The 57,671-nt window shown below is 71.7% G+C and carries 49 protein-coding genes and 2 pseudogenes (1 of these 51 only partly in view); 32 read left to right on the forward strand and 19 right to left on the reverse strand.

Going from position 1 to position 57,671, the window contains the following annotated elements:
• Positions 1 to 114, reverse strand: partial view of an ATP-binding protein gene (locus BGP73_RS16205; RefSeq protein ID WP_244501229.1) — the 5' portion only. 2,058 nt of this gene lie to the left of the window's left edge; only the first 114 of its 2,172 coding nucleotides appear in the window; it begins with the start codon at positions 112 to 114; its stop codon lies off the left edge, out of view.
• A 301-nt stretch (positions 115 to 415) separates the two neighbouring features.
• Complete coding sequence (locus BGP73_RS16210) at positions 416 to 1,294, reverse strand: DMT family transporter (protein WP_069815500.1); 879 nt, start codon at positions 1,292 to 1,294, stop codon at positions 416 to 418.
• Between the two features lie 594 nt (positions 1,295 to 1,888).
• On the opposite strand from BGP73_RS16210, the gene BGP73_RS16215 reads away from it, so the two are divergent.
• From BGP73_RS16215 to BGP73_RS16225, 3 genes are all read left to right on the forward strand, one after another.
• Positions 1,889 to 2,314 (forward strand): SH3 domain-containing protein, encoded by a 426-nt coding sequence (locus BGP73_RS16215; protein ID WP_069815503.1) that lies wholly within the window; start codon positions 1,889 to 1,891, stop codon positions 2,312 to 2,314.
• Between the two features lie 347 nt (positions 2,315 to 2,661).
• The gene (locus tag BGP73_RS16220) at positions 2,662 to 3,480 is read left to right on the forward strand and encodes an ABC transporter ATP-binding protein (RefSeq protein WP_069815505.1); all 819 of its coding nucleotides are present in this window, start codon (positions 2,662 to 2,664) and stop codon (positions 3,478 to 3,480) included.
• A 74-nt stretch (positions 3,481 to 3,554) separates the two neighbouring features.
• On the forward strand, positions 3,555 to 3,815 hold the full coding sequence (locus BGP73_RS16225; RefSeq protein ID WP_069815507.1) for a hypothetical protein: 261 nt from the start codon (positions 3,555 to 3,557) through the stop codon (positions 3,813 to 3,815).
• Positions 3,816 to 3,819: 4 nt separating this feature from the next.
• On the opposite strand, the gene BGP73_RS16230 is transcribed toward BGP73_RS16225, so the two are convergent.
• The 5 genes and pseudogenes from BGP73_RS16230 to BGP73_RS16250 form a co-directional block, all read right to left on the reverse strand.
• Positions 3,820 to 5,043 carry a styrene monooxygenase/indole monooxygenase family protein gene (locus BGP73_RS16230; protein ID WP_244501230.1) on the reverse strand — a complete coding sequence of 408 codons (1,224 nt, stop codon included), beginning with the start codon at positions 5,041 to 5,043 and terminating at the stop codon, positions 3,820 to 3,822.
• Between the two features lie 80 nt (positions 5,044 to 5,123).
• On the reverse strand, positions 5,124 to 5,741 hold the full coding sequence (locus BGP73_RS16235; protein WP_069815509.1) for a GTP-binding protein: 618 nt from the start codon (positions 5,739 to 5,741) through the stop codon (positions 5,124 to 5,126).
• 4 nt (positions 5,742 to 5,745) lie between these two features.
• Positions 5,746 to 6,161, reverse strand: a pseudogene (locus BGP73_RS16240) (DUF742 domain-containing protein).
• Positions 6,158 to 6,664, reverse strand: a complete 507-nt coding sequence (locus BGP73_RS16245) for a roadblock/LC7 domain-containing protein (protein WP_069815511.1) — start codon at positions 6,662 to 6,664, stop codon at positions 6,158 to 6,160. The pseudogene BGP73_RS16240 and the gene BGP73_RS16245 overlap by 4 nt, the downstream one beginning before the upstream one ends.
• Positions 6,661 to 9,519 (reverse strand): nitrate- and nitrite sensing domain-containing protein, encoded by a 2,859-nt coding sequence (locus tag BGP73_RS16250; protein ID WP_244501231.1) that lies wholly within the window; start codon positions 9,517 to 9,519, stop codon positions 6,661 to 6,663. Before BGP73_RS16250 ends, BGP73_RS16245 begins: the two co-directional genes overlap by 4 nt.
• Before the next feature lie 521 nt (positions 9,520 to 10,040).
• Here BGP73_RS16250 and BGP73_RS16255 point away from each other — a divergent pair.
• The 9 genes and pseudogenes from BGP73_RS16255 to BGP73_RS16295 all read left to right on the forward strand — a co-directional run bounded on the left by BGP73_RS16255 (position 10,041) and on the right by BGP73_RS16295 (position 22,122).
• On the forward strand, positions 10,041 to 10,886 hold the full coding sequence (locus BGP73_RS16255; protein ID WP_069815885.1) for a protein phosphatase 2C domain-containing protein: 846 nt from the start codon (positions 10,041 to 10,043) through the stop codon (positions 10,884 to 10,886).
• A 410-nt stretch (positions 10,887 to 11,296) separates the two neighbouring features.
• Positions 11,297 to 12,139, forward strand: coding sequence for a lysozyme (locus BGP73_RS16260; protein WP_069815512.1), 843 nt, complete (start codon positions 11,297 to 11,299; stop codon positions 12,137 to 12,139).
• A gap of 320 nt (positions 12,140 to 12,459) precedes the next feature.
• The gene (locus BGP73_RS16265; protein WP_069815521.1) at positions 12,460 to 13,179 is read left to right on the forward strand and encodes a spermidine synthase; all 720 of its coding nucleotides are present in this window, start codon (positions 12,460 to 12,462) and stop codon (positions 13,177 to 13,179) included.
• A 300-nt stretch (positions 13,180 to 13,479) separates the two neighbouring features.
• Positions 13,480 to 14,298 (forward strand): response regulator transcription factor, encoded by an 819-nt coding sequence (locus tag BGP73_RS16270; protein WP_244501232.1) that lies wholly within the window; start codon positions 13,480 to 13,482, stop codon positions 14,296 to 14,298.
• 77 nt (positions 14,299 to 14,375) lie between these two features.
• On the forward strand, positions 14,376 to 15,476 hold the full coding sequence (locus BGP73_RS16275) for a HAMP domain-containing sensor histidine kinase (RefSeq protein WP_069815523.1): 1,101 nt from the start codon (positions 14,376 to 14,378) through the stop codon (positions 15,474 to 15,476).
• A gap of 301 nt (positions 15,477 to 15,777) precedes the next feature.
• Complete coding sequence (locus tag BGP73_RS16280; RefSeq protein ID WP_069815526.1) at positions 15,778 to 19,545, forward strand: multifunctional oxoglutarate decarboxylase/oxoglutarate dehydrogenase thiamine pyrophosphate-binding subunit/dihydrolipoyllysine-residue succinyltransferase subunit; 3,768 nt, start codon at positions 15,778 to 15,780, stop codon at positions 19,543 to 19,545.
• A gap of 278 nt (positions 19,546 to 19,823) precedes the next feature.
• Positions 19,824 to 20,003 (forward strand): DUF6104 family protein, encoded by a 180-nt coding sequence (locus BGP73_RS16285; RefSeq protein WP_069815528.1) that lies wholly within the window; start codon positions 19,824 to 19,826, stop codon positions 20,001 to 20,003.
• 100 nt (positions 20,004 to 20,103) lie between these two features.
• Positions 20,104 to 21,059 (forward strand): annotated as a pseudogene (locus tag BGP73_RS16290) (DUF4097 family beta strand repeat-containing protein).
• A 1-nt stretch (position 21,060) separates the two neighbouring features.
• Positions 21,061 to 22,122 (forward strand): PadR family transcriptional regulator, encoded by a 1,062-nt coding sequence (locus BGP73_RS16295; RefSeq protein WP_069815530.1) that lies wholly within the window; start codon positions 21,061 to 21,063, stop codon positions 22,120 to 22,122.
• A 192-nt stretch (positions 22,123 to 22,314) separates the two neighbouring features.
• Here BGP73_RS16295 and BGP73_RS16300 read toward each other — a convergent pair whose 3' ends face one another.
• From BGP73_RS16300 to BGP73_RS16330, 7 genes are all read right to left on the reverse strand, one after another.
• Positions 22,315 to 22,845 carry a GNAT family N-acetyltransferase gene (locus tag BGP73_RS16300; protein ID WP_069815532.1) on the reverse strand — a complete coding sequence of 177 codons (531 nt, stop codon included), beginning with the start codon at positions 22,843 to 22,845 and terminating at the stop codon, positions 22,315 to 22,317.
• 147 nt (positions 22,846 to 22,992) lie between these two features.
• Positions 22,993 to 25,581 (reverse strand): hypothetical protein, encoded by a 2,589-nt coding sequence (locus BGP73_RS16305; protein ID WP_069815534.1) that lies wholly within the window; start codon positions 25,579 to 25,581, stop codon positions 22,993 to 22,995.
• Positions 25,582 to 26,117: 536 nt separating this feature from the next.
• Entirely contained in the window at positions 26,118 to 27,080 is a 963-nt protein-coding gene (locus BGP73_RS16310; RefSeq protein ID WP_069815535.1) for a zinc-binding dehydrogenase, read from the reverse strand.
• Positions 27,081 to 27,276: 196 nt separating this feature from the next.
• Positions 27,277 to 27,663 (reverse strand): ankyrin repeat domain-containing protein, encoded by a 387-nt coding sequence (locus BGP73_RS16315; protein WP_069815537.1) that lies wholly within the window; start codon positions 27,661 to 27,663, stop codon positions 27,277 to 27,279.
• Between the two features lie 121 nt (positions 27,664 to 27,784).
• A complete protein-coding gene (locus BGP73_RS16320; protein ID WP_069815538.1) occupies positions 27,785 to 29,248 on the reverse strand; it encodes a catalase in 1,464 nt (487 codons plus the stop codon).
• 33 nt (positions 29,249 to 29,281) lie between these two features.
• Entirely contained in the window at positions 29,282 to 29,707 is a 426-nt protein-coding gene (locus BGP73_RS16325) for a Fur family transcriptional regulator (RefSeq protein ID WP_069815540.1), read from the reverse strand.
• Positions 29,708 to 30,048: 341 nt separating this feature from the next.
• A complete protein-coding gene (locus BGP73_RS16330; protein WP_069815542.1) occupies positions 30,049 to 31,284 on the reverse strand; it encodes an NAD(P)-dependent malic enzyme in 1,236 nt (411 codons plus the stop codon).
• Between the two features lie 537 nt (positions 31,285 to 31,821).
• Here BGP73_RS16330 and BGP73_RS16335 point away from each other — a divergent pair.
• From BGP73_RS16335 to BGP73_RS16365, 7 genes are all read left to right on the forward strand, one after another.
• On the forward strand, positions 31,822 to 32,778 hold the full coding sequence (locus BGP73_RS16335) for an ABC transporter substrate-binding protein (protein WP_069815544.1): 957 nt from the start codon (positions 31,822 to 31,824) through the stop codon (positions 32,776 to 32,778).
• 83 nt (positions 32,779 to 32,861) lie between these two features.
• Positions 32,862 to 33,794, forward strand: a complete 933-nt coding sequence (locus BGP73_RS16340) for an amino acid ABC transporter permease (RefSeq protein ID WP_069815546.1) — start codon at positions 32,862 to 32,864, stop codon at positions 33,792 to 33,794.
• Complete coding sequence (locus BGP73_RS16345; protein WP_069815548.1) at positions 33,791 to 34,552, forward strand: amino acid ABC transporter ATP-binding protein; 762 nt, start codon at positions 33,791 to 33,793, stop codon at positions 34,550 to 34,552. The genes BGP73_RS16340 and BGP73_RS16345 overlap by 4 nt, the downstream gene beginning before the upstream one ends.
• A gap of 216 nt (positions 34,553 to 34,768) precedes the next feature.
• Entirely contained in the window at positions 34,769 to 36,925 is a 2,157-nt protein-coding gene (locus BGP73_RS16350) for an outer membrane protein assembly factor BamB family protein (protein ID WP_069815549.1), read from the forward strand.
• 62 nt (positions 36,926 to 36,987) lie between these two features.
• The gene (locus BGP73_RS16355; RefSeq protein WP_069815551.1) at positions 36,988 to 37,416 is read left to right on the forward strand and encodes a hypothetical protein; all 429 of its coding nucleotides are present in this window, start codon (positions 36,988 to 36,990) and stop codon (positions 37,414 to 37,416) included.
• A gap of 68 nt (positions 37,417 to 37,484) precedes the next feature.
• On the forward strand, positions 37,485 to 41,324 hold the full coding sequence (locus BGP73_RS16360; protein WP_069815554.1) for an nSTAND1 domain-containing NTPase: 3,840 nt from the start codon (positions 37,485 to 37,487) through the stop codon (positions 41,322 to 41,324).
• A 217-nt stretch (positions 41,325 to 41,541) separates the two neighbouring features.
• Entirely contained in the window at positions 41,542 to 42,156 is a 615-nt protein-coding gene (locus tag BGP73_RS16365) for a CGNR zinc finger domain-containing protein (RefSeq protein WP_069815556.1), read from the forward strand.
• Here BGP73_RS16365 and sodX read toward each other — a convergent pair.
• Positions 42,075 to 42,545 (reverse strand): nickel-type superoxide dismutase maturation protease, encoded by a 471-nt coding sequence (gene sodX, locus BGP73_RS22225; RefSeq protein WP_079127586.1) that lies wholly within the window; start codon positions 42,543 to 42,545, stop codon positions 42,075 to 42,077. The genes BGP73_RS16365 and sodX overlap by 82 nt on opposite strands.
• A 139-nt stretch (positions 42,546 to 42,684) precedes the next feature.
• Here sodX and sodN point away from each other — a divergent pair, with 139 nt between their 5' ends.
• Positions 42,685 to 43,080: a superoxide dismutase, Ni gene (sodN, locus tag BGP73_RS16370; RefSeq protein WP_069815557.1), complete on the forward strand. Its 396-nt coding sequence runs from the start codon at positions 42,685 to 42,687 to the stop codon at positions 43,078 to 43,080.
• Positions 43,081 to 43,364: 284 nt separating this feature from the next.
• Here the strand turns inward: sodN and BGP73_RS16375 are convergent, their stop codons facing one another.
• Positions 43,365 to 43,847, reverse strand: a complete 483-nt coding sequence (locus tag BGP73_RS16375; protein ID WP_069815559.1) for a hypothetical protein — start codon at positions 43,845 to 43,847, stop codon at positions 43,365 to 43,367.
• Between the two features lie 305 nt (positions 43,848 to 44,152).
• Between BGP73_RS16375 and BGP73_RS16380 the strand changes: the two genes are divergently transcribed.
• The 3 genes from BGP73_RS16380 to BGP73_RS16390 all read left to right on the forward strand — a co-directional run bounded on the left by BGP73_RS16380 (position 44,153) and on the right by BGP73_RS16390 (position 46,619).
• On the forward strand, positions 44,153 to 44,494 hold the full coding sequence (locus tag BGP73_RS16380) for an ArsR/SmtB family transcription factor (RefSeq protein WP_069815561.1): 342 nt from the start codon (positions 44,153 to 44,155) through the stop codon (positions 44,492 to 44,494).
• Between the two features lie 68 nt (positions 44,495 to 44,562).
• On the forward strand, positions 44,563 to 46,221 hold the full coding sequence (locus BGP73_RS16385) for a SulP family inorganic anion transporter (protein WP_079127616.1): 1,659 nt from the start codon (positions 44,563 to 44,565) through the stop codon (positions 46,219 to 46,221).
• Complete coding sequence (locus BGP73_RS16390) at positions 46,218 to 46,619, forward strand: pyridoxamine 5'-phosphate oxidase family protein (RefSeq protein ID WP_244501234.1); 402 nt, start codon at positions 46,218 to 46,220, stop codon at positions 46,617 to 46,619. Before BGP73_RS16385 ends, BGP73_RS16390 begins: the two co-directional genes overlap by 4 nt.
• 46 nt (positions 46,620 to 46,665) lie before the next feature.
• Here BGP73_RS16390 and BGP73_RS16395 read toward each other — a convergent pair whose 3' ends face one another.
• Positions 46,666 to 47,760, reverse strand: coding sequence for a LysR family transcriptional regulator (locus tag BGP73_RS16395; RefSeq protein ID WP_079127587.1), 1,095 nt, complete (start codon positions 47,758 to 47,760; stop codon positions 46,666 to 46,668).
• A 218-nt stretch (positions 47,761 to 47,978) separates the two neighbouring features.
• Here BGP73_RS16395 and snpA point away from each other — a divergent pair, with 218 nt between their 5' ends.
• The 5 genes from snpA (at position 47,979) to BGP73_RS16420 (ending at position 52,157) form a co-directional block, all read left to right on the forward strand.
• Entirely contained in the window at positions 47,979 to 48,641 is a 663-nt protein-coding gene (gene snpA, locus BGP73_RS16400; protein ID WP_170837853.1) for a snapalysin, read from the forward strand.
• Positions 48,642 to 48,865: 224 nt separating this feature from the next.
• Positions 48,866 to 49,399 (forward strand): STAS domain-containing protein, encoded by a 534-nt coding sequence (locus BGP73_RS22725; protein ID WP_107474060.1) that lies wholly within the window; start codon positions 48,866 to 48,868, stop codon positions 49,397 to 49,399.
• Between the two features lie 144 nt (positions 49,400 to 49,543).
• Positions 49,544 to 50,482: a beta-ketoacyl-ACP synthase III gene (locus BGP73_RS16410; RefSeq protein WP_069815569.1), complete on the forward strand. Its 939-nt coding sequence runs from the start codon at positions 49,544 to 49,546 to the stop codon at positions 50,480 to 50,482.
• A 362-nt stretch (positions 50,483 to 50,844) separates the two neighbouring features.
• Positions 50,845 to 51,078, forward strand: coding sequence for a hypothetical protein (locus BGP73_RS16415; protein WP_069815570.1), 234 nt, complete (start codon positions 50,845 to 50,847; stop codon positions 51,076 to 51,078).
• Between the two features lie 101 nt (positions 51,079 to 51,179).
• Complete coding sequence (locus tag BGP73_RS16420; RefSeq protein WP_069815892.1) at positions 51,180 to 52,157, forward strand: 1-aminocyclopropane-1-carboxylate deaminase/D-cysteine desulfhydrase; 978 nt, start codon at positions 51,180 to 51,182, stop codon at positions 52,155 to 52,157.
• Here BGP73_RS16420 and BGP73_RS16425 read toward each other — a convergent pair.
• The gene (locus BGP73_RS16425) at positions 52,124 to 53,719 is read right to left on the reverse strand and encodes a Na+/H+ antiporter (RefSeq protein ID WP_069815571.1); all 1,596 of its coding nucleotides are present in this window, start codon (positions 53,717 to 53,719) and stop codon (positions 52,124 to 52,126) included. The genes BGP73_RS16420 and BGP73_RS16425 overlap by 34 nt on opposite strands.
• Positions 53,720 to 53,790: 71 nt before the next feature.
• Here BGP73_RS16425 and BGP73_RS16430 point away from each other — a divergent pair, with 71 nt between their 5' ends.
• The 3 genes from BGP73_RS16430 (at position 53,791) to BGP73_RS16440 (ending at position 55,674) form a co-directional block, all read left to right on the forward strand.
• The gene (locus tag BGP73_RS16430) at positions 53,791 to 54,051 is read left to right on the forward strand and encodes a UBP-type zinc finger domain-containing protein (protein WP_069815572.1); all 261 of its coding nucleotides are present in this window, start codon (positions 53,791 to 53,793) and stop codon (positions 54,049 to 54,051) included.
• Positions 54,052 to 54,328: 277 nt separating this feature from the next.
• Complete coding sequence (locus BGP73_RS16435; protein WP_069815573.1) at positions 54,329 to 54,742, forward strand: anti-sigma regulatory factor; 414 nt, start codon at positions 54,329 to 54,331, stop codon at positions 54,740 to 54,742.
• A gap of 20 nt (positions 54,743 to 54,762) precedes the next feature.
• The gene (locus BGP73_RS16440) at positions 54,763 to 55,674 is read left to right on the forward strand and encodes an RNA polymerase sigma factor SigF (protein ID WP_079127588.1); all 912 of its coding nucleotides are present in this window, start codon (positions 54,763 to 54,765) and stop codon (positions 55,672 to 55,674) included.
• A 211-nt stretch (positions 55,675 to 55,885) separates the two neighbouring features.
• On the opposite strand, the gene BGP73_RS16445 is transcribed toward BGP73_RS16440, so the two are convergent.
• Positions 55,886 to 56,323, reverse strand: coding sequence for a hypothetical protein (locus tag BGP73_RS16445; RefSeq protein WP_069815575.1), 438 nt, complete (start codon positions 56,321 to 56,323; stop codon positions 55,886 to 55,888).
• An 89-nt stretch (positions 56,324 to 56,412) separates the two neighbouring features.
• Here BGP73_RS16445 and BGP73_RS16450 point away from each other — a divergent pair, with 89 nt between their 5' ends.
• Positions 56,413 to 57,381: a diacylglycerol/lipid kinase family protein gene (locus BGP73_RS16450; RefSeq protein WP_069815577.1), complete on the forward strand. Its 969-nt coding sequence runs from the start codon at positions 56,413 to 56,415 to the stop codon at positions 57,379 to 57,381.
• The last annotated feature ends 290 nt before the right edge of the window (positions 57,382 to 57,671 follow it).

The following is a 57,671-nucleotide window of genomic DNA, read 5'->3' on the forward strand; positions in this document are numbered from 1 at the left end:
GACCGGGGCGGTGCGGGTGGTTCCGGGCGTCCGCTCCAGCCAGGAGCGGACGTACCCGCGGATGGCGAGGTCCCGCTCCGTCCTGCCGGCCGACTGCGGCGGCACGGCGCTCACCGGTGTCCCCAGCGGCCCGGCTCCGAGCCGGTCGCCGCTCTGCCCGCCCGGCCGGCTCCGCAGGTCTCGATGACGGTGTCGATCTCAGCCCCCCGACTGTTCGCACCGCGGACGCGTGGCCCGTGGTCCCCCGTGGCCCCTCGGCTGCCGCTGGTCCCGCGGCGGGCCGGTGGGCCGGTCGCGACCACGGTAGGAACTCCGAGCCGCCACCACACGGAGAGTTTCGGCCAACCACGGCCCCACAGGCCGGAAAGCATCCCCTTCGGCTCTCGAAAGGGACCGGATCCGATGATTCCGCGGTTCAGACCGCGGCGACCCCACTGCCCTGACTCGGTTTGCCGGTGGGCATCGCCGGGTGCCGGCCGAGGATGAAGACCCCGACGATCACCGCCACCAGTCCGATGGTCTCGCCCGCGAGGGCGATCGGCGAGACCCGCAGCCGGTCGCCCAGCAGGAGGATGGCGCAGACGATGCCGACCAGCGGCTCGGCCGCGGTCAAGGAGGGCAGGGACATCCGCAGCGGCCCGGCCTCGAAGGCGCTCTGCACCAGCATCAGGCCGGTGACCGCGAGCGCCACGATGGCGTACGGCTGCCAGTGGACGAGCAGGCTGAGGGCGCCGTGGTCGGAGGCGATGGTGCTCGACATCCGGGTGAGGGCGTCCTGGAGTCCGTACAGCGCTCCGGCGGCGGCGGCCAGCAGCGGGGGCTCCTCGAAGAACGGCAGATGGCGGGCGATGACCACCATCACCAGCGCCACGCCGAGGACCGCGCCGAACACCAACCACACCCGCAGGAGGCCGGCGTTGGCGGTACCGCTGCGCGGTTGGGCCGCCAGGATGAAGAGCCCGACGCCGGCGCTGAGCAGCAGCGCCCCGGCCCACCCCGACCAGCCCAGCCGCTGGCCGCTCAGCCGCCGGGCGAGGAAGAGCGCGAAGAGCAGGTTGGTGGTGAGCAGCGGTTCGATCGCGGAGAGGTCCCCCATCCCGAGCGCGAGCACACTGCACAACTGCCCGGCCACCATGAAGGCGATGCCGTAGCGCCAGGTCCGCACCCGGACCAGGTGGAGCAGCAGCCGGAACTTGAGCATGTCGGCGGTCGGGGCGCGTTCGGCGGCGTGCTGCTGGAGGACGAATCCCAGGCCGAGGAGGCACGCCGCCACCAGTCCGTAGACGTACACCACCCTGCTGCGCCCCTGTCTCCGTGAGTCCCCGCGAGACGGCCCAGTGGCCGGTCGACCGGCATCGGCGCGGAGATCGTTCCGTTTGCAGGCTAAGCGCTGGACGGCCGCCGACCGGTCAAGGGCGCGGGGCCGGTCGCCCGTGCTCACCCGGGTGTCACCCCCGGATCGGAGGCCGTTCTCCCCCGCCCGGGCTCCGCACCCTGCTGCCGCGCAGGCGGACTCGCTCCCCCATACGGCTTCAACGGTGTGTGCTGAGTTGCATGCGGAGCGTGGCGGTCCTAGCGTCCTTTTCGTGGGTTAGACCAGATTCTTCCGAATCTGACCGAATCCACGGCCGGTAACGCCGGTTTGCCTTCCCTGAGGAACGGAAGCCAGGCCACAACCGGTGGAGTCGCCCATCAAGCGATGACATCCGACGCGCGCTCGCCGCACGCCCCGACCCCCGCAGCCCAGCTGCCGGGCGAGAGGCGGAGGCGGACGCGGCGACGGATGGCCTGAGCGGGGCGGCTTCGCCGGGAACGGCTGGCGGCACCGTCGCCCGACGCCCGGCACTCTCCCATATCCCCCCAGACTCCCCTGTAGGAGACAAGCAAGATGCTGCAGTCGAAGTTCAGCAAGCTCGCTCTGTGCGCCGCCTCCGGCGCCATCGCGGCCGCCACCATGGCCGGTCCGGCTTTCGCGGCCGAGGCCCCCGACGTCGACGCCGCCCGCGGCTCGCAGTCCATGGACGCCATGGACCACGGCCGTCACCACGGCAAGGACCACAAGGGCCACCACAAGCTGTACAAGGGTCGTGTCATCGCGCGGATCGGCCTGAACGTCCGCAACAAGCCCACCCGCCACCACTCGAGGGTCATCGGCTCGCTGCACAAGGGGCAGATCGTCCTCATCGAGTGCAAGGTGCGCAGCCGTGACGTCGTCGACGGCAACCCGCTCTGGTACAAGCTGGCCGACGGCAAGTGGGCCTGGGCTTCCGCCCGCTACATCGAGAACATCGGCCCGGCCCCGCGCTGGTGCTGAGACCGGAGCCTCCCCGGCACCGGTAGCTCTCCGCGTCCCCCGCACACCTCGGGTGTGCGGGGGACGCCGCTGTCCCCGGGGTCCCGGTGCCGCACCGCCCGGGTCGGGGGCTCGGCGCCGGATACCCGGGGCGCCTGCCACGCCCCTTCAGGACCGCCGCCTCCGACCGGAGGGGCGTCCGGATAGTGGGCGTATCGGGAGGTTCCCGCAACGCGGGGGTACCGTGGCTGCGGTCGTGCGCCGGGAGGCCGCGCCCCCGGCGGCTGCGGTGACGCGCGGGGCGAGCGCCCCGGGCGGGGCCGCGCGGCGCGGAGTTCCAAGGCCACGGGGACGGCAGGGAGCGGGACATGGGGACTGCGAAGGGTGCGGACGGGACGGTCATCACCGAACTGGCCGGCGCCACCGTCCGCCGGCTCACCACCGACCAGACCATCCTGGACGGGATCGACTGGACGGTGCGGTCCGGCGAGCACTGGGCGCTCCTCGGCGCCAACGGCGCGGGCAAGACCACAGTGCTCCGGCTGATCGGGGCGCTGATGCACCCGACCAGCGGCACGGTCGAGGTGCTCGGCCACCGGCTCGGGCGGGTCGACGTGCGCGAGCTGCGCGCCCACATCGGTCTGGTCTCCTCGGCGCAGAAGGTGCCGCTCGACGCCACCGCCCACACCGTCGTGCTGACCGGTGCGACCGGCACCGTGCAGCCGCTGTGGCGCAGGTACGACGGGGAGACCCGGACCCGGGCCCACGACCTGCTCGCCGAACTGGACTCCAAGGAACTGGCCGACCGGCCGTACGGGGTGTGCTCGGGAGGGCAGCGGGCCCGGATCCTGATCGCCCGGGCGCTGATGGCCGAGCCGTCGCTGCTGCTCCTCGACGAGCCGTTCAACGCCCTGGACCTCCCCTCCCGGGAGGACCTGATCGACACCATGCACCGGCTGGCCACGGTCCGGCCCGAGCTGGCGACGGTGACCGTCACCCACCACCTGGAGGAGCTCTCCCCGGCCATCGCCCACGCGTTGCTGCTCAAGGACGGTCGGGTGCAGGCCTCCGGCCCCGTCGACGAGGTGCTGACCGGCGAGCGGTTGACGGCCTGCTTCGGCCGTCCGATCGAGGTCTTCCGCCACGAGGGCCGCTGGCTGGCCCGCTCGGGCTTCCGGCGCGGCTGACACCCGGTGTCCGCGGGGTGCCCGGTGCGGTGGCCGGCGGAGGACGCACGGCGCTCCGGGGGGAGACTGGAGCGGTGAGAAGCGAAGAGACGCCGTTCGTCGGTGGGCCGCTGGACGGCCGGGTGCTGCCCGTGCTGGTCGGCCCCACCGGGCATCCCCCCAGGATCTACGAGGTACCGGTACCGGTGGAGGGCGGGGAGCCGGTGGTTCACCTCTACCGCCGGGTGCCCCGGGGACACACCCGGCGGCTGGGGCTCCCCACCGGCTGGCGGTACGAGTACGACCCGGAAGGCCGGCGGCCGGACCGGCCCCGGTGGCCCTGGTCGAAGCGGTAGCGGGTCAGGCCCCGGCCCTCTGCCGCCCCCAGAAGTGGCCGGCGAGCGCCGAGGGATCGTCGAAGCCGTTGGCGAAACGGTTCGCCAAGTCCGGGGAGCCGGCCGCGTCGCGCAGCAGACGGAGCATCCGCGAGCGCGGCTCGGCCAACATCGCCTCGGTCCATCTGGCGACCTGCCGGGTGCTCCGCCAGTGGCGGTCGAAGGTGCCCTGCATCCAGGCCTCGTCGAAGGGCTCCGCGCCCCGCTCCAGGATGCGGTCGAGGTAGACGGCCGCACACCTGGCCGCGGAGCCCGCCCCCTGGCCGGGAAGGGGGCCGCTGGCCATGACCGTCTCCGCCACCCCCAGCACCGCCCCACCTGAGGGCAGCCGGCCGACCGGTCTGCGGACCGTGGGTACGGAGCCTCCGACCAGGGTCCCCCCGGCGTCGGTCAGCTCCGGCTCGGTCCCTCCGGCGAGCTCCCACGGCGTGTAACGGGACATCAGCTCCAGGGTCGACGCCAGGTGCGCCTCGGGTCCGCAGACTTCCTGGAAGACATCGGCGGGACCGCCCGGAACGCTCTCCCAGGACAGGACGTGGCAACCGCCCGTGATGGTGAAGGAGGGGACTATCGACAGCTCCCCGACCCCGGGCACCAGGTTCCACCGGACCGTCTCCGGGCATCCGCGTCCGGTCCGCGGCCGCAGTCCGTGCACGTAGCTGACGGCGCGGACCCGCCGGGGCGCCTCCTGCGGTGAGCGGGCGGCGTCCCGGTCGAAGAGCGAGACCAGCTCACCGCGTGCCGCGGCCACCAGGACCAGGTCGTAGCGGCCGGCGAAGTAGTCGAGGTCGGAGATGGCGGCCCGGTGGATGACGAGTTGGCCGCCGCGCCGGGCGAAGACCTCCATCCAGCCGGCCCGCTTCACCCGCTGGTCCACGGACTGGGCGTAGTTGGTCAACCGCCCCGTCCACTCCACCGCCCGGGCTGCGGAGCCATGGCTCCCGGCGGTGGGAACCGAGTCTTCCGCCACCATGGACACCGTCAGCCCGGTCAACCGCGGCGTCTGGCTCTCCCAGAAGTTCAGGCCCAGGTCCCGCTCGTGCTGCAGGGCGCTGTGGAACATGCAGGAGACGGAGCGGACCCGGCCGGACCGCACCTCGTCGGGGGTCCGTTCGGACATCAGGGTGACCTGGTAGCCGTGGGTCAGGAGCCCGAGGGCGAGTTGCAGACCGGCCTGGTCCGCTCCCACGACGAGTATCTTCCGCCGGGCGGCGGCACCACGCCCGCGAGCGGGCGCCCCCTCCCCGAGCGGCCGGAGAGCGCGCACCCTCAGCGCGGGGCGACCGCGAGCGCGTGCTGCACCAGCGTGAGCAGCGAGTCCACCACGGTGTTCCGGCGCCGGGCGTCCATGATCTGGATCGGGACCCCCTGGTGCACCGAGAGCGCCTCGCGCACGTCCTCCTCGGTGTAGAGGTCCGTCCCCTCGAAGTGGTTGACCGCCACGACGTACGGCAGTCCGCAGCTCTCGAAGTAGTCCAGGGCGGGGAAGCAGTCCGCCAGCCGCCTGGTGTCGGCCATCACCACCGCGCCGATCGCCCCGCGGATCAGGTCGTCCCACATGAACCAGAAGCGTTGCTGGCCGGGGGTGCCGAAGAGGTAGAGCACCAGGTCGGCGTCGAGGGTGATCCGCCCGAAGTCCATGGCGACCGTGGTCGTGGTCTTGTCCGGCGTGGCCCGGATGTCGTCGACGCCCGCACTGGCCTGGGTCATCACCGCCTCGGTGGTGAGCGGGGTGATCTCCGAGACCGAGCCGACGAAGGTGGTCTTGCCGACGCCGAAGCCGCCGGCCACCACTATCTTGGTCGAGATCGGCGCCCGGCTGCGATCCGCCTGCCAGTTCCCGGCGGCTTCCGCCCCCGTGACGGTCCCTCCGGCCGCTCCGGCCAAGGCTTCAGAGCCTGCGAAGTCCACTGAGCACCCTTTCGAGCAAAGCGCGTTCGGGCCGGCCGTCGCCGTGCCCGGTTCCGTACACGCGGATCAATCCCCGGTCAGCCAGATCACCGAGCAGCACCCGGACCACTCCAAGCGGCATGCCCAGCAGTGCGGCGACCTCCGCGACCGAGCGCACCCGGCGGCACAGCTCGACATCGCCCGGCTCTCGGGCATGGTGTGCTCTGCGCCGGAAGCGAGATCGCCCCACTGCTCATGCCCATCGACGGCGGCGACGAACGTCTCAACTTGGAGTACGTCGTCGTAGCGGGTGCGGCCGCCGGTGAGGGAGTAGGGGCGCACCCGGGCCGGCCCTCGCCGGGGCAGCGGCCGGCTGCCGGCGCCCGCCCTCGCGGGCAGGGTGGCCGGTGGGGTCACCGGCCGCTCTCCACGGAACGCCGCAGTTCACTGCGGACCTCCGGGGTCAGCACATGGCCGGCGCGGCCGACGAACATCGTCATCTGGTAGGCGACCAGGCTCATGTCGGCGTCGGCGGCGGCGTGGACGCCGAGCAGGGAGCCGTCACTGATCGCCATGACGAACAACGTGCCCTGCTCCATGGCGACCATCGTCTGCTTGACGGTGCCGAAGGACATCAACTCGGCGGCGCTGCCGGTGAGTGCGGCGAGGCCGGAGACGATGGAGGCCAGGTCCGCGCTGGAGCCCCTGGGGCCCGTTCCGCCTCCCGCCTCCGCCTCGGCCGTGCGGCCGGGGTCCGAGGAGAGCAGCAGCAGTCCGTCGGAGGAGACGACGGCGACCGAGTGGACGGCCGGCGTCTCCTCGACCAGGCGGGTCAGCAGCCACCTCAGGCTCTGGACCTCGCTCGAACCGGTACCGTCCCCGGTCTGCCGGTCCGCGGTGGGCTCAGTGTGCGCGTTCAACCACGTGCCTCCTCGACTGTGCCCCCGTCCTCGTGATCGCCGGTCCGCTCTCCGGAGCGCTCGGCGATCTCCGTCCGTACCTGGCGGCGCCCTTCCCGGGTACCGCGCTGGAAGCCGCCGAGCTGCCGGCGGAGCGCTTCGGCGTCCACCGGATCGGTCCGCTCCCGCTGGGTCGGCAGAGCCGCGGTGTCGCCGCCCGTGGACCCACCCTTGGGGGTGCGCACCGGCAGCCCGCTCTCGGTGACCTCACCGGTGCCGGCCACGGTCGGGTTGGCGGGCTCGCTTGCGTCCGGTGCGGAACCGGGCCTCTCCGGCGGTGTCGGCTCCGGACCGGCCCCATCCTGCGGGGCGGGTGCCGGGTCCTCCTGGGCCGTCCGGAACACGGGCTCGCCCGGCGTCGGGCGGTCCCCGCCGTCCTGGGCGTGGCCGTGCTCGTGGGAGCCGATCCGGTAGGGGTCACCGGGGCGCTCCCCGGTGTCCGCGTCCGGCTCGCGGTCCCCCACCGGGGCGGTGGGCACGTCGTGGCCGGCTGCGGCCAGCGCGGCTTCGGCCGCGGCGACCAGCGGGTCGGTCTCGGAGTTGCGCGCCAGTCCGCAACCCTCCGGCTCCGGCCCCCAACCGGGCCGGAGCTCGGGCTCGGAGACGGGCTGCGGCTGGGAACCGGGCCGGGACACCGGCTCCGGCCACAGCTCGGCGAAGCTCTCCGGCTCGCCCGGCCGCACCACGGCGCCGTCGGAGAAGGACTCCGCGGCGCCGCTGGCCGGCCCTGCCGCTGCCGGGGAGCCCGGCAGCTCCTCCGACCCCGGCCCCGGGTACGGCTGCCGAGGCATCGGCAGCTCCGCGCCCGGCAGGGGGTCGGCAGCGCCGTCTCCGACCACGTCCTCCGCCGCGGCACCGGCCACCAGGATCGACCGGGGCAGGGTGACGGTGGCGGTGACTCCGCCCCGCTTGCCCTCCAGCAGCTCCACCCCGATGCCGTACTGGGCGGCCAGCCGGCCCACCACGTACAGGCCCAGCCCCACCCCGCCGTCGCCGCCGGGGGAGGGAGCGCGCTCGGCGTCCTCCTGCGGATCGGCCAGCCACTCGTTCACCTCGTCGCGGTGCTGGGCCGTCATCCCCATGCCGGCGTCCTGCACCGACAGCCGGAGCTGCCCGTTGTCGAGCAGTCGCCCGGAGAGCCGGACCTTGGACTCGGCCGGGGAGAAGTCGGTCGCGTTCTCCAGGAGTTCGGCGATCAGATGGCTGAGGGGACCGGCCGCGTAGCCGACCACCAGCGGCCCGGAGTCCGCGGCGCCGGCCCCCTGGCCGCCCAGCGCCTGGATCTCCACCCGCTCGTAGTCGTCCACCTCGCTGATCGAGGCCCGGACCACGTCGAGCAACGGGAGCGGCTCGTGCTGGGGCTCGGCGGCCGCGGGGTCGGCGAGCGCGAGCAGCGTCTCGCTGTGCCGCCGGATCCGGGTGGCCAGGTGGTCCAGCGCGTAAAGCGTGGCCAGCCGCTCCGGGTCCTGCTCGGCGTTCTCCAGCCGCTCCAGCACCCCGAGCTGTCGTTCGATCAGCGGCAGCACACGCAGGGAGAGGCCGACGAAGCCGACTCGGTCCTGTTCGCGGCCGGCGGCCAACCCCTCGGCCCGCGCCCTCTCCGCCAGCAGCTCCTGGCGGATCTCCGCCAGCCGCCCGCGCTCGGCGGTCAGCTCCGTGCGGTCCGTGTCGAGCCCGTCGGCCCGCTCGTGCAGCGCCACAGCCTTTGCGTGCAGTTCGTTGACGGCGCGCACGGTCTGCGCGAACTCGTCGTTCCGTCCGGTGAACCTGACCGGCTCCTCGGCCACCGGGTCGGCGGCCACCCTTCGGGCCCCCAGCCGCAGCGCGGCCAGCGGACGGGTCATGGACCGGGCGGCGGAGGTGCTGATCCCGATGGCGATCAGCAGGCAGGCCAAGGCCAGGCCGATCCGCAGTTCCAGCGCGGTGACATCGTCGTCGCGGAGTTGGGCGAGCTGCTTGCCCTCCGCGGTGCCGAGCGACGACTCCACCGCCCGCATGCGGTCGATACGGGCGGTCAGGCTCTTGGCGACCCGCTCCCGGTTCATGGAGGCGTCGGACGCGGAGAGCCGCGGCTGGTCGGTCAACCGCCGCAGGTAGCCCTCTGCGGCGGAGACCTCACCGCCGTTGACGGTGCTCGCGTAGGACTCCCGGACGGCCGTCGGAGCGATGTCCCCGAAGTCCGCGATGGCCGCCTGCTCCCGCAGGTAGGTCTGCTGGGCGGCGGCGACCAGTGGTGACGCCCCGCCCTCCGTGCCGTCCCCGGATGGCGTCCCGGAGCGGCCGACCGCCGACTCGGAGAGCGCGCCCAGGAGCAGCCCGCGGCTCGCGGAGGCCTGCTCCACGGCGCGGCCCAGCCTGTTGAGCGCCTCGGTGGGGCCCTCCGGCGCACGGGCGGGAAGCTTACGTGCCAGGTCGGCTGAGACGCCGTGCAACGCCTGGACGACCTCGGTGTACGCCAGGTGCACCCGCAGGGCCGAATCCTCGCTGTCGAGCGCCTGCTGACGGGCCTTCGGCACACCGTCGAGCAGCTTTCGCAGTCCTGCGGGTGCGTCGTCGCGGAACTCCGCCAGTTGCCTGTCGACCCGCGCCCGGCTCGCCTTGCCCGGCTCCCCGGCGGTGGGCCGGCCGGCGGCGACGTGCTGGGTCATGGCGTCCCGCTCGTCGGCGAGGGAATGGGCGAGCACCACCGCTCGGCTGTTCATCTCGGCGAGTGTGACGAGCTCCTGGGAGTCGCTCAGCTCCCCGGCGGTGTCGACGATGCCCGGAGCGCTCGCCGCGGCGACCGCCACCGACACCAGGGCGACCGCGACGACCAACCGGTTACGGACCCGGACGGGACGCTGCGGTGACGTGTCGACCGCTCCCGCGCCCCCTCTCGACTCGCCTCCATCGCCCCGAAGCCGCTTCTTTCGCACCGGTGCTCGCATTCTTCTCCCGTCGCCCGGGCAGGGATGACGACAGCTCGCTCGTGTTCACTTCGGTCGTGGTCACTCGTGCCGTCCAGGCGCCGGACGCCGACGGCGAGTGTGCACACCCGCCTCATGACACAGCACGGGAGCCGACCATTCCAGTGCCGGCGGAGAACCGAACCACCATTCCCCACCGGGCCACTCGAACGAGTGAACCGTATCCCGGAGTTGGCTAACAACTCCTTGTGCACCACATAGGAGGACCTTCCGCGCCATGGGGTGGAAGATGGCCCCGAGGCCTGCGAAGATGCCTGCTTCCCGCCAGGGCGGTCGGCCCGATACCGGAAAAGTCCGGCGATTCGAGCAGCCGCCACCCGGCCCTCATGGCCAACCCCGGCGGGTCGGCCTGCTCGGGCAGACTGATCGTCATGCGCGTCGAACTCACCACGGAGCCGGGAGACCCCGCACAGCCCAACGAGGACTACGTGTCCGTGGCCCTGCCCGCCTCCGGCCGCGGGGGAGTTCTCGTGCTCCTGGACGGCGTGACACCGCCGGCGGGCGACGACGGGTGCCGGCACGGGGTGCCCTGGTTCACCACCGCCCTCGGGGGCGCCATGCTCGAATCGTCCGCTTCGCGGCGGCACCGGACACTGGCCGACTCCCTGACCGAGGCCATCGACCGCACCGCCGCCGCACACCGTACGACCTGTGACCTTTCTCACCCGAGAACTCCGCAGGCGACCGCCGTCGCGGCCCGCTGGGACGAGGAACGGCTGGAGTACCTGGTGCTCTCCGACTCCGCCCTGCTCCTCCAGCGGCCGGACGGGGCGGTCACCGCGGTGCTGGACGACCGGCTCGACCGGCTCCCCGCCGAGGTGCGGGCGGCCGGCGAGGCCGCGCGGGCGTTGCCGCGCGGCTCGGAGGCCCGAGCCGCGGCCACCGCGGAGTACACCCAGGCCGTCGAGGCGCTGCGGAACGCCGAGGGAGGTTTCTTCACCGCCGCCGCCGACCCTTCGGTCGCCGAGCGAGCGGTCACCGGCTGGGTACGGCGGGACCGGGTGCGGGCAGCGGCCGCGCTCACCGACGGCGCGAGCCGCTATGTGGAGGTCTTCGGCGCCGGTGACTGGGCGGACTGCTTCGCGCTGCTGCTCCGGGAGGGGCCGGCCGGTCTGGTCGGGCGGGTGCGCACGGCGGAGCGGGCGGACGCCGACCGCACGGACTTCCCGCGCGGCAAGGCGCAGGACGACGCCAGCGCCGCGCTGATCGAGTTCTAGACAGAGCGCAGCGCCGTGATCCCTGGCGGGCGCACGGCGTCAACTGTGGCGCTCTCAGTACCCGAGGCCGTGCGCTGGTCCACCGCGGATGACGGGACGGCGCATGGTCGGGGTTCACCCGCCGGGAAGCGGTCCATACCACTGCGCGGGCCCTCACGGGTTCGGACCCCTCGGCGACGGCAAGCGGCGTTTCGCCCCTCGTCAGAGCCCCGCGAGTTTTCCTTCAAAGTGAAATTTTCTTTCAGCGAGCGCCGTCGTCGCAGTTGGCCGCCCTATTACTCAGGAGTAGACCTCCGGCGGGAGCGCCATACTCTTCCCACCTCGCCTCAACGCGCGTAGCGTTTTTCTGGCATGGGCACACCAAGCGTCAACCCATGCTCAACGTCCCCCCACCGCCATCGGAGGCAGGCATGCCCGTGCAAAGATCCGGCTCCTCGTTCCGCCGCACGTTCGTCACCGCGGCCGGCGCCGCCGTCGCGATGTTCTCCCTTCTCCTGACCATGCCGGGCGCGGCCTCGGCGGCCGACAAGGCGGCCCCCGCCCCCGAGCGCAACGCCTCGATGGGCTCGACGATCGTCGAACACGAGGGCGGCCTCGCCGGCGGCACCCCGGCGCCCTCGCTCGCGGCCACCATCGAAGGGGTGGACGTCAGCGGTCACCAGGGCAACGTCAACTGGCAGACGCTGTGGAACAGCGGTGTCAAGTGGGCCTACGTCAAGGCCACCGAGGGCACGTACTACAAGAACGAGTACTTCACCCAGCAGTACAACGGCTCCTACAACATCGGGATGATCCGCGGCTCGTACCACTTCGCGAACCCGAGTGACTCCAGCGGTGCCGCGCAGGCCAACTACTTCGTCGACAACGGCGGCGGCTGGTCCAAGGACGGCAAGACCCTGCCGGGCGTGCTCGACATCGAGTACAACCCCTACGGCGCGACCTGCTACGGGCTGAGCCAGGCCGGGATGGTCAACTGGATCAAGGACTTCACCAGCACCTACAAGTCCCGCACCGGGCGCGACGCGGTCATCTACACCACCACCGACTGGTGGACCCAGTGCACCGGCAACAACGGCAGCTTCGGCAACACCAACCCGCTGTGGATCGCCCGCTACGCCTCCGCACCGGGCACCCTGCCGAACGGCTGGGGCTTCTACACCTTCTGGCAGTACACCTCCACCGGGCCGACCGTGGGCGACCACAACAAGTTCAACGGTGCGATGGACCGTCTGCAGGCCCTCGCCAACGGCTGATCCGGCAGAACGGGGCGCGACAGCCTGAGCGCCGACCGACCATCGGCGCCGACCGGCACCCTCCTCGGCCCCTCCACAGCGCCCCCGGCGCCGTGGAGGGGCCGAACCGCTGCCCGCCGAGGGCGACCAGGAGCCGGCCCGCCGGCTCTTACCGGACCGGTCCCCTCCCCGGCGGGCAGCGGCGCGCGGAGCAGGACCCCGTTCGCCCACCCTGTCGGCGGCGCTTTCCGTTTGAGACCGGGCGGCGGCCTGTGTACGGTCCGGTCCTCAAGGCCTCGGGCAACCGAGCGCCGCCGCAGCGTAGAAGGACCCGCCACCCCATGCTTCGCCCAGCCGACGACATCCCCGTGACCCTCGACCGCCGGGAGGGGCCGCACGGCGAGGTGGTGCTGCGGCAGCGTGGTGCCGGGCGCTTCGAGATCATCGCCAACGGGTGCTTCCTGATGGACACCTCGGACGGCCGCTCCGAGCGGCTGCTCGTGGCCGCGGCGCTCACCGCCCTGCCCGACGACCGCCCCTCCCCCACCCTGCTGATCGGCGGTCTGGGGGTCGGCTTCTCCCTGGCGCACGCCGCCGCCGAGCCCCGCTGGAGCCGGATCACGGTCATCGAGCGGGAGCCGGCGGTCATCGACTGGCACCGGACGGGCCCGCTGGGGGAGATCACCGGAGCGGCCCGCACCGACCCGCGGGTCGAACTCCGCCAGGCCGACCTCGTACACCACCTGCTGGACGGCGCGGAGGGGCGCCCCCGCTCCTCCGGCGCACCGGCCGAGCGGTACGACGCGATCTGCCTGGACATCGACAACGGTCCGGACTGGACGGTCACCGAGGAGAACGACAGCCTCTACGGGCCGGCGGGCCTGGCCGCCTGCCGTGACCGACTCGCCCCCGGCGGGGTGCTGGCGGTGTGGTCGGCCCGGCCCTCGCCCGCTTTCGAGGAGGCGCTGCGAAGCGCCGGATTCGAGCAGGTGCGGACCGAGGAGATCCCGGTCGCCCGAGGCGTCCCGGACGCGGTTCATCTCGCTCGCGGCCCTGCGTAGCCGAGACGGCCGCCGGGATCGTACGCTGCTTCCCGGCAGAGCCGGGCAGACTGGTGCCGCAACCGGAGAGGTGCGCCCGCTGAGAAGCGGTTCCGGTGCGTGTGATCGCAAGCCGGCCGGAGACCCTCGTAGCGGAGCTACCAGGATTTCCGGTCGCCGCGGCGAGCGCGCGTGCCGGGTCCCGCGACAGGGCGGGCCTCCCCGGGCAGGGACATCAGTGCGGCGCCTCGACGGGGCGGACGGCCCCGCGGACCGGCGGCACTGGCGGGTTGGCAACACCGGGGACGGCAGGGGCGGTCGATGGAGCACAAACACAACGGCTCGGACAGCGGTGCGGTGCTGGCTGGGCTCGGGGCGGGAGCGGGGGCCGTGCCGGCGCCGAGCGCCGCACCGGGTTCGGCCTCGGGGGGTGCCCCCGGGGCCCAGAGACGGATCCTGGTGGTCGAGGACGACCCCACCATCGTCGACGCCATCGCCGTGCGGCTGCGGGCCGAGGGCTTCCAGGTCCGTACCGTCGGGGACGGCCCCGCCGCCGTGGACACCGCGCAGGCCTGGCAGCCGGACCTGCTCGTCCTGGACATCATGCTGCCCGGCTTCGACGGGCTGGAGGTCTGCCGCCGGGTACAGGCCCAGCGCCCCGTCCCGGTGCTGATGCTGACCGCCCGGGACGACGAGACCGACATGCTGGTGGGCCTCGGGGTCGGTGCCGACGACTACATGACCAAGCCGTTCTCCATGCGTGAGCTGGCGGCCCGGGTCCATGTGCTGCTCCGCCGGGTGGAGCGGGCGGCGCAGGCCGCGCACACCCCGCGCAACGGGCTGCTCCGCCTCGGTGAGCTGGAGATCGACCACGCGCAGCGGCGGGTCCGGGTCCGCGGCGAGGACGTGCACCTGACGCCCACCGAGTTCGACCTCCTGGTCTGCCTGGCGAACACCCCCCGCGCGGTGCTCTCCAGGGAGCAGTTGCTCGCGGAGGTCTGGGACTGGGCGGACGCCTCCGGGACCCGCACCGTCGACAGCCACATCAAGGCGCTCCGCCGCAAGATCGGCGCCGAGCGGATCCGCACCGTGCACGGCGTCGGCTACGCCCTGGAGACCCCCGCCGCCCCCACGCCGTGAGCCGCCCGCGGCGCCGGACCGCCCCCCCGCCCCGGAGCGGCGGCCTGGCGGGGGGCGGTGGCCGCTCCGCGCCGGGGATGTGGGCGAGGCTGTGGGAGTGGCTGCGGCCGCTGGATCCGTACCGGTCGGTCAAAGCCGCGCTCGGCGCGCTGGTGATCGTCTCGGTGACGATCACCACCCTGCTGGTCTTCATGGCCCTGCACACCGCCACCGAGCTGCGGGTGGTCACGATCTTCTCGATCATCGCCACGATGCTGATCATGCAGTTCGTGGCGCACGGGCTGACCTCCCCGCTGGACGAGATGAAGGCCGTGGCCACCGCGATGGCCGCCGGCGACTACAGCCGGCGGGTCCGCGCCCAGCGGCGGGACGAACTCGGCGAGCTGGCAGCAGCGTTCAACCACATGGCGGCCGACCTGGAGGCGGTGGACCGGCACCGCAAGGAGCTGGTGGCGAACGTCTCACACGAACTGCGCACCCCGATCGCCGGGCTCCGGGCGGTGTTGGAGAACGTCGTCGACGGGGTGTCGGAGCCCGACCCGGAGACCATGCGCACCGCGCTGCGGCAGACGGAGCGGCTGGGACGGCTGGTGGAGACGCTGCTGGACCTCTCCCGTCTCGACAACGGCGTGGTGGAGCTGCGGTCGCGGCCCTTCGAGGTCTGGCCCTATCTCTCGGGGGTGTTGAAGGAGGCCAGCATCGCGGCGGCGGCCCGCGGCCAGGGAACGGGGGGCGCCGGCCTGTCGCAGGGGCACGCCCGTGGGGACGTCCACTTCCATCTGGACGTCTCCCCCCCGGAGTTGACCGCCCACGCGGACGCGGAGCGGCTGCACCAGGTGGTCGTCAATCTGGTGGACAACGCGGTCAAGCACAGTCCGCCACACGGAAGGGTGACGGTCCGGGCCCGGCGCGGGGAATCGGCCGGGAGCCTGGTGCTGGAGGTGTCGGACGAGGGACCCGGAATCCCGGAGTCCGAACGGCAGCGGATCTTCGAGCGGTTCAACCGCGGCAGCGTCTCCACCCCCCATGGCCCGGGAAGCGACGGCGGCACGGGGTTGGGCCTGGCCATCGCCCGTTGGGCGGTGGATCTGCACGGCGGCAGCATCGGGGTGGCCGAATCCTCACTCGGCTGTCTGATTCGAGTCACCCTTCCGGGAGCCCGCCGGGCGCGACATTGACGTATGGTCGCTATCAGATGCACCCGGAAGTGCTCAGCAGAGCTCTCTGGCGAGTGATTTTGATCACTCTTGAAGGGTGGCATCCGAAACGGTTGCGGCCAGTGGGCCGCCGCCGCCGGACGTCGTTCCCCGACAGCGCGGAATCCCTGGTGTTTCCCGCCATTTATGGTCGCGAAACCCTCCTGCGAGTGTGACTTGCGCGACGACTACGCCTTCCGGCCTGCACCCGAGCGGCCGGAAGGCGTAGCCTTGGTTTCCGCTGTCCACCACCTTTAGGAAGCGGAAGAGGGCGGTTCGCGCCGTGTCGCCACAGTCCCCCAAGACCTCGAGCATCTCGACCGACGAAGACGGGCAGGCGAAGAGCCCAGCCACGGCCTTCGGCCCCAACGAGTGGCTCGTCGACGAGATCTACCAGCAGTACCTCCAGGACCCGAACTCGGTCGACCGAGCCTGGTGGGACTTCTTCGCCGACTACAAGCCGGGCACCGAGAACGGGACGGAGGCCGACCCCGCCCTGCAGGTGCAGGCCGCTCCTCCCGCCGTGGCCGAGCCGGCGAGCCCCGAGCCCGCCGCCAAGCCGGCCGCGGCTCCGCCGGCGCCCAAGGCGCCCGCCGCCCGGACGGCACCGCCTCCCACCAGCGCCAAGCCCCGGCCCGCCGAGAAGGCGGACGGTGAGGCCCCCGCGGCGGGTCCCGAGCACGTCACGCTCCGCGGCCCCTCCGCCGCCGTCGCGAGGAACATGAACGCCTCGCTGGAGCTGCCGACGGCCACCTCGGTCCGCGCGGTCCCGGTGAAGCTGCTCTTCGACAACCGCATCGTGATGAACAACCACCTCAAGCGCGCCCGCGGCGGCAAGGTGTCGTTCACCCACCTGATCGGTTACGCGATGGTGCAGGCCCTCAAGGCCATGCCCGCGATGAACTACTCCTTCACCGAGAAGGACGGCAAGCCCACCCTCGTCAAGCCCGAGCACATCAACCTCGGCCTGGCGATCGACCTCGTGAAGCCGAACGGCGACCGCCAGTTGGTCGTCCCCTCGATCAAGAAGGCGGAGACGCTCTCCTTCTTCGAGTTCTGGCAGGCGTACGAGGACATCGTCAAGCGGGCCCGCGCCAACAAGCTGACGATGGACGACTTCACCGGTGCCACCGCCACGCTGACCAACCCGGGCGGCATCGGCACCGTGCACTCCGTGCCGCGGCTGATGCCCGGTCAGGGCCTGATCCTGGGCGTGGGCGCCATGGAGTACCCGGCGGAGTTCCAGGGCACCTCCCAGGACACCCTGAACAAGCTCGGCGTCTCCAAGGTCATGACGCTCACCAGCACCTACGACCACCGGGTGATCCAGGGCGCCGCCTCCGGCGAGTTCCTGCGGATCATGAGCCAGCTGCTGCTGGGCGAGAACGACTTCTTCGACGAGATCTTCAAGGCCCTGCGGATCCCCTACGAGCCGGTGCGCTGGCTCCGGGACATCGACGTCTCGCACGACGACGACGTCACCAAGGCCGCCCGGGTCTTCGACCTGATCCACTCCTACCGGGTGCGCGGCCACATCATGGCCGACACCGACCCGTTGGAGTACAAGCAGCGCAAGCACCCCGACCTGGACATCACCGAGCACGGGCTCACGCTCTGGGACCTCGAGCGGGACTTCGCGGTCGGCGGCTTCGCCGGCCACACCACGATGAAGCTCCGCGACATCCTGGGGGTGCTCCGCGACTCGTACTGCCGGACCACCGGCATCGAGTTCATGCACATCCAGGACCCCAAGCAGCGCAAGTGGATCCAGGACCGGGTCGAGCGCCCGCACGACAAGCCGGAGCGTGAGGAGCAGCTGCGGATCCTGCGCAGGCTGAACTCCGCCGAGGCCTTCGAGACCTTCCTGCAGACCAAGTACGTCGGGCAGAAGCGCTTCTCGCTGGAGGGCGGCGAGTCCGTCATCCCGCTGCTCGACTCGGTGATCGACGCCGCCGCCGAGGCCCGGCTCGACGAGGTCGTCATCGGCATGGCCCACCGCGGCCGGCTGAACGTCCTGGCGAACATCGTCGGCAAGTCCTACGCCCAGATCTTCCGCGAGTTCGAGGGCAACCTCGACCCGAAGTCGATGCACGGCTCCGGTGACGTGAAGTACCACCTGGGCGCCGAGGGCACCTTCATCGGCCTGGACGGCGAGCAGATCCAGGTCTCGCTCGCCGCCAACCCCTCGCACCTGGAGGCCGTCGACCCGATCGTCGAGGGCATCGCGCGGGCCAAGCAGGACATCATCGGCAAGGCCGGCACCGACTTCACGGTCCTGCCGGTGCAGTTGCACGGTGACGCGGCCTTCGCCGGCCAGGGGGTCGTCGCCGAGACGCTCAACATGTCGCAGCTGCGCGGCTACCGCTGCGGCGGCACCGTGCACATCGTCATCAACAACCAGGTCGGCTTCACCGCCGCCCCGACCGCCTCCCGCTCGTCGATGTACGCCACCGACGTGGCGCGCATGATCGAGGCGCCGATCTTCCACGTGAACGGCGACGACCCGGAGGCCGTGGTCCGCGTCGGCCGACTGGCCTTCGAGTTCCGGCAGGCGTTCAACAAGGACGTCGTGATCGACCTCATCTGCTACCGCCGCCGCGGTCACAACGAGGCCGACAACCCGCACTTCACCCAGCCGCTGATGTACAGCCTGATCGACAAGAAGCGCTCGGTGCGCAAGCTCTACACCGAGTCGCTCATCGGTCGCGGCGACATCACCCTGGAGGAGGCCGAGCAGGCGCTGCAGGACTTCCAGGGGCGGCTGGAGAAGGTGTTCACCGAGGTCCGCGACGCGACCGACGCCCCATCGGCGCCGGCGGTCCCCGAGCCGCAGGCCGAGTTCCCGGTCAGCGTGGAGACCGCGATCTCGCACGAGGTGGTCAAGCGGATCGCCGAGTCCCAGACCAACATCCCCGAGCGGATCGAGATCCACCCGCGGCTGCTCCCCCAGATGCAGCGCCGGGTCTCGATGATCGAGGACGGCACGATCGACTGGGCCATGGGCGAGACCCTCGCCTTCGGCTCGCTGCTGATGGAGGGCACCCCGGTCCGGCTGGCCGGCCAGGACTCGCGCCGCGGCACCTTCGGCCAGCGCCACGCGGTGCTGCTGGACCGGGAGACCGGCGAGGACTACACCCCGCTGCTCTACCTCTCCGAGGACCAGGCCCGCTTCAACGTCTACGACTCGCTGCTCAGCGAGTACGCGGCGATGGGCTTCGAGTACGGCTACTCGCTGGCCCGCCCGGACGCCCTGGTTCTGTGGGAGGCGCAGTTCGGCGACTTCGCCAACGGCGCGCAGACCGTCATCGACGAGTTCGTCTCCTCCTCGGAGCAGAAGTGGGGCCAGACCTCCGGTGTCACGCTGCTGCTGCCGCACGGCTACGAGGGCCAGGGCCCGGACCACTCCTCGGCCCGCCCGGAGCGCTTCCTCCAGCTGTGCGCGCAGAACAACATGACGGTGGCCATGCCGACCCTGCCGTCGAACTACTTCCACCTGCTGCGCTGGCAGGTGCACAACCCGCACCACAAGCCGCTGATCGTCTTCACCCCGAAGATGCTGCTCCGGCTGAAGGCCGCGGCCTCGAAGGTGGAGGAGTTCACCAGCGGCGGCTTCCGCCCGGTCATCGGCGACACCATGGTCGAGTCCGGTTCGGTGGAACCGTCGGCCATCCGCAAGGTCGTCTTCTGCTCCGGCAAGGTCTACTACGACCTGGCGGCGGAGCGGGAGAAGCGAGGCGTCACCGACACCGCGCTGGTCCGCCTCGAGCGGCTCTACCCGCTGCCCGGCAAGGAGCTCCAGGCCGAGCTCGCCAAGTACCCGAACGTCGAGAAGTACGTCTGGGCCCAGGAGGAGCCGGCGAACCAGGGTGCCTGGCCGTTCATCGCGCTCAACCTGATCGACCACCTCGACCTCTCGGTGGGTGCCGGTCTGCCTCCGGCCGAGCGGCTGCGCCGGATCTCGCGGCCCCGCTCCTCCTCGCCGGCGGTCGGTTCCAACAAGCGCCACCTGGCGGAGCAGGCGACTCTGATCGACGAGGTCTTCGAGGCCTGACGGTCCGCCGGAGCCTCGTCGGACGACGGCTGGCAGGGGCCCTCGCGCAGTGCGCGAGGGCCCCTCGCATTTGGCCCGCCGAGCCGGTGCCCGGTTCAGCAAGCAAGTCGGGCGCAGGGTCGTCGTCCGGGACCCTGCGGTGCGGGACGAGCCGGCGCGGGTGCCTATCCTGGGCCCTACCCGCGCCACCGGCTCCCCGGTCCCGCACGGGGCCCACGCGCCGCGGCGCCGAGCCGTCGCGCTGTCCGTCAGTCCGTCAACGCCTTTCGGAGCACGTCTTGTACTTCACCGACCGCGGTATCGAGGAGTTGGAGAACCGGCGCGGCGAGGAGGAGGTGTCGCTGGCCTGGCTCTCGGAGCGGCTGCGCGAGTTCGTCGACCTCAACCCCGACTTCGAGATCCCGGTGGAGCGGCTGGCGACCTGGCTGGCCCGGCTCGACGACGAGGACGACGAGTAGCCGGGAGGAGGCGGGGTTTTCTTCGGCACGATATATCGCGGTGACAAAACTCGCGATATATTGTGTGCTGCCATCGCCAGCGACCGAAGGAGGTCAGGCCATGTCGGCACGGCATGAATGGTCTGTCGAAGAACCCTGGACCCTGACTCTCGAGGAGTCCGTCGACGCGGTACGGATCCGAGTGATCGACGGGGCGGTCAACGTCGTCGGCGCCAGGCCCACACTCCGGCACGGGTGGAGATCTCCGAACTGTCCGGACCACCACTGCTGGTGAGCCTTGAGGACGGCACACTGTCCATCGGGTACCGGGACGTGCCCTGGCAGAACTTCCTGCGCTGGATCGACGGGAAGAGCTGGAACGGCCGGGCGGCGGTCACCGTCGCGGTACCGGCCGGAGCCCGGGTCGAGGTCGGGGTCGTCGGTGCCTGCGCCGTCGTCTCCGGGATCACCGGCGGCACGGACCTGCGCAGTGTCTCCGGAGACAGCACGCTCGTCGGCCTGGACGGCGGAGTCCGGGCCGACACCGTGTCCGGACTCATCGAGGCCCAGGCGGTGACCGGCGACCTGTCCTTCAAGTCGGTCTCCGGCGACCTCACACTCCTCGACGGTTCGGGTTCGCGGGTGCGCGCCGACTCGGTCACCGGTGACATGGTGCTCGACCTGGCGCCCTCCGACGGGAACACGAACCTCAGCCTCACCACGGTCTCGGGGGAGGTGGCGCTGCGACTGCCCGCCGGAACCCACGCCCGGGTGGAGGCCAACGTGACCCGGGGGCCGCTCTCCAACGACTTCGACGAGTTGCGCATCACCGAGCAGTGGGGCGCCAAACGGATCAGCGGAACCCTCGGCACGGGGGGCGGCCTGGTGAAGGCCACCACCGTTTCCGGCGCTCTGGCCCTGCTGCGCCGCCCGGCGCCCGAGGACATCGACGAGCCCGGAGGCGGAGTCCGCTCACCACAGGAGGGTCCGCCCGGTCCGGGCGACACACCGGCCCCGCCGACGACCCCCCGGGAGGCCGACGCCCACCCCGCCCCGACGGATCGAGAGGTGCTCTGAGATGGCTCCCGTCTTCGGCCACGGCCGGCTACGCCTGTACCTGCTCAAGCTGCTCGACGAAGCCCCGCGCCACGGATACGAGGTGATCCGCCTGCTGGAGGAGCGGTTCCAGGGCCTGTACGCCCCCTCGGCCGGCACGGTCTATCCGCGGCTGGCGAAGCTGGAGAGCGAGGGGCTGGTCACCCACACCACGGAGGGCGGCCGCAAGATCTACTCCCTCACCGACGCCGGCCACAGCGAACTCACCGAGCGGCAGGACGAGCTGGCAGAACTGGAGCTGGAGATCGGCGAGTCGGTCTCCGAGCTGGCGGCCGAGATCCGGGCGGACGTCCACGGCTCGGCGAACGACCTGCGCCGGGAGATGCGCGCCGCGGTACTGGCGGCGCGCGCCGGAACCCGGAGGTCCGCGCGGTCGGAGCGGACCGGGCGCGGGACCGGCGCACCGCTGGGCGAGAAGGAGGCCTGGCGGGAGGCGAAGGAGGAGCTGCGCCGGGCGAAGGACCGGTGGCGGGAACAGGCCCGCAGGGCGACCGAGGAGAGCCGGCGGGCCCAGCAGGACGCCGAGCGGGCCCGCAGTCAGGCCAAGGCGGCTCAGCAGCAGGCGCGCGAGCAGGTGCTCAGGGTCGCCCGGCGGCTCCAGGAGCAGACCCAGGAACACGTCCGGGCCGGTGACTGGCAGAACGCGGTACGCGCCGGACTCGCCGAGCTCAGCCAGGAGATGCGGAAGTTCTCCGCCGAGGGGGGAGTCTTCGGCGAGGCCGAGGGTGCTGACGAGCCGTCGGCGGCCCGGCAGCCGTCGGACGGCGAGCGGTGGTCCCAGGGCGGCGAGAGCAGCGGGGTGCCGCTCACCAAGACGCCCCTCCCGGAGTGGGCGGAGGAGAGCGGCGCAGCGTCCGAGGACCCGGTGCGCGACCTCGAGAGGCTGCTGGACCGTTTCCGGGACGACATCCGGGACATCGCCCGGGACCGCGGAGTCTCCGAGGAGCAACTGCGGGAGGCACGCGGCCACCTGGCGGCGGCTGCCGCCCGGGTCGAGGCGCTGCTGCGGACGCCGGAACCCTGAGGGGCCGCCCCGACGGGCCGCCCCGTCCACTCCGCCGCGGCACCGGCTCTCCTCCGCGCCGGTGCCGCGGCGGGCGGTGCTGAGGACCGGCCGCGACTCAGGGTGGGCGGACAGTCGGGGTGGGCGGAAGCGGTTCCCGGCCACCGGGGTGTCTTCCTCGGGGCCGCCAGGCCAGGTGCCCTGTCCCCGCCGTCAGACGACCCGCCGGGCCAGCACCTGTCCCGGCCACGAACCGAACAGGAAACGGTCGGTGCGGGTGAAACCGTTGCGCTCGTAGAACGCGACCAGTTCACCCCCGCCGCCCGCCCAGCAGTCGACCCGCAGCAACTCCGGGCCGGCGCGCCGGGTTTCGTCGGCGGCGTGGGCCAGCAGCGCTGCCCCGATGCCCAGACCGGCGTGCCGCCGGTCGGAGACCAGCAGCCGGACGAAGCGCTCGGGCTCCCCGGCCGGCGCGATCGGCATCTTCGGGTCGGGCCCGGAGCCCAGCACCATGGCTGCGACCGGCCCTCCGTGCAACTCCGCTATGTACGGGGTGAGTTCGGTCGTGTACCGCTCGATCCGCGCCACCCCACCAGGCTTCTGTGAGAGCGGTGTGGTGCCCCACTGCTCGGTGTTGCCGCGGGCGTTCATCCAGACCACCGCGGAGTCGAGCATCCGCAGAATGGCCGGTGCGTCGGCCAGGCTGCCTGGTCTGATCCGTATGCCGTCCGTGGTGTCGTTCACGGAGGAAGCTTAGGCGGTGCCCGGCGATCGCGCCGGGCACCGCTGGGTCCCGTCGTCCGCCTTGGAGGCTGTTGTCCACCCCCGGTACGGAGCAGCCTCACCGACGCGACGGGCGGCCGGCTCCCACCCGCCTCCCCGGGGCTGCCCTCAGGGCGTGGCCTGAGGGCAGTCGTACCGGTTGTCCGGACCCCACTTCTTCATCTCCACCCCGCTGTCCAGGGCTCCGCACTCGAGGGCCACCTCAGCGCCCTTGCTGGTGTGGCGGAGGATCAACAGCCGTTTGTTCTCCGGCACCTCGCCGTTGCGGCCGAAGACGAGCGCCCCGGTGGCACCCCGGACCCCCGCCTCGCCGCCGACCCCGTTCACCAGGGCCGTCTGGACGGTGCCGCGGCCGAAACCGGCCTTCCCGGCGCTCTGCCGGGCCGTGTTGACGGCCTTGGCCAGCACTTGGAGCGCGTCCCAGGCCAGCGGGGCCCGCCCGTCGTCGCTCCACGGGTCGGCTCCGTACGCGTCCGCGTAGTCGTCCCTGAACACCTCACCGCGGACGTTCGGCGGATAGCTCCTGGGCAGGGCGTGCGCCGCGTAGTAGAGCCGCACACCGGGATGGCGTTCACCGGGTCGCTGTTCGTCGACGACGGAGTTGGTCAGGTCGTCGCCGCCCAGGACGCTGACCCGGCCATTGCAGGCCGTGCCGCCGTCGAACTCGCTGAGGAAGGCCCCGAACTCGTTAGAGCGCGAAGCCCAGTACACGACGGTGCGCGGCTCCTCCTTGAGCCGTTCGCACACCTTCTCGGCCATCTCGGAGAGGTTCTGTACCCATTCGATGTCGCTCCTCCCCTGGGCCGAGTGCTCACTGCGCCCCTCTCCCGGGGAGTACCAGAGCGTGTGGGCGGCGGGGAAACCCTCGACGAACCTCTCGCTCAGGTTGGCGCTGTAGGTGTCGTCCGGGTTCGCGATCACCACCGCCTTCTTCGCCGGTGAGCAGAGGCCGGGCCGGGTCTCCACGATGTTGCCGTGCCGAGAGAACTCGGAGGCGATCCGGGCCTCGCGGCCGTTGTCCGGGGCCACCTGCCGGTACATCGAATGCCGGAGCATCTCCTCCGCGGTCGCGACCGTACCGATCATGGGCAGTCCGTGGTCGCCGAGGATGTCCCTGGCGCGCATGGTGTCCTCGCGGCTCTGGCCCAGGCCCACCACGCCCATGATCTGGCCGCCCGCTTCGCCCTCCGGCCCGTCCGGTTCCTCGTCGACTTCAGCCACGATCTTCCGGGCGACCGCGGGCGCCTCCGAGAACCGGTCCCCCGCGTCCTCCAGGCGCACCCGCAGCCACACCTTGTGTGCCTCGTCCTTGGCGGCCTCCCGGTTGAGGGAGGCCTGGGCGAGGGCGATGCCCCGCAGTTCCGGAATGGCCCCGCTGTACATGGCCTCCTTCCAGGAGCCGGCCCTCACCGGGACCCCCAGGTAGATCACCGTGCGCAGGACCACACCGGGCCGTTTGGCCGCCTCGACCGCCTCGTCGTTCTGCCGCTCGATCCGCCGGCGGATCTCCTTGTAGACGTCCTTGGGGTCCCGGTCCGCGGGCACCTCGCCCGAGGTCGGAGCGGTCGTGGTGCCACCGAGGCACTCGGTGGTGTGGCGCTCCCGCGCCCGGTTCACCCCGTACACCCCCGAGCCCGCCAGGAGCGCGAGGACCACCGCCGTCCACAGGGCCGCTTCGAGGCGCGGAGCGGCGTCGGAGTGGGTCCGGCGCGGCTGGATCTCCGGGTAGCGGTTGAGCCAGCGCGCGGCGCCCGGGTCCGGTGCGTGCGGGTGCACGCCGACGTGGACCACCCGACCGCCGCCCCGGCCCGAGGTGCCGACCCACGACTTGAGCGTCCCCGCGGCGTCGACGAAGCTCTCCGCCTCCTCGTTCTCCGAACGGACCGCGGCCACGAGCAGGACGCCGGTGCTGCCGGTCTGCTCGACGGCGGCCGGAAAGCGGTCCAGGAGGCGCGAGGTCCACTCCGGGTACGCCCCGATCTGCGGCAGGACCAGGGCGAACCGGCTGCCGCGACGCCGACCCCATGGAGAGAGCCGGGGTCTCTTGAACGCCGCTTCCAGATCGCTGAGCAGCGCGCGCAGTAGCACGTCGGTGGTCCTGTCGTACCGCTCGGCGCGCTCGGCCCCGGACTCGTCGCCGGCGGCTCCGGCCTCCGGCGGCTCCCCGGTGACGGTGTCCGCCGAGGAGGCCTCCGGCCCGCTCCCGGTGCGCCGGGCCGCGCCGTCCTCCGGTGCCTGGGCGCTGTCCGACAGCCGTCGGGCGTGTTCGAAGAAGCCCATGCCGCCCTGGAGATGGGCCCACTGCCGGTACCAGCTCCCCTTCCGCGTCATCCGGCGCTCCTGCAGTCGCCCGTAGAGCCAACGCGGGAGGACGTTGAACAGCGGCTGCCGCAGCCAGTACCAGACCAGGCCGGCCAACCCGTCCGGTGGCTGGTCGCCGCCGCTGATCACACCGAGCGCCTTGAGCAGGTTGGAGTCCTTGCGGCGCTCGGCGTAGCAGCGGTCCCGCAGCTCCCGCGCCTGTACCGAGACCTGACGCTCCATTAGGTCGGTCTCGACGACGCTGCACATCAGGCTGTACTGCGGCAGCCGGAGTCTGCCGAAGCCCCCGGGCCGGTTGCGCCGCAGCTCCTCCTCCAGCTTCCCGAAGAGGTCCCCGACGCACTCCCGGCGGGGACCGGACGGCGCGCCGGCCACCTGGGCGTACGGAATGCGCGCCCGCCCCCCCGACCCGGAAGCGGGAACACAGCCCGTCCGCGATCTCCTCGGCCTCCCGGCCGGCCGCCATCTGGTCGAGCAGGATCATCGGAGACGGCCCTCGTTCCCGGGCCGGCAGGACGAGCAACTGCTCCAACTGATCGATCAGTAACTCGATCTTGGGTAACGGTGGGATGAACGAAGGCATGCTGGCTCCCCCTGGCGATCGGTCGGCCGCCCCGGAGCCGGCCGACACCCCGCCTCAGCTGAACACGTGGGACCGTCTCGCGACTCCTGCGCGTCGGCCCCTCATTCCCTGAGAGGCCGTACCGTAATCCCGGACGGGTGCCCGGCGACAGCCGCAACGCCCGCCCCGTCGCCGGAACGGCTGGGTCCGCGGCGAGTTCGGCTCTCCCCCGGCCTTTCGCCACACCGCCTCCGCAGGGTGTGCGCGGGGCCGCCGGAAGTGACGGGGCAGTGCTCGACGCCCGATCCCACCACCCGGCGCCCGTGGTCCGGGCCACGGGCCCCGCAGTTCAGACGGTGAAGACCGCCTTGCCGAAGAGTTCCCCGCCGGCCATCTTCGCGAACCCTTCTCGAGCCCGTTCCAGCGGCAGGGTCGAGTCGATGACGGGACGAAGGCCGGTGTGGGCGCAGAAGTCGAGCAGATCCGCCAACTCGTTCCTGCTGCCCATCGTGGAGCCGACCACCTTCAGCTCCAGGAAGAAGATCCGGTTGAGTTCGGTGGTCTTCGGGTTCGGACCGCTGGTGGCGCCGGAGATGACCAAGGTGCCCCCGGGCTTCAGCGATCTGACCGAATGCGACCAGGTGGCGGCTCCGACCGTCTCCAGTACCGCGTCCACTCGCTGCGGCAGCCGTGCACCGGGCTCGAACGCCTCGACGGCCCCCAACTCCACGGCCCTCGCCCGCTTGGCCGCGTCGCGGCTGGTGGCGTACACCCGCAGACCGGCCGCACTGCCCAGGGCGATGGCGGCCGTGGCCACCCCACCGCCCGCTCCCTGGACCAGGACCGCTTCCCCGGGCCGTACCCCGGCGTTGGTGAACAGCATCCGGTAGGCCGTCAGCCAGGCGGTGGGCAGGCAGGCCGCCTCCTCGAAGCTCAGCTCCGCCGGCTTCGGCAGCAGGTTCCATTCCGGCACGGCGACCCGCTCGGCGAAGGTGCCCTGGTAGCGCTCGGTGAGGATGGAGCGCGGCTCCTTGGGGCCGACCCCGTGACCGCTCAGCCCGATCACCGGGTAGACGACGACCTCGTTGCCGGCTTCGTCGATGCCCGCGGCGTCGCAGCCGAGGATCATCGGGAGCGACTCCTCGCCGATGCCCACCCCGCGAAGCGACCAGAGGTCGTGGTGGTTGAGCGAGGCGGCCTTCACCCGCACGGTCGTCCAGCCCGGGGGGACCTTCGGCTCGGGCCGTTCACCGAGCTTCAGGCCGTCGAGCGGTTCGTCACGGTCGATACGTGCGGCATAGGCAGCGAACATGCCCTGACTCTAAGGGTTGTCCCGTGATCCCTGGTGCACCGCGTCTGACGCCGTGCGGTGCACCAGGGATCACGGGACAACCCTTGGGACGCCTCCGCGGGAGGCGGAACCACGCCGGGCACTGACACTCCCGCACCGCTCCGGCCGGCCCACCGGCCGTCGGGTCCGGGGAGCCGCCCGGACAGAGCGCTGGGGCTCAGTCGGCCAGCAGGTGTTCCCTGCCGAACATGGCGGCGGCGGCCCGCGCGCTCGGCGTGCCCGCGTCGAGGTCCGCGCCCGCTTCGCGGAGCACGGCCACGACCTCGTCCGCGCCCTTGAACAGCGCACCGGCGATGGGCGCCTGGTCGCGCGCGTTACGCCGGTCCGGGTCCGCGCCGCGGTCCAGTAGGGCGCGCACCGTCCCGGCGTGGCCGTGGTAGGCCGCGAGCATCAGCAGTGTGTTGTCGGCCGGGTCGGCCACGTCGACCGGCAGTCCGTGGTCGATGAACTCCACCAGTTGCCCGGTGTCGCCCTCCCGCGCGAGGTCCATGGCGATCGCCACGACACGCTCGGTCTGTTCGGGAGTCAGTCCGTTCTCGCCCATGGTCACTTTCTCCTGGTCGTTCTGCGGGCACGGTCCGGCCCCGGTGCGGCGCACGTGGCCGTGCGCCGCACCGGGGCCGGGTTCACCGGGCGGCCCCTGGGGCTCCGCGGGCGGCGGAGGCTCAGAGGTTGCCGGCCGCCAGCGCCTCGATCGCCTTGCGGACGCCCTCGCCGTAGGCGGGGTCGGCCTGGGTGCAGTTGGCGATGTGCCGCTCGATGGTCGCTTCCGAGGCACCGTTGATCGCCCGCGCGGTGTTCTCGAAGAGCACCTGCTGCTGCTCGGGCGACATGTTCCGGAACAGGATGCCGGGCTGCTCGAAGTAGTTGTCGTCGTCCTCGCGGAAGTTGAACCGGTCGGCGACGGCTCCGATGGCCTGGATCGGCTCCCGGTAAGCGGGCTGCTCCTGCCAGCGGCCGTAGGAGTTCGGCTCGATGCCCGGCGTGGCGCCCTGGTTGCCGTCCACCCGCATGGCACCATCACGGTGGTACGAGTTGACCGGGTTCTTCGGTGCGTTGACCGGGATCTGGTGGTGGTTCACACCCAGGCGGTAGCGCTGGGCGTCACCGTAGGAGAACAGTCGGCCCTGGAGCATCTTGTCGGGCGAGTAGCCGATGCCCGGCACCACGTTGGCCGGGGTGAAGGCGGCCTGCTCCACGTCGGCGAAGTAGTTGTCCGGGTTGCGGTTCAGCTCCCACTCGCCGACCTCGATCAGCGGGTAGTCCTTCTTCGACCACACCTTGGTGAGGTCGAAGGGGTGGTAGCGGTAGTTGTCGGCGTCGGCCTCCGGCATGATCTGGACGTAGAGCTTCCACTTCGGGAAGTCGCCGCGCTCGATCGCGTCGAAGAGGTCACGCTGGTGGGACTCGCGGTCCTTGCCGACCAGGGCCTCGGCCTCGGCGTCGGTGAGGTTCTTGATCCCCTGCTGGGTGCGGTGGTGGAACTTCACCCAGAACCGCTCGCCCTCGGCGTTGACCAGGCTGTAGGTGTGCGAGCCGAAGCCGTGCATGTGGCGGTACGAGGCCGGGATGCCGCGGTCCGACATCACGATGGTGACCTGGTGCAGCGCCTCGGGGAGGTTGGTCCAGAAGTCCCAGTTGTTCTCGGCGTTGCGCATGTTGGTGCGCGGGTCGCGCTTCACCGCGTGGTTGAGGTCGGGGAACTTCAGCGGGTCGCGGAAGAAGAACACCGGGGTGTTGTTGCCGACGAGGTCCCAGTTGCCCTCGTCGGTGTAGAACTTCACCGCGAAGCCGCGGATGTCCCGCTCGGCGTCGGCCGCACCGCGCTCACCGGCGACGGTGGAGAACCGGACGAACAGCTCCGTCTTCTTGCCGATCTCGGAGAAGATCTTCGCGCTGGTGTACTGGGTGATGTCGTTGGTCACCGTGAAGGTGCCGTACGCGCCCGAGCCCTTGGCGTGCATCCGACGCTCCGGGATGACCTCGCGGTCGAAGTGGGCGAGCTTCTCCAGAAACCACACGTCCTGCAGGAGCATCGGCCCCCGGGCACCTGCGGTCAGGGAGTTCTGGTTGTCGGCGACCGGCGCGCCGGCGGCGGTGGTCAACGGCTTCTGGTTGTTCTCAGGCAAGACTCGCTCCTCTTCGGATCGTTCGTCGAGTGCTCACGCGTCGCGTGCAAGGCAGTCCGGGCAGCTTCCCCAGTAGGTCACCTCGGCCTCGTCGAGTACGAACCCTCGCGAGTCCTGGACATCGAGGCACGGGGCGCTTCCCACCGCACAGGCGACATCGGCGATGGCGCCGCAGTTGCGGCAGACCACGTGGTGGTGGTTGTCGCCCACACGGGTCTCGAACCGGGCGGGCGAGCCCGCCGGTTCGATACGGCGGACCAAGCCCGCTTCGGTGAGCACCCGCAGGACGTCGTAGACGGCCTGGGTCGACACCGAACCCAGTTCGCGGCGGACTGCCGTCGCGATGGTGTCGGTGTCCGAGTGGGGGTTACCCGCGACCATCGTCAGCACGGCGACCCTCGGGCGGGTCACCCGGAGAGCTGCTCCCCGCAGTAGGGCGACGGCGTCGATGGTTGGCATGCCAGGAGCCAACCAGCTTTTCTGGAACTAGTCAAGTAAAGGCCTCGTCGGCCCCGCGCACACCCGACCCGACGCGCCGGCCCACGAGCCGCCGTGCGCCCCGAGCCCGTACGACCCCCGATGAGAGTGCCCGACCAGGGGAGACGGCCAGCGCACACCCCACCACCCTCCGAGGCCGGCCGGCGAGCCGTGCCCGGCCGGAGGGAGCGCGTACGCCCGGACCGGTGCTCGCCGAACGGCCGGAGGTCCTCGCAGCGGAGCCGCCAGGACCTCCGGCCGGAGCGGCGAGCACCCGCGAGCCACCAAGATCCGGGACGCCGCACGGATCCGGACGGCGCGCCTCAGCGGCGGGCGACGCCCTCGGCCCGGGCGGCGGCCGCGACGGCGGTGGTGACGGCCGGAGCCACCCGCTCGTCGAACGGCGAGGGGATCACGCAGTCGGCCTTCAACTCGTCGGCGACGACCGCCGCGAGCGCCTCGGCGGCGGCCAGCTTCATGCCCTCGGTGATCTGGGAGGCGCGCACCTGCATCGCGCCCGCGAAGATGCCGGGGAAGGCGAGGACGTTGTTGATCTGGTTCGGGTAGTCGCTGCGACCGGTGGCGACCACGGCCGCGTGGCGGCGCGCGACGTCGGGATGGATCTCCGGGTTCGGGTTGGCCATCGCGAAGATCATCGCGTTCTCGGCCATCTTGCTGACGGCCGTTTCCGGGACCGTCCCTCCGGAGACCCCGATGAAGACGTCCGCCCCGTCCAGCGCCTCCTCCAGCGAGCCGGAGATCCCGGCCTGGTTGGTGAAGCCGGCGAGCTGCCGCTTGACCTCGGTGAGGTCCTCCCGCTCCGGCACCACGACCCCCTTTCGGTCGCAGACGGCCACATCGCCGATACCGGCCTCGACCAGGATCTTGGCGATGGCCACGCCGGCGGCCCCGGCACCAGAGATGACGGCGCGCAGCTGACCCAGCGCGCGCCCGGTGAGCTTCGCCGCGTTGCGGAGCGCGGCGAGGGTGACGACCGCGGTGCCGTGCTGGTCGTCGTGGAAGACCGGGATGTCCAGCCGCTCCTTGAGCTTCCGCTCGATCTCGAAGCAGCGGGGCGCGGAGATGTCCTCCAGGTTGACGCCGCCGAACGAGGGCGCGAGCCGGACGACGGTCTCCACGATCTCGTCGGCGTCCCGGCAGTCCAGCGCGATCGGCACCGCTTCCACGCCGCCGAACTGCTTGAAGAGGATGGCCTTGCCCTCCATCACCGGGAGGGAGGCCTCCGGACCGATGTCGCCGAGCCCGAGCACCGCGCTACCGTCGGTCACCACGGCCACCACCCCGGACTTCCAGGTGTAGTCGTGGACGAGTTCCGGCTGGTCCGCGATGGCGCTGCAGACCGTCGCCACCCCCGGTGTGTAGGCGAGCGAGAGATCGTCCCGGTCACGCAGGGGCACGGTGGCCTGCACGGCCATCTTGCCACCGCGGTGGAGCTCGAAGGCGGGGTCGGAGAACGCTTCCTCTGGGCCCCGCTCCCCGGCTCCGCCGGCGCTGTCACTTCCGCTGTCGTTGCGAGGATTCTCGATCTCCGCTGACACTTTCAACCCCTTGGTCTGTTTCGGCTGTGAGGGTAACCGCCCCGGATCACGGAGCGGACGGGCGTCTCGCCCGCGGCGGTGCCCAGCGGATGGCGGGCCGACGGCCCTGAGCCGGGCCGCACCGTGTGGAATCGCGGACGTCGGGCGCGCCGCACCGCGCGCCCTTATCAAGCTCCAAGCCCCGGGTGAGGGGTAAGGGTCTTTTCTACCGGACGAGCCGCCTCGAACACGAGCCGACCCCGCCCTTCCAGCCCACCGGCACCGTGTCGCGGGGGCTCCGCGCCGCCGGCCCGGGAACTTTCGGAAGCAGGCATTCCCGACATCGGGCGCACCCCATTCGATCAAACCAGGCCGGAAGACGGCCGGTTGTAGTCGCCTACCGTATCGGCGGGGATCTCCCGTTATCTGATTTTGACATGACCAGCGCTCTGCCCGTACCGGTCCGGATGGCAAGATGCCCTTCGTCACACAAGGTCACGTCAGTGACGGAACCGACCCTTCACCCAGTCCCCCGTCCACTCGCAGCAGGAGGCCCCCATGACCGCACGTTCAACTCGCAGCTCGGCACCAGCCGGATCCCGGATGGCCGCCGCCGCTGCGATCGCGGTCGCCGGTGCGCTGCTCCTCACCGGCTGCGGCGACCAGACCGAGAGCGCCAAGAACGACGGCAAGGCCGCGGGCTCCGAGGCTCCGCTCCACGACAAACTGCCGAAGAAGATCCAGGACGCGGGCGTCATCAAGGTCGGCACCAACGCCGAGTACGCCCCCATGGAGTTCGAGGAGAACGGCAAGATCGTCGGTGTCGACCCGGACATCGCCGCCGCCCTCGGCGAGAAGCTCGGGGTGGAGTTCCGGTTCACCAGCGCCTCCTTCGACAGCCTGATCGCCTCCCTCAACTCCGGTCGCTACGACGCCGTCATGTCCTCGGTCACGGACAACAAGCAGCGGCAGGAGGGACTCGACGAGAAGGGCAAGAAGCTGGGCGACGGCGTCGACTTCGTCGACTACTTCATCGCCGGCACGGCCGTCTACGTGCAGAAGGGCAACCCGAAGGGCATCGAGTCCATCGAGGACCTGTGCGGCCAGACGGCCTCCGTCCAGCGCGGCACCACCTACGAGCGGGCCCTCGTCAAGCAGTCGGCCGCCTGCGTCAAGGACGGCGAGAAGAAGATCAACATCGAGGCGTTCGAGCAGGACACCGAGGCCCAGACCCGGGTCAAGGTCGGCGGCGCCGTGGCCGGCGTGAACGACTACCCGGTCGCTCTGGAGCTCGCCCGGAAGGCCGACGGCGGCAAGACCTACGAGGTGGTGGGCGAGCAGACCGAGGCCGGCCCCTTCGGTATCGCCCTCAACAAGGACAACGCCGAGCTCCGCGACGCCCTCAAGGCCGCGGTGGACGCGATCATCGAGGACGGCACCTACGCCAAGATCCTGGAGAAGTGGGGCGCCACCAGCGGTGCGATCGACAAGGCCGCGATCAACAGCGGCAAGTGATCCGGACGGCCCGGTGAAAGGCGCCAATCTTGACTGACAAGCTCCACAAGTCGCCGGAATGCACGGCGAGCGGCGGAACGGAGGTGCCGCGCTTCGAGGCAGACGGCAGCATCGCACCGCCGCCGGAAGCCATCCGCGCCATACCGGTGCGCCACTACGGCCGCTGGATCAGCGGCGTACTGGTCGTCGCGCTGCTGGCGACCCTCGCCTACGCCTTCTCCCAGGGCGACATCCGCTGGTCCGCGGTGTCGGGGAAACTCCTCGACGACACGGTGCTCGCGGGCGCCGGCCGCACCCTGCTCATCACGGTGCTCGCCATGGTGCTCGGGGTGCTGCTCGGGGTGGTCGTCGCCGTGATGCGGCTCTCCACCAACCCGGTCACCAGCAGCGTCGGCTGGCTGTACATCTGGGTCTTCCGCGGTACCCCGGTCTACGTGCAGTTGCTTCTCTGGTTCAACCTCGCCCTGATCTTCCCCGTCCTGAACATCCCGTACGTCTACAAGGACGAGATGACCGACGTCATGACGCCGTTCATGTGCGCGCTGCTGGGGCTCGGCCTCAACGAGGGCGCCTACATGTCGGAGATCGTGCGGGCCGGCATCCAGTCGGTGGACGAGGGGCAGACGGAGGCCGCCAACGCCCTCGGTATGACCCGGGCCAAGACCATGCGCCGGGTGGTGCTCCCGCAGGCGCTGCGGGTGATCATCCCGCCGACCGGCAACGAGTTCATCAACATGCTCAAGACCTCGGCGCTGGTGTACGCGGTGACCTACAACGAGCTGCTGCGCTCCACCTCGATCATCGGTTCCACCTCGTACGCGGTGATGGAGATGCTCTTCGTCGCCTCCATCTGGTACATCGTGATGACCAGCGTCTTCAGCATCGGCCAGTACTACCTGGAGCGGCGCTTCGCCCGTGGCTCGCTGCGGCAGCTGCCGCCCACCCCCTGGCAGAAGGTCAAGGCCAACCTGCGCTCGATGAGCGTCCGGAGCGGAAGGGCGGGGATCGGCGCATGACCGCCATGGTGAAGGCCGAGGGAGTCCACAAGTCCTTCGGCGCGGCACACGTGCTCAAGGGCATCGACCTGGAGGTGGCTCCGGGCGAGGTGTTCTGCCTGATCGGGCCGTCCGGCTCCGGCAAGTCCACCTTCCTCCGCTGCATCAACCACCTGGAGAAGATCAACGCCGGCCGGCTGTACGTCGACGGGGAATTGGTCGGCTACCGCCAGCGGGGCGACAAGCTGTACGAGCTCAGGGACAGCGAAGTCGCCCAGCAGCGCCGGGACATCGGCATGGTCTTCCAACGCTTCAACCTCTTCCCGCACATGACCGCGGTGGAGAACGTCATGGAGGCGCCGATCCAGGTCAAGCGGATGACGAAGGCGCTCGCCCGGGAGCAGGCGGAGCAGTTGCTGCACCGGGTCGGCCTGGTGGACAAGGCGAACAACTACCCCGCCCAGCTCTCCGGCGGCCAACAGCAGCGGGTCGCCATCGCGCGGGCCCTCGCCATGGAGCCGAAGCTGATGCTCTTCGACGAGCCGACCTCGGCGCTCGACCCGGAGTTGGTGGGCGAGGTCCTGGACGTCATGCGGGGACTGGCCGAGGAGGGCATGACGATGATCGTCGTCACCCACGAGATGGGGTTCGCCCGCGAGGTCGGCGACTCCGTCGTCTTCATGGACGACGGGGTGGCGGTCGAGTCCGGCCATCCGCGCGAGGTGCTGACGGCGCCGAAGCACGAGCGGACCAAGGCGTTCCTCTCGAAGGTGCTCTGAGCAAACGGGTTCTCCCGGTGGGGCGGTGCGGACGGTGGTCCGCACCGCCCCACCGTGCTTCTCCGGGGCGCCGCTGTACAGCCGGAAAGGCAACGAGCAGCCTCCGACACGCGAAAGATCGTTGAAGTAAATCAGCACAGATCAGCAAAAGCTGAGACAGGAAGAGGCTCGGCTGGCAGAATTTACCGCCTTACGCGGCTGAACGGGGGCAGGGCGTTGGAGCGTCTGGGGGCAGCGGATCCGGGGCAGGTAGGGCCGTACGCGTTACTCGGCAGGCTCGGGGACGACGAGACGGGCTCGGTGTACGCGGGCCGGTCCCCCACGGGAGCGACCGTCGCCATCGAGATGGTGCGGGCCGACCTGGCCGGGGAGCCCGGTTTCCGGGGGCGGTTCAGTGCCGCCGCTACGGCGGGGCGCGCGGCGGCCGGGGCTCACCTCGCCCCGGTGGTGGACGCGGATCCGGACGGCCCCGCCCCCTGGGTAGCCACCGCGCTGCCTCCCGGGCTGACGCTCGACCAGGCCGTCTCCGCACACGGCGCCTTACCCGAGCCGACCCTGCGGAGGCTTGCCCAGGGGATCGCGGAGGCTCTGGCCGTGCTGCACGCGGCGGGATCGGCGCATGGCGCGCTCCGACCCGCGAACGTGCTCCTGGCCCGGGAGCGGCCTTACCTGGTCGGGTGGGTGACTCCCCGGGAGGGGGCCCCGGCGGACGACATGGCCTCTCTCGGCGCGGCACTGGTGTTCGCGGCGTCCGGGCGTGAGCCGTCGGGCCCGGTCCCCGGGGATGAGGACGTGGCGGCCCTGCCCCCGTCGCTTCGGGACGCCATCGGCAGCTGCCTGGCCGCCGATCCGCAAGCCCGACCAGCGGCCCGGGAGTTGCTCGACCAGCTGGACCGACCCGACACGCCGCTCCCCGCCGGCGGCTGGCTGCCGCCGCCGCTCGCGGACGAGGTGGCGGAGGCCTCCGGCCGGGGCGGGACGGCTCCCACCACCGTCCCGCCCCGGCCGAACCATCCCCCGGCACCGCCTTCGACGGCTGCCGGGGGAGCCGGGATCAGCCGGAGGAAGATGCTCATCGGCGCGGCAGGCGGCGCGGTCGCCCTCGGCGGCATCACCGCGGCTGTGATCGCCCTGTCCGGCGGCTCCTCGTCGCCCGGGCCGGTGTCGGCGCCGTCGTCTTCCTCCGGCGGGTCCCCCGTCCCCTCGGGCCCGCCCCCGGCGTCCTCGTCGCCGTCCCCGTCCGAACCACCCCGGATCACCCTCTCCGCCGAGGACGCGACCCCGGCATGGTCGGTCACCGTGGACGCGGTCCCGACGGAGGTGGTCGCCTCCGACGAGGTGCTCGCGCTCTTCTCCGAGAAGTCGACGACCTTCCTCGACTCCGCCGGCAAGCCTGTGTTCCGCCCGTTGAAAGTCCATGCCGGCAGCAGCAGCGGCCTGTACCGCGGGATGGCGTTCGCGGACGCCGAGTTCTACATCGTCGGCCTGACTCGGGAGGGTGAACAGTCACTGGGAGCGGTCGACAGCGCCACGGGGAAGACGAAGTGGGTGGTGTCCCTGGAGGGGAGAGGTCTGCACGTCCCGGCCTATGTGGCAGTCGGCGGCGACAGCGTCTACGTGTGCGGCACCTATTTCCTCGCCTCGGAGTCGATGGAGTCGAGGACCGGATACATCTGGGCCTTCGACACCGCGACGGGCCGGGAGCGGTGGCGGCTCAAGGGAGCCGACCTGACCAACGTGCTCGTTCCCCCGTCGGGCGACTACCTGCTGGCCGGTTCCGCGAAGATGAGCGAGAAGTCTAGCCACCTCCGGGTGATCGAGACCGGTGGCAGGGGCACCCGGGGATGGAAGAAGTCCGTCCCGGCCGCCCGCTACGACCAGGTGGGCCAGCCGCTGACCAGCTATGCCGACGGGTTGTTCGTCTTCGGACGGGAGAAGATCCTCGCCGTGGACCGGGCTACCGGCGAGGAGAAGTGGCATCTGGCGGCGGAGGAGCAACCTGACGTCCGGTTCGGGACTCCGGTACCCAGTACCGACGGCAAGACGGTCTACATCCCCGTGGGACAGGACCTCGTCGCCCTGGACGCCGCGGACGGCGGCGTGAAATGGATGGCGGTGCTCCCGGAGCACGTCCTCTTCGAGGCCAGCCTGGGCCTCAGCCTGAACGGCCCGGGCGCCTGGTGCTCCGCCGACACCGTCTTCGCCACCGACACCACCAAGACCCTGTGGGCCGTCGACGCCGCGACCGGCGAGGCCCGATGGAAGTACACCGACCCGGGGCAGCCGGACACCGGGTTCAAGTGGTGCGTCGGCGGTGACCGGGTCTGGATCTCCTCGAACCTGACCGTGACCGCGATCGCCGCCCACGGATAGCCGGACCACCGGCCCTCGTCCCCGGAGCCGAACGGAACCGACGAACCCACAGGGGGAAGCACATGGACCCGAGCCTGGACGTGGCCGCGCTGGCGTCCACCGCCGCCGAACGGCTGATCGAGCTGCTGACCACGGACGGCTGGGCCGCGGCCAGGGCCGCCGTGGTGTCGCTGTGGCGACGAGGACACCCTGAGCGCGTCGAGGCCGAACTCACCGAGGCCCGCGGTGAACTGCTCCGGGCCGGGGAGTCGGACGGCGGGCCGGAACTCCGGGCGCTGCTGGTCAGCGAGTGGCAGGCCCGGCTCGCCCGGCTGCTGGCCACCCACCCCGACCTCGTCGACGAGACGCGCGAAATGGTCGGCGGACTCCCGCACCACGGAGGCTCCGCGGCGGGGCAGACGGTCGGCTCCCTGCACCAGGAGGCACACGTCACCGACGGCAACGCCTATCTGGCCGGGCGCGACATCTCGGTCACCAAGGGCGGGGAATGAGCCCAGAGGACACCACCTCCGAGAACCAGGCCTCGCAGCCCCGTCCGGCGGTTCACCAGGAAACCCACGTGAGCCGCGGGGACGCCTACGTCGCCGCCGGGGATATGACGATCCGCTACGAGGACGGGACGCGTCGCGCGGTCGGCCCGGTGAGCGACATACCGTGCCCGTACCCGGGGCTGGAGCCGTTCAGGGCGGGGCAGGAGCGGTGGTTCCACGGCCGGGACCAGGTGGTCCAGCTCGTGTGCGAGCGCTTGGACGCCCGGGTGCGCCGGGGCGGCCCGCTCGTGGTGATCGGACCGTCGGGGGCGGGGAAGTCCTCGCTGCTGGCCGCTGGGGTGCTGCCTGCCCTGGCGGAAGGCAGAGTCCCCGCCGAGGGCTCGCGCTACTGGCCCCGGCTCCTCCTGACGCCCACGGCGAACCCCGCCGAGGCGCTGGCCGAGGCCGCCGGCCTCGCGGAGGTACCGGGGACGGCAGCGGCCTGGCGCGCCGATGCCGAGCGCTGCGTCGCCGATCTCCATCGGCTGGCGGTCGGGGACGGCGGCACCACGGAGGATGCCGGGAGTCGACCACCGGGGCTGGTGGTGGTGGTCGACCAGTTCGAGGAACTGTTCACTCTCTGCACCGACAAGTCCGAACGGGATTGGTTCGTCGCACTGCTGGACGGGCTCGCCCGGCCAGCCGTCCCCCGGAGGGAGAAGCCCGCGGTCCTCGTGGTGCTCGGAGTCAGGGCGGACTTCTACGCGGCGTGCGTGGACCATCCGCAGCTGCGGGAGGCCCTCCGGGCCGACCCCGTGCTGCTGGATCCGATGACCGAGACCGAGCTCAGACAGGCCATCCGCCTTCCGGCCCAGGACGTGGGGCTGCGGATCGAGGACGGCCTGATCGAGTTGCTGCTCGCCGACCTCGGCTCCACCGGACCGGCCGGCGGCCGGGCCACCGCCACGCACGCGGGCCGGCTGCCCTTGCTCGCACACGCCCTGCGGGCCACCTACGGGGCGCGCAGTGGCCGTCTCCTGACCGTGGACGGCTACCGCGCCACCGGCGGGATCCAGAAGGCCATCGCCAAGACGGCGCAGAACCTCTTCCAGAGGCTGCCCGCGGACGCTCCGCAGGTGGCCCGGTCGGTGTTCCTCCGGCTGGTCGTCGTGGGCCGCGACGCCGACGACGCCCGCCGCCACGTGCCCTACGGCGAACTGCTCCGCGCTTCGCCGAGGCCCGACCTCGCCGCGGAGGTCGTCAAGGAGTTCACCGAAGGCAGGCTCCTCACCCTCGACCGGGACTCGGTGTCCATCACCCACGAGGCGCTGATGCACGCCTGGCCCCAGTTGCGCCGGTGGATCGAACAGGACCGGGCGGGCCACCTGGTCCGCCAGGACCTGGAGGGCGCCGCGACCGCCTGGGACCGGGCGAACCGGGATCCGGCCATGCTGCACCGCGGCAACCGCCTGGAAGCGGCCCGGGATTGGGCCTCGGGGCGCGATCACGAGGTCTCCGCCGTCATGAGGGCGTTCCTCGACGCCTCCGATCGGCAGGAACAGCGGGGGCGGGTACGGCGCCGCGCCGCGGTGGCCGTTCTGACGGCGCTGACGCTCATCGCGTCGGTGGCGGCCGGCTTCGCGTTCCGGCAGGACGCCCGCGCCCGGGCATCGGCCACCGAGGCGCTGCGGGAGCGTGACGAGGCGATCACCGCACGGGTCACCTCGGAGGCCCTGCGGCTGGCGCCCTCCGATCCGTCCCTGGCGGCACAGCTCAGCCTTGTCGCCTACCGCATGGCGCCGGACGACGACACGGCCTCGCGCCTGCTGAGCAAGCAGAACACACCGCTCGCCGTCAGACTGCCCGGTACGCGGGCCTCGATCCACACCGTGGCTTACGGCCCCGACGGGAAGACGCTGGCGACCGGGACCGTGTCCGGGAACACCGTGCGGTTGTGGGACGTGCGGGACCGGGCCAGGCCACGCACCCTGGTGTCCCGACTGCCCTTGGAGGGCAGCGTGGACTCCGTGCTGTCGGTGGCGTTCAGTCCGGACGGGCACACCCTGGCCGTGGCCGGGCACACCGGCGACCACACCGGGGACGGCTGGGCAGGGGGCGGCTTCCTCGACCTGTGGAGCGTGGCGGACCCGGAGCATCCCTCCGCGCTGGGCAGGCTGACCAGTACCGATCTCGCCTCCGTCACCTCAGTGGCGTTCAGCCCCGACGGCGACACCCTGGCGGCGGCGGTCTACGGCGAGATCAGCCTGTGGAAGGTGACCCGTCCCGCTGCCGCCGCCCCGCTGGGGAAGGTGCCGGGCGCCTCGGGCGCGATCAGCTCCGTGGCGTTCTCCGGGGACGGGCGCACGCTGGCCGCCGGAGGGGAGGCCGGCGTACGGCTCTGGAACGTCTCCCGGCCCGACACCCCCGCCTCACTCGGCAAGCCGCTGAGCGGCACCGACCGCAAGGTGACCTCGGTGGCTTTCAGCCCCGACGGCCGGAGCCTCGCCGCGGGCAGCGCCGACAACACCGTCCACCGCTGGAACCTGGCCGATCCGAAACACCCTTCCTCGCTGGGAGCGCCCCTGACCGGCCCCACGAACAGCGTGACCTCGGTGGCCTTCAGCCCCGACGGCCGGAGCCTCGCCGCGGGCAGCGCCGACAACACCGTCCACCGCTGGAACCTGGCCGATCCGAAACACCCCTACCCGCTCGGTGCGCCGCTGGCCGGCCCCAGCAGCGCTGTGATGTCCCTGGCGTTCAGCCCCGACGGGCGCCGGCTGGCCGCCGGCAACGCCGACGGGGCCGTTGACCTGTGGAGCCTGCCCGCGACCGTGTTGACCGGAGCCGGTGGCAATGTCGCGTCGGTGGCGTTCGCCCCGAACGGGCGCACCCTTGCCGCGGCCAACCAGAACGGCACGGTCAGCTTGTGGAACACCGCCGACCGCAACCGCCCGGCACCGCTCGGAGAGCTCCTGAGCGGCCCCGGCGGCCCGGCCCTCTCGGTGCGGTTCAGCCCCGACGGACGCACCCTCGCCGCAGGCGGCAGCGACGGCACGGTGCGTCTGTGGAACACGGCCGACCCCCGCCGCCCGGCCTCCCTCGGGCCGGTCCTGACCGGGGCTGGGGGACCGGTCCACTCGTTGGTGTTCAGTCCCGACGGTCGCACGCTCGCCGCCGCCGGTGACGATCCCTCCGGCACGGTCCAGCTGTGGGACGTGACCGACCCGAGCGCCCCCGAGGCTGTCGTCTCCGGAGTCGGCGGCGCCACGCGGTCCGTATGGTCCCTGGCGTTCGCCGCCGACAGCCGGACGGTGGCCATCGGCGGTGACGTGAGCAGCCGCGAGGTCGGCGTGTGGCGGATGGTCGACGGCTGGCTCGTCCGCCTCGGCCAGCCGCTGGCCAAGCCTGCCGGCACGGTCGCCACGGTGGCGTTCAGCCCCGACGGGCGCACCCTGGCCGTCGGCAACAGCGGTGGCAGCGTGGACCTGTGGAACATGACCGACCCGCACCGCCCCGAGCGGCGGGGCAAGGCCCTGGCGCCGTCCAGCGGCCCCGTCGACTCGGTGGCGTTCAGTCCGGACGGTCGCACGCTCGCGGTCGGTGGTCTCAGCGGCGGTGGCGTGGTGAGCCGGTGGGACGTGTCCGACCCGGACCATCCCGCCTCCCTCGGCCAGCCGCTGACCATGACCACCGGCCCGGTCCACACCGTGACCTTCGCTCCGGACGGCCACGCCCTCGCCGTCACGAGCGACGACGGCGTGGTCGGTGTGTGGAGCCTGGCCGTGGACGACGTGGCCCGGCGGATCTGCGCGGGCAGCGCGGGCGCTCTCGGTCCCGAGCAGTGGAGCCGCTTCATCCCTCAGCTGCCGTACGACCCGCCGTGCCCGGACTCGGCCGGCAGCGGCGCGGACAGCCCTCCGGCGCGGTGAGCCCCCCGGAGGGCTTCGGTGGCGCGGTGCCGGGGGTGTTGGGTGGCTGCGCGGGGTGAGGGGAACCGGGGGCGGGTCCTGCGTGAGTGGGGGTGGTTGGCTGGGGGCTGGGGCGGGGCTCCGCTGCCGACCGTCCCGATCCGGCGGAAAACGTAATACCTTCGAGGGGGGATCGGCCGTTACCGGCCGGCAGGGGACCGTCTCGTTAAGGACTGAAGTGGAACTGGCCCATTACGCGGACTACGCCGTACGACTGATCAACACCGAGGAACCCGCGCGGGGAGGGGACCGGCTGACCTCGGTGGAGGCCGTCCGGGCGCTCTTCGGGCCCGCCGCCCAGGCCGCGCGGCGTGCCACGGACGCCGACGTGACCAGGCTGCGGGGGGTGCGGGCCCGGCTGCGGGCGGTCTTCGAGGCGGCGGACGAGGGTGACGAGGTCCGGGCGGTGGACCTGCTCAACGCCCTGCTCATGGAGTTCCCGGTCAGCCCGCAGATCTCCGGGCACCAGACCCGGGACGCGGACGGCAGGCCGGACTGGCACATGCACATCGCCGACCACCCGGCGAACGCCACCGCCGGCTACGCCGCGACCGCCTGCATGGGACTGGCCTACCAGCTCACCGAACTCGGGCCGGACCGGCTCGGCGTCTGCGAGGCCGCTCCCTGCCGCAACGTCTACCTCGACACCTCGACCAACCGGTCCCGCCGGTACTGCTCGGACCGCTGCGCGACCCGGGCCAACGTCGCCGCCTACCGTGCCCGCAAGCGCCTGGAACGCACCGGGCAGACCGCCGACAAGGCCCAGGCCAGCAGCGCCGGCAGCGAACGCTGAGCTCGGAGCCCGGTGGGCGGGCGCAGTCTCAGCCGGGCCCGGGCGAGCACCATCTCCTCGGGGACGGCACCGAACTCCCGGCTGTCGCTCTCGGCGTAGGGGTTGTCGCCCAGCACCCACCAGCCGCCGTCCCGGCGCTCCACGGCACGTTTGACGATCAGTAGGTCCTGCTGCATGGGATGGCGGAGAACCACCACATCGCCGGGCCGCACCGGCGCCCCGTAACGCACGAGGAGCCGGTCCCCCGGACGGAGGGTGGGCACCATCGACGGGCCGACCACCTCGGCCAACCCGTACGGGACCACGGCGGCCGACGGCGCGTCAGGGTCCGGATCGGGCCCGGGGCCCTGACCACTCGCGAATCTGGGCCAGTGGCCCGCTCTCGGCATCCCGTCCTCCGGTCCGTTGCTCCACCAGTAGCAGCCTGCCACCGGACTTTTGTCGTAAGCCCCACGGGGCGCTCGCCAAATCGGTGTCCCCACGGAGTAATGTCCCACCTGAGAAGACGATCACGAGGAAGGACAGCTCATGCTCTCCCGCCTGTTCGCCCCCAAAGTGAAGGTCAGTGCGCACTGCGACCTGCCCTGCGGTGTCTACGACCCGGCCCAGGCCCGGATCGAGGCCGAGTCGGTCAAGGCCATCCAGGAGAAGTACCAGGCCAACGAGGACGCGGACTACCGCACCCGGGCCATCGTCATCAAGGAGCAGCGCGCGGAGCTCGTCAAGCACCACGTCTCGGTGCTCTGGAGCGACTACTTCAAGCCGCCGCACTTCGAGAAGTACCCGCAGCTGCACGAGCTGATCAACGAGACCCTGAAGGCCGCGAGCGCCGCCAAGGGCTCGGAGGACCCGGCCACCGGACAGAAGCTGCTGGATCTGATCGCCGAGGTCGACAAGATCTTCTGGGAGACCAAGAAGGGGTGACCCTCTTCCGCAGCGACTGACCTGTGGTTCCTACTCCACGGTGTCCGACGGTCCGCACCCGGCCCGCGGGGCTCCCTCAACCGGAGTCCTGACGGACCGGGTGCTGCCGTCTTCCGGGGGCCGCAGTTGTGCCAACGCCGCAGCCGCCTCTCCCCTACCCCTACCCCCCGTTCCGCGCACCCGTCGCCATGCCACCAGGACCTCGCACCTGGAGGGGCCGGTCCGCTGCCTGGGCTCACTCCGGACAAGACCGGTCAGGACGGCCACCACTGACCGGGGGGGCGTCATCGCTCCTCGTCGTCCGCACCTGAGTCGCCGCTCAGGCGTTTCAGCAGAGCCGCGAGCATGAGCACCAGAGCCTGGCCGAACGCGAACGCCAGGGCCGCCAGGAACGATCCGACCGGCCACGCCGCACCAACGGGAAGGGTCGTGCCGATGACCACGGCCGCGCCGAAGCCGAGAGCCACGGAGAGCATGTCGAGCGCCGTGCCGAGCAGGATGACCTCCAGGGGCGCTGCCCCCGGTTGGCGGCGAAACCCTCGAGTGGCCGCGGCCTGGAGCAGCGTGAACGCCGCGGCAGCACCCATCGCGAAGCCGAAAATGTCGACGAGTGACGGTGTCCCTGCCAGTTGGTTGAGCACGCCGAAGGAGGACGTGATCGTGATCGAGAATCCGAACGCCGCGCTGTTGTCGATGACAGCGGTCTGGAGGCCCACACGGGCGCTGCGCCTGGTGTGGGACTCTTCGATGTCCTGAGCCGGGCCCATGAGCCCACAGTAAGCTCAGCGCCCCGAGATGCCGCGGATTCGCTCGGTCCCGGCTGCAAGCCGTGTCTTCCGGGGCGGCACCGGTTCGGTGGAGTCGAGCGAGGGCGGGGGGACCCGCCGGCAGCTGCGGAGAAGGAACCACTCCGCGGCGGCCGGGCGACTTCCCCGGCTCAGGTGACCGGGGGCGGTCTTCTGCTCCGGCACGAGGAACCGAGGACCTCCTCAATCCACGAATTGCAAAATTTTGCAATTCGAGAGATTGTGGAGAGGACCCTGTCCGGGATGTCGAGGAGGCTCCGAACCCCATGCCGGTTCCGCTGTACCAGGCCAAGGCCGATTTCTTCCGGATGCTCGGGCATCCGGTGCGCATCCGGGTTCTGGAGCTGCTGCAGAACGGGCCGATGCCGGTACGGGACCTGCTGGCCACGATCGAGGTGGAGCCCTCGGCGCTCTCGCAGCAGCTGGCGGTGCTCCGTCGGTCGGGCATCGTCACCTCCCGCCGGGAGGGATCGACCGTCACTTACGAACTCGCGGGCGGGGACGTCGCGGAGTTGATGCGAGCCGCGCGGCGGATCCTGACCGAGATGCTGGCCGGGCAGAACCAGTTGCTGACCGAGCTTCGAGAAGAGGAGGTAACCAAGCGGTGACGAGGCTGCCCGTTCGCTTCTGGGGCCGGGTGCGCGGCCTGCTGCCGGTCCGGTCGGATTTCGCGACCATGGCGCGCAATCCCCGCCGCGACCTGCTGGCGGGGCTGACCGTGGCGATCGTCGCCCTACCGCTCGCACTCGGCTTCGGTGTGGCCTCCGGGCTCGGCGCCGAGGCGGGGCTGGCGACCGCGGTGGTCGCCGGTGCGCTGGCGGCGCTCTTCGGCGGCTCCAACCTCCAGGTGTCCGGTCCGACCGGGGCCATGACGGTGGTGCTGCTGCCCATCGTGGCCCACCACGGCCCCGGCGGGGTGCTGACCGTCGGACTCCTGGCCGGGCTGATCCTGGTGGCGCTCGCGCTGCTGCGCGCCGGGAAGTACATGAGGTACATCCCCGCGCCGGTGGTCGAGGGGTTCACCCTGGGCATCGCCTGTGTGATCGGCCTCCAGCAGATCCCGAACGCGCTCGGAGTGCCCCAGCCCGAGGGCGACCGGGTGCTCGTGGTGGCCTGGCGGGCGGCCGGGGCGTTCCTCTCCTCCCCCAACTGGACCGCCGTCGTCCTGGCCTTCGGGGTGGCCTCCCTGATGCTGGTCGGCGCGCGGTGGCGGCCGACCATCCCGTTCTCCATCGTCGCGGTGGCCGCTGCCACCCTCGCCGTGCAGCTCTTCGGGTTGGACGGGGCCCGGCCGATCGGGGATCTGCCCTCCGGGCTGCCCGCGCCGTCGCTGGGCTTCGTCGATCTTTCCGCGCTCGGCTCGCTGCTCGCCCCCGCGGTGGCCGTAGCAGCGCTGGCGGCACTGGAGTCGCTGCTGTCGGCCACCGTCGCGGACGGCATGACGGTGGGTCAACGACACGACCCCGACCGGGAGCTGTTCGGGCAGGGCGTCGCCAACCTCGCCGCCCCGCTGTTCGGCGGGGTGCCGGCGACCGCGGCCATCGCCCGGACCGCCGTCAACGTCCGCACCGGAGCGGCCTCGCGGCTCGCCGCCCTCACGCACGCCGTCATCCTCGGCGTCATCGTCTTCGCCGCGGCGCCCCTGGTCTCGAAGATCCCGCTGGCGGCTCTCGCCGGAGTGCTGCTGGCCACCGCCGTTCGCATGGTGGAGGTCGGTTCTCTGCGCGCGATGGCCCGGGCCACCCGCTCCGACGGCCTGGTCCTCGTGCTGACCGCCGTCGCCACGCTGACGCTGGACCTGGTCCTCGCCGTCATCATCGGCCTGGTCGTCGCGGGCGCGCTGGCCCTGCGGGCGGTGGCCGGACAGGCGCGGATGGACCGGACTGAGCTCCGGCCGGACCTGCCGGGCAGCCACAGCGACGAGGAGTACGCCCTGCTCTCCGAGCACATCGTCGCCTACCGGATCGACGGGCCGCTGTTCTTCGCCGGAGCCCACCGCTTCCTGCTCGAACTGAGCGAGGTCGCCGACGTGCGGGTGGTGATCCTCCGGATGTCGCGGATCAGCACGGTGGACGCCACCGGCGCGCTGGTCCTCAAGGACGCGGTCGAGAAGCTCGATCGGCGCGGCATCACCGTCCTGGCCTCGGGGATACGGCCCGGCCAGCGCCGGGTGCTCGAGTCGGTCGGGGTCCTCGGGCTGCTGCGGGGGCGGGAGTACCCCTCCACTCCGGAGGCGATCACCGCTGCGCGGGCGCTGCTCCAGGGCGCGGGGGTCCTACCGGCGGCCGTACCCGCACACTCCGTCGCACCCGTACCCGAGGAGGCTTCCCCATGACCGTCCGGGTCTTCCGTCGCATGGTCGAGATCTCCGGGAGCGAGGCCCTGTGGTTGCTGGCGGGGGCCACCACCGGGCGCCTGGTGTACGTCCAACGGGACAGCCCGGTCATCCGCCCCGCGGTCCACCTCCTGGAGTACGGGCAGCTGATCGTCCGCACCCCGGCGCAGGGGGCGGCCCTGACGGAGCGGGCCGTGCTCAGCTACCACGTCGACGAGCTCCCGGCCCCCGGCGGGGCCGGGTGGTCGGTCACGGCCAGCGGACCGGCCGAGCCCGTGGCCGACGAGGACGAAGCCGCCCACTACCGCCGCACGCTTCCCGGCTGGCTGCACGGTCCGCACGACACCCTTCTGCTGCTCCGCCCGCAGACCGTGACCGGCTTCCGGCTCGCCGACTAGCTGCCGGCCGGGCGACGCCGCCCGGCCCGTGCGGGTCCGGAGCCGTTCAGCGGTGCACGGCGGGCCAGGACAGCGGGGCGGTGGGTCCCCGCAGGGCGAGGGGATGCCCCGGGCCGGGCGGTGCGGATGGCACCGGGGGCGCGGTCGCCCCGGGCTCGGCCGGCCGCAGCAGCGGGCTGCCGGCGCGCAGCAGCCACTGCCGGTAGGCGGCGTTCGCCCAGGCGGCTTCGGTGTAGGAGGCCCTGAGGTCGGCGTAGAGACCGTCGATGTCCTCGGCGGTGGCGCTCCGGGCACGGAAGGCCACGAACAGCCGGACGGTGAGCGGGTCGCCGCGCAGCGGCCGGATGACCATGCCGCTGCGGGGGACCGAGGTCGGCTGGCAGGGGCAGACGGCTTCGCCGGAGGCCACCAGTTCAGCGGCCGTGGTGTTGTCGTGCACCTGGACCACGCGCAACTCCCGGTCGGCCGCGGCGAACAGCCGGCGGATGGCCCCGTACTCGTCGTCGACCGTCGGGTCGACCATCCACGGGTCGTCGGCGACGTCGGAGAAGTCCACCACGGAGCGGCCCGCCGAGGGGTGCTGCTCGGACATGGCCAGGAACTGGGGCTCCTGCTCCACCAGCACCCGGCGCTCCACCCCCGCTCCCAACGGCAGGGGGAAACCGTCCAGTTCGTGGACGAAGGCGATGTCGAGCTGGTTGGCGGCGACCATCTGGAGCAGCGCCTTGGCGGACATGTCTATGTGGATGGTGGTGTCCGTCTCCGGTAGCCGCCGGTGGGTCCTGCGCAGCCAACCGGCCACGGCGCGGCTCCCGTTGCTGCCGATCCGGAGCCGGGCCCCGTCGGCGTGCGCCGCCGCCTCCCGGGCGGCCGTCACCAGTGCGCTCATCTCGGCTACTATCGGCCGCGCCCGGCAGAGCACCGACCGGCCCAGTGGGGTGGGTTTACTCCCGGTGCGTTCCCGGGTGAACAACGCTCCCCCGACGGCCTTCTCGATACGTCGGAGCTGGGTCGTGAGAGACGGCTGACTCATGCCCAGTCGGGCGGCTGCCTTTCGCACGCTGCCGGTGTCGGCGATGGCGCACAGCGCGCGAAGATGCCTCACCTCGAGCTCCACGCCGGGATCATAACGAGCCCTCATCGGTGGACACCAGGGGTGCGCCGGCCCGGAAGAGGCCGGCGTCAGCCGCCGGCGCGGGAGCCGAGAGGCGGGGGTATCGGGCGAGGCTATCGCCGGTTGACATCATCCGCGGGGATCGGACTTCGCACAGACTCTGGGTGACCGATGTTCTTCTGGCGGACCCCGGCCGCGCCCCCACAGCGGCCGACATGGTCCGAGGACAAGAAGGAGCCCCCACCATGAGGTCTCGCAAGATGCTGCTTCCGGCCGCGCTGGGCTTCGGCCTGGCCGCCACCCTGGCCGCAGCTCCGGTATCCGCCGCGGCGACCCCCACCAGCAGCGCCGAGACGATCGCCGCCTACACCGGCTCGAGCGCTGAGAAGGCTAACAACAAGGCTTTCTTCGAAGCGGTCATGAAGTCGGCCCTCGCCAAGCAGGCGGCCAACCCGGGCGCCGCCGCGGTCACGGTCGTGTACAACGCGAGCGGCGCGCCGAGCTTCGCCTCCGAGATCGCCCGGAGTGCCTCGATCTGGAACTCGTCCGTCTCCAACGTCAAGTTGGAGCAGGGCTCGGCGGCCGACTTCGAGTACCGCGAGGGCAACGACCCCCGTGGCTCGTACGCCAGCACCGACATGCACGGGCACGGCTACATATTCCTGGACTACGCCCAGAACCAGCAGTACGACTCGACCCGGGTCACCGCGCACGAGACCGGCCACGTGCTCGGCCTGCCGGACCACTACGAGGGCCCGTGCAGTGAGCTGATGTCCGGTGGCGGCCCCGGGACGTCCTGCACCAACGCCTACCCGAACGCCCAGGAGTCCTCCCGGGTGGACGCGCTGTGGGCCAACGGCCTCGCGGGCGTGGGCGCCTTCGACAAGGCGGCGTTCCTCAAGGACTGACACCAATGGCGCCGGGTCCGGCACGGTCCGCCCGCCGGGGCGGCGTCCGGCGGCGGCGTCACAGCCTCACCCCGGTGGCCCGGTTCCTTCTGGAGCCGGGCCACCGGCCTATCCTCGAAACCGTCAATTCATGCAAGAAAAAACAACCGGTTCGAGGGAAAATCCTGCCACAAGGACCGTTTCTGCACTCTCACTGACATCCGAATGCCCATTACGGTGACGTTATGTCACCCCGGCCTCCGGTGGCGCCCACCGCCGCCACGCCCGCCCCGCTCCCCGACCCCCCGGAGGGCGGACGGCACGGCGCCCGAGGGCGCTCCGCCGTGCGGCACGGGCGCCCGCACACCGGCCCACGAGACCTCTCCGGTGTCCGCACCGCCGCACAGGGCACCGGTGCGGCCTCCGCCGGCCCCGACCGGCCGGGCGAGCAGGTCGTGCGCGTCCGCCGGGAAGCCGGCCGCACGGTGCTGGAGGTCCACGGCGAGGTCGACATCGCCAGCGGACTTCGGCTGCTACCGCATCTGGACGCCGCGACCGACACCGACCGTCCCCGGCTGGTGATCGACCTGAGCCGGGTCACCTTCCTCGACGCCCGCGGACTGTCGCTCCTGGCCAGGGCGGACCAGCGGGTGCGGGGTCGCCAGGGCAGCCTGCGGGTGGTGTGCACCCACCCGCTGACGCTGCGGATCCTGCGGCTCACCGGGCTCCACGGCCGACTCCGCCCGGTGGCCACCCTGGCCGAGGCGCTGGGCGAGTGACGTCCACCGTCCGCCGCCGAGCTGGGATCCGGGCTCAGCGGCGTCCCGGCGTCCCCGGTTGGCCACGACCGCTCCGACGGTGCCTCTATCCTGGTCGCTCCGCCGCCAGGAACTGGTGGGACAGCCTTTAGGAGACCACCCCCGATGACCGGGTCACGCGTACTGGCTCTCGGCCACCACCAGCCTTCCCGAATACTGACCAACGACGACCTCGCGGCGATGGTCGACACCAGCGACGAGTGGATCCGCTCCCGGGTCGGCATCCGCACCCGGCACATCGCCGGGCCGGACGAGACGGTGGACGAGATGGCCGCCGCCGCGGCGGCGAAGGCGCTGGCCGGCAGCGGACTGCCGGCCGGCGACATCGACCTGGTGCTGGTCGCCACCTGCACCGCCGTCGACCGCAGCCCGAACGTCGCGGCCCGGGTCGCCGCCCGACTCGGACTCACCTCCCCGGCGGTCATGGACCTGAACGTCGTCTGCGCGGGGTTCACCCACGCGCTGGCGACCGCGGACCACGCCGTGCGCGCCGGAGCGGCGAGCAAGGCCCTGGTGATCGGTGCCGAGAGGTTCACCGACATGGCGGACTGGACGGACCGTTCGACCTGCGTCCTGCTCGGGGACGGCGCCGGCGCCGCGGTGGTGGTCGCCTCCGAGGAGCCGGAGATCGGCCCGGTGCTCTGGGGGTCGATGCCGGAGATGGGGAGGGCGGTGCGGATCGAGGGCTCCCCGGGGCGTTTCTCCCAGGAGGGTCAGGCCGTGTACCGCTGGGCCACCACCCATCTGCCGCCCATCGCCCGGCAGCTCTGCGAGCGTTCCGGGGTCCGCCCCGAGGAGTTGGCCGCCGTCGTGCCGCACCAGGCCAACCTCCGCATCATCGAACCGCTCGCCAGGAGGATCGGCGCGGTCAACGCCGTGATCGCCCGGGACATCGTCGACTCGGGCAACACCTCGGCCGCGAGCATCCCGCTCGCCCTGTCGAAGATGGTCGAGCGTGGGGAGATCCACCCGGGGGGCGCGGTGCTGCTTTTCGGTTTCGGCGGCAACCTGTCCTATGCGGGGCAGATCATCCGCTGCCCCTGATCGGCCACGGACACACCCCCGGTCCGCCTCGACGGCGGCCCGGCGGTCGACGGGCTCGGCCGTGTCGTCTGCGTCCACCCGTGGCCGAAGGCGACCATCGGGCCGGAGGGCCGGTGGGGGTTGAGCACCGCTGCCGGGGCCGGGCAGGGCTCTCAGGAGCGTCCACCGGGTAGGGCGATACGAGCCGCGGCCAACGGGGCCGACCGGCTGCGCGGTCGCCGGTCGAAAGGTAGATTGTTGTCCTGATTGCGCCGCCCGCCGGTGCTCCGCACAACCACCTGTCGCTCGCGGACAGCCCGCGCCCAACCGTTGACCGTGCTCCAGCCGAGTCGGCCGTCCGCCCAAGTCCCGGAGGCAGTGCCATGTCAGGATTCCTCGACCGCGCCAGGGAGCAGGCACAGCGCGGACTCACCCAGGGCAAGCAGAAGATCGACGACATCCAGGCCCAGCGGACCGGTGCCGATCTGCTGCGGAAGCTGGGGGCCGCGTACTACGAGGAGCAGCACGGGAACGGCAGCCATCACGACACCCAGCACGCCGTGTCGGCGGTGGAGAACCACATCGCCGAGTACGGCGACGCCTTCCTCCGCGGCTGACCGACTGCCGGTGGGCGGCCCCGGAGGCCGCGGGTCGGTGACGGGCGCCGCCGAAGGTCGACCCCCGACCGACGACGGAGGGTGACAATGGGGCGGTGAGCATCCCCACCGCCTCCCCGTTCGAACCGGGCGCACTGCGTCCCCGCCTGCCCTCCCCCGTGCGGCGCTGCGCGGACGAGCGGTTCACTCGGCGCGGCGTCCGACTGCTGCTGAAGCGGGACGACCTCATCCACCCCGAGCTCCCCGGCAACAAGTGGCGGAAGCTGGCTCCGAACCTGCGCACGGCCATCGAGCTCGGGCACACCACCCTGCTCACCTTCGGCGGCGCCTACTCCCACCATCTGCGGGCCACCGCTGCCGCGGGCCGGCTGCTCGGCCTCACCACCATCGGCGTGGTACGCGGGGAGGAGTTGGCCGACCGCCCGCTCAACCACTCACTGGCGGGCTGCGCGAACGACGGCATGCGGCTGGTCTTCCTGGACCGCGCGACCTACCGCCGCAAGGGCGAGCCCGAGTTGCTGGCCCGGCTGGCGGCCCGGTTCGGCGACTTCTACCCGATACCCGAGGGGGGCAGCAACGCGCCGGCGGTGCGCGGGTGCGCCGAGCTGGGACGGGAACTCCGGGGTGTGGCCGATGTGGTGGCCGTGGCCTGTGGAACCGGTGGGACGCTGGCCGGACTCGCCGCCGGACTCGGGCCCGGGTCCCGGGCGATCGGTTTCCCGGTGCTGAAGGGCGGCTTCGCCGAACGGGAGGTCGGACGGCTCCAGGAGGAGGCGTTCGGGGCGCGCACCGGACGGTGGCATGTGGAGGACGGGTTCCACTTCGGCGGCTACGCCAGGCTCACCCCGGAGCTGCGGGCGTTTGCCGACGACTTCGCCGACCGGCACGGCCTCTCCCTGGAGCCGCTCTACGTGGCGAAGATGCTCTACGGCCTCACCGCACTGGTCGAACGGGGCGCCGTACCTGCCGGCAGCACCGTCGCGGCGGTGGTCACCGGTCCTCCCCCGGCCGGTCCACCCGAGGAGGCCGGCCCGGGCTCCGGAGGCTACCCGGGAACGTCCGGGCTCTCCTCGCGGTAGACGGCCGCCTCCTCCAGGTCGAGCCGGCGCAGCAGCCGGCGGTGCGTCTCGTCGTCGATCCGCCCGGAGTCGCGGAGACTGACGAACACCTCCCGTTCGGCCCCGATCACCTCCCGCGCCATGCGGCGGTAGGTGTCGTCCGCCGACTCGCCCGTCGCCTCGTTGACACCGCCGAGGCGCTCCCAGACGGCGTTCCGGCGCTGCTCCAGGGTGCTCCGCAGGCGGTCCAGGAGCGGCCCGGGCAGTACGTTCCGCTCGTCCGCCAGCAGTTCGTCGAGCCGCGCCTCGGCGGCCCCGGAGGCTTGGTGCTGGGCCTGGGCCTCGACCAGCGTCTCCCGGTGGGTGTCCCGTCCCGGCATCCGCAGCAGTCGGATCAGCGGCGGCAGTGTCAGCCCCTGCACCGCCAGGGTGCCGGTCACCGTCGTGAAGGCCAGGAAGAGCAGCAGGTTGCGGTCGGGGAAGCCACCGCCGCCCACGACCGTCGCGGGGATGGAGAAGGCGACGGCGATCGAGACCACGCCCCGCATACCGGCCCAGGAGACGACGAACGTCGACTTGCCCGAGGGCCGCCGGTCCCTGGCGAGTCCGGGGAAGTAGGCGACGCCGTAGACCCAGACGAAACGGCTGGCGACCACCGCGGCGAAGACGATGGCGGCATAGCCGAGCACCTGCCCGATGGCGTGACCGTGGATACCCCGGAGCACCACCGGCAGTTGGAGGCCGATCAGCGCGAACACCGCCGACTCCAGGATGAAGGCCACCATGCTCCAGACGGCCGCCTCCTGCAGTCGGGTGGCGAAGTCGACCTGCCAGGAGCGGTGGCCCAGGTGGAGTCCGACGACGACCACGGCGAGCACGCCCGAGGCGTGCGCCAGCTCGGCCACCGCGTAGGCGGCGAAGGGCACCAGCAGGGACAGGGTGTTCTGCAGCAGCGGCTCCCGCAGCCGGGCCCGGAGCCAGCTGAGCGGCACCATCATCAGCAGCCCGATCCCGGCCCCGCCGGCCGCCGCCACCACGAACTGCCAGATCCCGCCGGCCCAGGTGGCGCCGTGTCCCACGGCCATGGCGAGTGCCACCTTGAAAGCGGTGATCGCGGTGGCGTCGTTGAGCAGCGACTCGCCCTGCAGGATGGTGGTGATCCTGGAGGGCAGGCCCAGTCGGCGGGCGATGGCGCTGGCGGCCACGGCGTCCGGCGGGGCGATGACCGCTCCGAGCACCAGCGCGGCGGGCAGTGTGAGGCCGGGCACCACCAGGTAGACGATCCAGCCGACCAGCACGGTGGCGAACAGGACGTAACCGACCGAGAGCAGGCCCACCACCCGGATGTTCGCCCGTAGGTCCAGGTAGGAGCTGGACAGGGCCGCGGTGTGCAGCAGCGGCGGGAGGACCAACGGCAGCACCACGTGCGGGGAGAGCGGGTAGCTGGGCACCCCGGGCAGGTAGCCGGCCACCAGCCCGGCCGCGACGAGCATCAGCGGCGCCGGCACCGCGGGGAACCGCCGGGCCGCCCCCGCGACCACCGTGCTGCCGGCGACCAGCAGCAGTAGTGGCAGAGCCTCCATCGATCTTCCGGTCCTTCCCGGACGTCGCCGCGCGGTGTCAGGGGCGAGGTGCGCGTTCTACCCTGGCCATCATGAGCGAATGTCCGCATATTTCGGAATTGCCGCACCCTGAGCCGATCCCGGGGAGCGACACCTGCCTGGAGTGCCTGAGGATCGGGAGCCACCCGGTGCAACTGCGGAAGTGCCTGGCCTGCGGCAACGTCGCGTGCTGCGACTCCTCCCCCCACCAGCACGCCACGCACCACTTCGGCGAGACGGGCCACCCGGTGATCCGCTCCTACGAGACCGGGGAGGACTGGCGCTGGTGCTTCCGCGACCAACGGCTCGTCTGAAGCGGGCCGACGGACCGGGATCGGGTGCGTTGTTCGGAAAAGGCACCACCCCCCTAGCCACTGTTTGTACAACCTGACTTACCATGAGTGAACAACGGTGAACGGCATCACCGGTTCGCGGGAACGGAACGGCGCGAGGCGTCGCCCTGCTCCGACTGGGCGACACCGACCCGCGGATCGCGATAGCGTCACAGGCAGGCCATGCGCCACGCCGGACCGCATCCAGCGGTCGGCGCTCCTGCCAGCTCAACCAGCTTGTGTGACCACGGAGGTGAGGGTGTCCCCCATCGCAGGCGAGCCCGCGACTCAGGACTTCGTAGAGGTCCGACTGCCCGCTGCGGGTGCCTACCTGTCGGTGCTGCGAACGGCCACGGCCGGCCTCGCGGCACGCTTGGATTTCACCCTCGACGAGATCGAGGATCTACGGATCGCGGTTGACGAGGCCTGCGCGATCCTGCTCCAGCAGGCCGTGCCGGGCAGCGTGCTCAGCTGCGTCTTCCGTCTGGTCGGAGACGCCCTGCGGGTGACCGTCTCGGCGCCGACGACCGACGGCCGGGCACCGGAGCAGGACACCTTCGCCTGGACCGTGCTCTCGGCGCTGGCGGGCGAGGTCGACTCGTCGGTCGAGGAGGACCGCACGGTCAGCATCAGCCTGTACAAAAAACGCGGCGCGGTTCCCGGACAGCTGTGACGAAGGGGGCGGGCAGGCCGGTGCAGGACGAGAGGCACATCGCGCGGGTGGTGCCCAGTGCGGCCATCCCGGAGCAGCAGGCGGAGCGGGCGGACCAGATGGAGCAGCAAGCCGGGTCCCAGCAGGAAGTACGGCACGACCGCGTTCCTGAACCCGAGCCGGTGCGGCGGCACGATCCGCAGGACCGCGCCGGGGCCCGGAAGCTGTTCCTGCGCCTTCGGGAGCTGCCCGACGGCTCACCCGAACGCGCCGAGCTCCGCAATCACCTTGTGCGGCTGCACCTGCCGCTGGTGGAGCATCTGGCCCGCAGGTTCCGCAATCGCGGGGAGCCGCTGGACGATCTGACCCAGGTGGCCACCATCGGGTTGATCAAATCGGTCGACCGCTTCGACCCGGATCGCGGAGTGGAGTTCTCCACCTACGCCACCCCGACCGTCGTCGGCGAGATCAAGCGGCACTTCCGCGACAAGGGCTGGGCGGTTCGGGTACCCCGCCGGCTCCAGGAACTGCGGCTCTCGCTGACCACCGCGACCGCCGAACTGTCGCAGCGGCACGGCCGGTCGCCGACCGTGCACGAGCTCGCCGAGCACCTGGCCATCTCGGAGGAGGAGGTGCTGGAGGGGCTGGAGTCGGCCAACGCCTACAGCACGCTCTCCCTGGACGTCCCCGACACCGACGACGAGTCCCCGGCCGTGGCCGACACCCTCGGCGCCGAGGACGACGCGCTGGAAGGCGTCGAGTACCGCGAGTCGCTCAAGCCGCTGCTCGAGGAGCTGCCGCCGCGCGAGAAGAAGATCCTGCTGCTGCGCTTCTTCGGGAACATGACACAGTCGCAGATCGCCCAGGAGGTCGGCATCTCCCAGATGCACGTCTCCCGGCTGTTGGCCCGGACCCTCGCCCAACTCCGGGAACGGCTGCTCGTCGAGGAGTAGCCCCGAGGCGGATGGCTCGTCGAAGGGCCCAGATCGAGCCCGGAGCGGCGTCGGGGAGGGACGGTCATCCGTCCCTCCCCGACGCCTCCGCGCACTGCGCGGCACCTGATCGCGCGAGACGCCTCTCCCCTGACGACCGTCTGTCAGCCTGAACGGGGAGCCACCGACGGCAACGGGTCCCAGGGGCCCGCGCCGTGGTGCGGCGGCGGGGCTACGCGTCGCGCGGCGCGATGCCCAGCGCCTCGGTCGCCCTCGGGTTGACGAGCAGCACCAGGACGGTCAGCGCCGCGGCACCGAGCGCCACTCCGGCGACCGTCACGGCCCCTCCCGAGGTCACCAGCGTCCAGGCGACGGGGACCGCCATGATCTGGGTGATGATCGCCGGCCCACGGCTCCAGCGGCGCAGCAGCAGCAGCCCGCGCGCGGCGATCAGCGGGATCGCCCCCAGCAGGAGCAGCGTGACCCCGCCGGTCTCGGCCTGGGTGGGGCTGCCCGGGTGGCCGAAGAGCCCCATGACGAGCATGTAGAGGCCGAAGCCGACGAGCAGCAGCCCCTCGACGGCGGTGAGCGCCGCCGCGGCGGCGAGTCGGGCGGGACGCGGTCCGGCCGGGCGTTGTTCCTCGGTGCTGCGGTTTCGCTGACTGCTCACCCCAGCAGGGTAACGCCAGGCCCGGCGGCGGTGGCGTGCGGCGGTGCCGGAGCTGGGTGCACGGAGAGCACCTGGGTAGGCTGCTGGGCATGCGCGCACTACTCGTGGTCAACCCGGCAGCAACCACCACCAGTGCCCGCACCCGGGACGTGCTGACGCACGCGCTCGCGAGTGATCTGAAGCTCGAGGTGGCCACCACGGAGTACCGGGGCCACGCGCGCGATCTGGCCCGGCGGGCCGCCGAGGGCGGCGAGGTGGAACTGGTGGTGGCCCTGGGCGGGGACGGAACCGTCAACGAGGTCGTCAACGGCCTCCTGCACCACGGTCCGGACCCGGAGGCGCTACCAAGACTCGCCGTGGTCCCGGGCGGCTCGACCAATGTCTTCGCCCGCGCGCTGGGGTTGCCGAACCACGCGGTCGAGGCCACCGGCGCGCTGCTGGACGCGCTCCACAACGGCAGCGAGCGGACCGTGGGCCTCGGTCTGGCCGCCGGCACCCCCGGCAGTGCGGACGAGGGCGTGCCGTCGCGCTGGTTCACCTTCTGCGCCGGGTTCGGCTTCGACGCCGGCGTGGTGGGGAGGGTGGAACAGCAGCGGGAGCGGGGGAAGCGCTCGACCCACGCGCTGTACGTGCGCCAGCTGGTGCGGCAGTTCCTCGGGGAGAACCGGCGGCGCGCCGGCACCATCAGCCTGCGGCGGCCCGGAGCGGAACCGGTCGAGGACCTGGTCCTGTCGATAGTCTGCAACACCGCGCCCTGGACCTACCTGGGGAACCGTCCGCTGTACGCCTCCCCGGGCGCCTCCTTCGACACGGCCCTGGACGTCCTCGGGCTGCGGAGTCTGTCCCCCCTCGCCCTGGCCCGTTACGGGGCCCAACTGCTGCTCTCCTCCCCCGACCAGGGGCCGCACGGAAAGCACGCGACCTCGCTGCACGACCTGACCGACTTCACCTTGCATTCGCAGGCGCCACTGCCGTTTCAGATGGACGGTGACCACCTAGGACTGCGTTCTAGCGTGACGTTCACAGGTGTACGCCGTGCACTGCGTGTGATTGTGTGAGTGGAAGCCCACAAAGTCCTTTCACTCGAACGTTTAGGCTGGCTTCCACCCACTGGAAGTAGGGCTGTGACGGACACGACACCAAGGATTCAAAAAAAACTTTCCAGTAGGGGTTGTATCCGCCGCTGAGGTTTGCGAGGCTCTTCATGGCGATCGGGACGGCCCGCACTACGGCCCCCTTGAGAGCCCGAACCCCCTTCCTCATCTCACTGGGCCCGAAACCAGGCCACTGGACGACGGCCCCGTATCGTGCGGAAGGATTCGTGAAAGCGTTCACATTCACAAGCAAA

This window comes from Streptomyces sp. TP-A0874, from assembly GCF_001748085.1.
Taxonomy (GTDB): Bacteria; Actinomycetota; Actinomycetes; order Streptomycetales; family Streptomycetaceae; genus Streptomyces.

Excerpts from the sequence above, each read along its gene's own strand:
- snpA (WP_170837853.1), top strand. The coding sequence starts at position 47,979 with ATGAGGTCTCGCAAGATGCTGCTTCCGGCCGCGCTGGGCTTCGGCCTG.
- BGP73_RS16325 (WP_069815540.1), bottom strand. The coding sequence starts at position 29,707 with ATGCCAACCATCGACGCCGTCGCCCTACTGCGGGGAGCAGCTCTCCGG.
- BGP73_RS16385 (WP_079127616.1), top strand. The coding sequence starts at position 44,563 with ATGGCGCGCAATCCCCGCCGCGACCTGCTGGCGGGGCTGACCGTGGCG.
- BGP73_RS16275 (WP_069815523.1), top strand. The coding sequence starts at position 14,376 with ATGTGGGCGAGGCTGTGGGAGTGGCTGCGGCCGCTGGATCCGTACCGG.
- BGP73_RS22725 (WP_107474060.1), top strand. The coding sequence starts at position 48,866 with ATGTCACCCCGGCCTCCGGTGGCGCCCACCGCCGCCACGCCCGCCCCG.
- BGP73_RS16220 (WP_069815505.1), top strand. The coding sequence starts at position 2,662 with ATGGGGACTGCGAAGGGTGCGGACGGGACGGTCATCACCGAACTGGCC.
- BGP73_RS16450 (WP_069815577.1), top strand. The coding sequence starts at position 56,413 with ATGCGCGCACTACTCGTGGTCAACCCGGCAGCAACCACCACCAGTGCC.
- BGP73_RS16270 (WP_244501232.1), top strand. The coding sequence starts at position 13,480 with ATGGAGCACAAACACAACGGCTCGGACAGCGGTGCGGTGCTGGCTGGG.
- BGP73_RS16355 (WP_069815551.1), top strand. The coding sequence starts at position 36,988 with ATGGACCCGAGCCTGGACGTGGCCGCGCTGGCGTCCACCGCCGCCGAA.
- BGP73_RS16345 (WP_069815548.1), top strand. The coding sequence starts at position 33,791 with ATGACCGCCATGGTGAAGGCCGAGGGAGTCCACAAGTCCTTCGGCGCG.
- BGP73_RS16430 (WP_069815572.1), top strand. The coding sequence starts at position 53,791 with ATGAGCGAATGTCCGCATATTTCGGAATTGCCGCACCCTGAGCCGATC.
- sodN (WP_069815557.1), top strand. The coding sequence starts at position 42,685 with ATGCTCTCCCGCCTGTTCGCCCCCAAAGTGAAGGTCAGTGCGCACTGC.
- BGP73_RS16395 (WP_079127587.1), bottom strand. The coding sequence starts at position 47,760 with ATGAGGGCTCGTTATGATCCCGGCGTGGAGCTCGAGGTGAGGCATCTT.
- BGP73_RS16265 (WP_069815521.1), top strand. The coding sequence starts at position 12,460 with ATGCTTCGCCCAGCCGACGACATCCCCGTGACCCTCGACCGCCGGGAG.
- BGP73_RS16310 (WP_069815535.1), bottom strand. The coding sequence starts at position 27,080 with ATGTTCGCTGCCTATGCCGCACGTATCGACCGTGACGAACCGCTCGAC.
- BGP73_RS16215 (WP_069815503.1), top strand. The coding sequence starts at position 1,889 with ATGCTGCAGTCGAAGTTCAGCAAGCTCGCTCTGTGCGCCGCCTCCGGC.
- BGP73_RS16410 (WP_069815569.1), top strand. The coding sequence starts at position 49,544 with ATGACCGGGTCACGCGTACTGGCTCTCGGCCACCACCAGCCTTCCCGA.
- BGP73_RS16315 (WP_069815537.1), bottom strand. The coding sequence starts at position 27,663 with ATGGGCGAGAACGGACTGACTCCCGAACAGACCGAGCGTGTCGTGGCG.
- BGP73_RS16295 (WP_069815530.1), top strand. The coding sequence starts at position 21,061 with ATGGCTCCCGTCTTCGGCCACGGCCGGCTACGCCTGTACCTGCTCAAG.
- BGP73_RS16335 (WP_069815544.1), top strand. The coding sequence starts at position 31,822 with ATGACCGCACGTTCAACTCGCAGCTCGGCACCAGCCGGATCCCGGATG.
- BGP73_RS16380 (WP_069815561.1), top strand. The coding sequence starts at position 44,153 with ATGCCGGTTCCGCTGTACCAGGCCAAGGCCGATTTCTTCCGGATGCTC.
- BGP73_RS16390 (WP_244501234.1), top strand. The coding sequence starts at position 46,218 with ATGACCGTCCGGGTCTTCCGTCGCATGGTCGAGATCTCCGGGAGCGAG.
- sodX (WP_079127586.1), bottom strand. The coding sequence starts at position 42,545 with ATGCCGAGAGCGGGCCACTGGCCCAGATTCGCGAGTGGTCAGGGCCCC.
- BGP73_RS16375 (WP_069815559.1), bottom strand. The coding sequence starts at position 43,847 with ATGGGCCCGGCTCAGGACATCGAAGAGTCCCACACCAGGCGCAGCGCC.
- BGP73_RS16415 (WP_069815570.1), top strand. The coding sequence starts at position 50,845 with ATGTCAGGATTCCTCGACCGCGCCAGGGAGCAGGCACAGCGCGGACTC.
- BGP73_RS16260 (WP_069815512.1), top strand. The coding sequence starts at position 11,297 with ATGCCCGTGCAAAGATCCGGCTCCTCGTTCCGCCGCACGTTCGTCACC.
- BGP73_RS16425 (WP_069815571.1), bottom strand. The coding sequence starts at position 53,719 with ATGGAGGCTCTGCCACTACTGCTGCTGGTCGCCGGCAGCACGGTGGTC.
- BGP73_RS16255 (WP_069815885.1), top strand. The coding sequence starts at position 10,041 with ATGCGCGTCGAACTCACCACGGAGCCGGGAGACCCCGCACAGCCCAAC.